The following is a 48,653-nucleotide window of genomic DNA, read 5'->3' as shown; positions in this document are numbered from 1 at the left end:
AGCGGCAAGGGCAGGAGAAGCAGGAAGAGGATTTGCGGTAGTAGCGGATGAGATAAGGAAATTAGCAGAAGAATCAAGGAATGCAACGGATGAAATATCTGAAATATTAACCAACATAACGCAAGGAACGAACAAAGTAAACGAATCGACGAACAAGGTAGTAGGAACGATAGGGGAAATAAACGAAAAGATGGAGAATGTACAGAAAAGTTTCAACCGGATAAAAGAAAGGATAGAAAGGATGGACCAAGGGATAGAAAACATGACTGCAAGTGCGCAAGAACAAAGTGCAAGTGCGCAAGAGATGAGCACAGCGATGGACAGGGTAGCGAAAGCGGTAACACAGATAAGTGAACAACTAGAAAGGTCAAGAAGTGTAATAGACGAACAAGTAAAACAAGGGGTAGGGATAAACGAAGAAGCGAAAGAGTTGAGTGAATTAGCCACAGAATTAAAAGGATTGGTTGAAAGTTTTAAGATATAAAATTTTGCTGAATTGTGCAAAAAGCTTTTTGCTACTTTATGCAAAAGTGTTCTTTATAATGCCTTAGAAATAATTTCCATATTCTCATTTGCGAAGCAAATGCGTTCGGGGATCTTAAGGGGTTTTACCCCTTAATGTTAACAAATAAAATAAAAAGGTGAGAAAGTTGAATATATTAGATTTTAAAGGAGAAGTAAAGAAAAAAATTAAAGAACTAGAGAAACAACTAAGTGATCCGTGTATTACTAACGATATTGAAAATTTAAAAAAATTAGGACAGGAGCATTCCAAACTATCAGAATTAAATAAACTGTTTGAGAGTTACGAACAGGATTTAGAAGACATAAAAGCATTAAAAGAAATGTATGTAAACAATGAAGTCTCTGAAGAAGAATATCAGTCAATGCTCCAAGATTTAGAGGAAAAGCAAGGAGAAACAAGAAAAAAAATTATAGAAGGTTTAGTCTCTCAAGATGAGTATGATGAGAGAAATATCATTATGGAGATAAGAGCAGGTACTGGAGGTGATGAAGCGAGCCTTTTCGCTTCAGAGTTAATGAGAATGTATATACGGTATGCTGAAAGAAAAAATTGGAAATATGAACTCCTTGATCTAAACGAAAACGAACTTGGTGGAATTAAAACCGCCATATTAAAAATAAAGGGTCAAGGTGCTTACAGAAGATTGAAATACGAAAGTGGTGTGCATAGGGTACAAAGGGTACCTCAAACAGAATCTTCTGGAAGGATACACACTTCGACGGCCACCGTTGCGGTGTTACCGGAAGCAACGGATATAGATGTTCAGATAAATGAGAATGATCTCAGAATAGATACCTATAGGGCAGGTGGAGCAGGTGGTCAGTACGTTAACAAAACGGATTCTGCCGTTAGAATAACCCATCTCCCCACTGGAATCGTTGTAACTTGTCAAAATGAAAGATCCCAACATCAAAATAAAGAAAAAGCTTTAAATATACTAAGGGCAAAACTTTTTGAGATAAAGTTAGAAGAGCAACAATCTCAGCTTACACAAGAGAGAAAATCACAAATAGGTACTGCACAGCGAAGCGAAAAAATAAGAACATACAATTTCCCACAAAACAGGGTTACAGATCATAGAATTCACTATACCACTCATAGAATAAACGAAATACTTGATGGAGATTTAGATGAAATAATAGATAAGCTCCTAGAAAAAGATCTCAAAGAAAAACTTGAAAGTTTAACTTTATAAAATTCCATTATTGTTAGAGGTGATTAAATGGTTAGAATAACTTTTCCAGATGATTCTGTTGAGGAATTTAAAGATGGGATTACCCCTGCAGAAATTGCCAAAAGTATATCCCAAGGGCTGTACAGAAAAGCTATAGCAGCTGAAATTAACGGTGAATTAAAAGATTTGAATACCCCTATAATGCAGGATTCAACTATTAAGTTAATAACTTTGGATGATGAAATAGCTCCAAAAATATACAGACATACGATGGCTCATATTATGGCCCAGGCGGTGGTACGGATTTTCGGAGAGGATAGAGTCAAATTAGCTATAGGGCCGGTTATTGAAAACGGCTTTTATTACGATTTTGATATTGAAGGATACAACCTTTCAGAAGAAGATTTTTCAAAGATAGAAGAGGAAATGAAAAAGATTATAAAAGAAGATATAAAAATTATTAGAAAAGAAGTAAATAAAAAAGAGGCTATTGAATTATTCCAGGATCAACCTTACAAACTGGAATTAATTGGGGAACTAGAAGAAGACACTGTTTCAGTTTATTTTCAAGGGGATTTCTATGATCTGTGCAGGGGGCCTCATCTTCCTTCTACTGGTTATGTTAAATATTTTAAGCTTCTTTCAGTATCTGGAGCTTATTGGCGGGGAGACGAAAAGAACAAGATGCTTCAAAGGATATATGCCACCGCCTTCCCCAAAAATAAACAACTTGACGATTACTTAAACATGTTGGAAGAGGCAAAAAAAAGAGATCACAGAAAATTAGGCCCAAAATTGAATTTATTCATGTTACAATCTGAGATGGCTCCTGGTATGCCTTTTTTCCTACCGAATGGTAAGATAATTTTAAATGAATTGATGGCTTACTCTCGCCAAGTTCATAAAAAATATGGATACGAAGAGGTAGAAACCCCTCAAATCATGAATATTAAATTATGGCATCAATCTGGGCATTGGGATCATTACAAAGAGAATATGTTTTTCACTGAGAAAGAAGATATGCCTATGGCAGTCAAACCGATGAATTGCCCAGGGCATATATTGATATATAAGAATAACTTTGTCAGTTACAGAGACTTACCAATAAGAATGTTTGAATTTGGTAAAGTACATCGCTACGAAAGAAGTGGGGTTTTGCACGGTCTTTTTAGAGTCAGAGCTTTCACTCAAGATGACGCGCATATATTCTGCATGCAGTCACAAATGGAGGAAGAAATAATAAAAGTTATACAACTAACCAACGAAATATTTTCAACATTTGGTTTTAAATACGAAGCCATCTTAAGTACTATGCCTGAAGATCATATGGGAGATATTGAAAGTTGGGAAAAGGCTACCGATGCTTTAAAAAAGGCGTTGGAAAAGACCAATATGAAATATAGAATAGACGAGGGGGAAGGGGCTTTTTATGGTCCCAAAATAGACTTTAACGTTACAGATTCCCTTGGGAGAAAATGGCAATGTACCACGATTCAGCTTGATTTTCAGATGCCCGAAAGGTTTGACATTGTGTACGCAGATGAAAACGATGAACAAAAAAGGCCGGTTATGATTCATAGAGCAATATTTGGGTCTTTAGAAAGATTCTTTGGTATTTTAATAGAAAACTTTGCTGGTGAGTTTCCGACTTGGCTTTCTCCTGTTCAAGTATCAATTCTTCCAGTTTCTGAAAAATTTAACGAAGAAGCAAAGAAATTTTCTCGTATTTTAGAACAAGAAGGTATTAGGGTTTATGTAAATGATTCTGATGCTACCGTGGGATATAAGATAAGAAATGAACAGATGAAGAAAGTGCCGTATATGATAGTTTTTGGAGAAAAGGAAGTGAACTCAGATACTATAAATATAAGAACTCGAAAAGGTGATACCATAGAAAATGTTTCAAAAGAACGTTTCATTGAGAAAATAAAAAAAGAAATAAAGAACAGAAATTTGGACTTAACTTTTTAAATTAATAATACTCATTTATAAAGGGCGCCCAGGAAAGGGCGCCTTCAATATTTTAGGTTTTTAATTAAGATTATTTTTTTCGTCTGAATTCTTTTTTCTTTTCTTTTCTAAAACCTTTTTGGCTTGATTATAATGATATGAACCCTTTATAACCTGAATATTTAGATTTTCAAAGACATAAAAATACTATCTAACCATTACTCTATTTCGATGACAATTAATTTATGATCTAATACGCCATAAAATGCAAGTTCTATTTTATTTTTTTATTTGTCCTACAAGAATTGTACCACAAAAAAATCATTTTGATTTTTTTGGTTTTTGGTGTAAAATTAATTTGATACCGTTAACGTTAACATGAGAAAGAGGTGATAAAAATAAGTCGAGGTAGTTTTGTAACCATAAAAGACATTGCTGAAAAAGCAGGGGTCTCTGTAAACACTGTATCAAGGGCTTTAAACGATAAACCAGATATAAACCCTCAAACAAAAGAAAAGATAGAACAAATTGCCCAAGAACTAGGCTACGTTAGAAACATATACGCTACTATGCTCAAATCCAATGTAACTCATACAATCGGAGTAATCATGCCTGATAGTTCTAACCCTTTCTTCTCTGAGGTATTCAAAGGTATTGATAAAGCAGCACGGGAGAATAATTATCAAATAATAATTATGAACTCTGAAGGTTTATACGAAAATGAAGAAAAGTTTTTAAAAACGCTCTTGGAAAGGAGAGTCGACGGTATTCTCCTTTTTCCAATGCAAAAGAGTTATGAAGATATTCAGGAACTGATAAAAGAACACTTCCCTATAGTACTTGTAGGTAGAGAAATAGACGGTTGGAATGTGGATGAAATATTCAGTGACGAAGTAAAAGGGGGATATCTTGCAACGCAATACCTCATTGAAAAAGGGTGTAAAAAGATAAAAATAATAACCGATCAACTATATAACTCTGCTTCATATGGAAGGTTGCAAGGCTATAAAAAAGCGTTAAAAGAGAAAGGGTTAACTTTTTCGGAAGATGATATCAAGATATGTGAAGGGATACATGAAGGATATCACGTTAAAGCAGGTTACGATAAAACGGTTGAAATGATCAGAAAAAAAGAAGAATTCGACGGAATATTTTGCTACAACGATCTAATAGCTTACGGGGCGATTAAAGCTTTGAAAGAAAATAATCTAAAGATTCCACAAGATGTTTCAGTAGTAGGTTACGACGATATAGCCTTTTCAAGGTTAATCGAGCCAGAGTTGACAACGGTAAAAGTTAAAAAGTTTGAAATGGGATATGAGGCATTTCAAATGCTTTATAAAAGAATAAAAAGTAAGAAAAGCGATAACTCATCAACAAGGAAAGTATTAGATATAGAACTTATAGTGAGGAAATCTTAAACATAAAATAAGATATGGGTCATGGGTGGGCAGCGGGGCGAAGGGGCGCTAAAGAAGGTTTAGAGATTTTAAAGGCAGTAAATCTCAAACAAAGAAGGAGAGGAATTGTATGGCAGAATTACGTTGGAATCCTTTATTAAAAACATACACAATGGTTGCAGACAACAGACAAAATAGACCCCATTTACCTGAGGATTGGTGCCCCTTTTGTCCAGGACCGGGTAAAAAAGTGCCTCCGAACTATGACGTTTATGCATACGACAACGATTTTCCCGCTTTAAAACTAGAACCAGATGAGCCAAATATACAAGGATCGGATTTGTACAAAGTCAAAAAAAATTATGGAAAATGCGAAGTGATTTTGTATTCTCCTGATCACAATATTACCCTTCCTCAATTACAAGTAGAACATATATTTAAGTTGGTAAACTTATGGGTTGAAAGATTTGAGGAACTCTCAAAAGATGAAAAAATAAAATACATCTTTCCGTTTGAAAACAGAGGAAAAGAAGTAGGGGTAACGATGCTCCATCCACACGGTCAATTATATGCCTATTCGTGGATTCCTTTGAAGTTAAAAGTGGAACTCGACAACTGTAAAAAATATTACGAAGAAAAAGAAAAATGCCTTATTTGTGAAATGAACAAAGAAGAAAAGGAGTTTCAAAAAAGAATTCTTTTTGAGAATGGCTCATTTCTCGTTTATCTCCCGTTTTTTACAGACTACCCCTATGGTGCTTTCATCGTCAGCAAATCCCACAAAGGCAACTTATCAGAATTCGACGAAAAAGAAAAATGGGACCTGGCTGAGGCGATAAAACTGTTAACTGGTGGTTTTGATGCATTGTTTGACAAACCTTTTCCCTACATGATGAATATCCATCAAACTCCTGTTAATTCAGAAGAATATGCAGATTCCAACAAATACTATCATTTTCATATTGAGTTCTATCCTCCTTTAAGAGACAAGGATAAAATAAAATGGTACGCATCAAGCGAGATGGGTGCTTGGGCTGCGGCGAATACCATGGCGGTGGAAGAAACTGCCGTTACTTTAAGAAATGCAATAGAAAAATTCAAAAAAATACAATAGAGAGGTCGACAAAATGGATTTACTAAATTCTTTTCAAGAAATCTACGAAGTTAGTAAAAAACCAGTACAAAGGTTCTTCTCTCCAGGAAGAATAAATCTGATAGGCGAACATATAGACTACAATGGAGGATATGTATTACCAGTAGCTATAAACCTTGGTATAAATGGCTTAATGAATTTGAGGGACGATAATTTTATTTGCCTAAAATCTATGGACTTTCCCAACGAAGTAAAAGTCGATCTAAATAAGGGAGTGGATTATAGAAAAGAGGATGGTTGGGGTAACTATGCTAAGGGGGTTATAAAGTTTCTGTTAGAAGATGGGGTTCCCTTGAAGGGATGTAATATACTGATTAAAGGAGAACTTCCAAATGGAGCAGGCCTTTCATCTTCTGCGGCTTTGGAAGTACTAATTGGGTTCATGCTCTTATCTCAAAGTCAATCCCCTGAAGAAATCGAAAGAACATACCTTGCACTCTTGGGACAAAGGGTTGAAAACAAATTTATTGGTGTGAACTCTGGAATAATGGATCAATTTGTGATAGCAAACGCCAAGAAGGATCACGCTTTACTGCTTGACACACAAAACCTAACTTATGAATACATACCTTGCTATTTAGACGAGTATTCTCTGATTATTATGAACACAAACAAAAGAAGAGAGCTTGCTTCGTCTCAATACAACCAAAGAAGACAAGAATGTGAAAATGCTTTAGAAAAAATAAACCAATCGAAGGAAACAAAAGTTGATAATTTATGCCAATGTAGTGAGAAAGATCTAAAATATCTTGATAATGAAATAGAGTTAAAAAGAGCAAGGCACGTAATAACAGAAAATCAAAGGGTTATCCAGGCTTCTAAATTATTAAATAATAATGATATTGAAGGTTTTGGATCACTTTTAATCCAATCCCATAATTCCTTGAAAAATGATTATGAAGTGACAGGTTATGAACTAGATACAATTGTTGACGAAGCTCTAAAAACCAAAGGCTGTGTAGGAGCTAGAATGACTGGAGCAGGATTTGGTGGATGCGCCATTGCTTTGGTGGAAAAAAGTCAGGTAAAAACTTTCAAGGAGCAAGTTTCGAAGAATTATTATGAAAAAACCATGATAGAGCCATTCTTTTACGAAACAACAATCGAAGACGGAGTAAAAATTCTCAAAAATTGAGAAAATTCGAGTTAAACGTGAATAATATCTTTTAATTGCCTTTAAACTTACCTAATTGCCCATAACGAGATTTTGCAACGAATTTTAACTCTGTTATAATTATTTTGGTATCGTTCACGGTATCGATATTAATGTTTAGTAATATTGACCTTGTAAATAATATTGAAAGTTTAGGAGTGAAAATAATGACAAAAAAATATGAACCAATAAGTGCAAAAGTGCCGCATTTTCTACACGGGGCAGATTATAACCCTGATCAATGGCTAAAGTATCCAGAAGTCTTAGAAGAGGATATCAGGCTTATGAAGCTTGCTGGATGCAACGTTATGTCTGTAGGCATATTCGCCTGGAGTACTTTAGAACCTGAAGAAGGTAAGTTTAATTTCGGTTGGTTAGATAAAGTTATAGAAAAGCTATACAAAAATGGAATATATACAATCTTAGCAACTCCAAGTGGTGCTAGGCCTGCCTGGATGTCGCGGAAATATCCAGAAGTTTTGAGGGTAGGACCGAATAGAGTGAGAAACCTTCACGGTGAGCGCCATAATCATTGTTATACATCGCCAGTTTACAGAGAAAAAGTCAACATTATAAACACAAAACTAGCAGAAAGGTATTCGAATCATCCAGGAGTAATAGCTTGGCATGTATCTAACGAATATGAGGGAGAATGTCACTGTGAACTCTGTCAAGAATCCTTTAGAAATTGGTTAAAGGAGAAATATAAAACCTTAGAAAATCTGAATGATGCCTGGTGGACGGCTTTTTGGAGTCATACCTATACTGATTGGACACAAATAGAATCTCCCGCGCCTCATGGAGAGAGTACGCTTCATGGATTAAGTTTAGACTGGAAGAGATTCGTAACTCACCAAACTGTTGATTTTTTCAAACACGAGATAGAGCCTCTGAAAAAGATAAATCCAAACCTGCCTGTGACAACCAACTTTATGGGAATATATGAGGGATTAGATTACTGGAAATTTGTTGATTATGTGGATGTAATTTCCTGGGATAATTATCCAAGATGGCATAGTAATGATGATTACGATTTAGCCTGTGGAGTGAGTATGGTTCATGATTTGAATAGATCATTGAAAGGTGGAAAACCTTTCATGTTGATGGAGAGCACTCCGAGCACAACTAATTGGCAAGAAGTCAGTAAATTGAAAAGACCAGGAATGCATTTATTATCTTCTATTCAAGCGGTAGCTCATGGTTCTGATACCGTTCAATATTTTCAATGGAGAAAGAGCAGAGGGAGCAGTGAAAAATTCCATGGAGCTGTTGTTGATCATTGTGGGCATGAAAATACCAGAGTTTTCAACGATGTCAAAAATGTGGGTGAAACACTAAAAAGATTAGATGAAATAATAGGAACAACGGTAAATCCAGAAGTTGCTATTATTTTTGATTGGGAAAATAGGTGGGCGATGAAAGATGCCCAAGGCCCAAGAAACATAGGCATACATTACGAGGAAACCGTTAAAGAGAATTATAAACCTTTCTGGAAGAATGGTGTACCTGTTGATGTTATAAATATGGACTGTGACTTTTCAAAATACAAATTATTGATAGCACCAATGCTTTACATGGTTAAACAAGGGGTAAGTGAAAAAATCAAGGAATTTGTGAGAAAAGGTGGGACCTTTGTTACAACATACTGGTCGGGAATAGTCAACGAGACAGATTTGTGTTTCTTAGGGGGATTTCCAGGTCCTTTGAGAGAGGTTCTTGGCATTTGGTCTGAGGAGATAGATGCACTTTACGATGGTGAGAGTAGACAAGTTTCTTTCGATAATGAAAATGAATTAGGGCTGAAAGGTGAATATAAAGCAAAGGAACTATGCGATTTGATTCATTTGGAAGGAGCTAGATCTTTGGCAACCTACAAAGAGGATTTTTACAAAGGGATGCCCGCTTTAACGGTCAATGATTTTTCAAAAGGAAAAGCATATTATATAGCTTCAAGAAATGAAGAGCAATTTAACGATATGTTTTATGGCAAACTGATAGAAGAACTTGGATTGAAAAAGGTTATTGATAGGGATTTACCATACGGTATTACAGCTCAAATGAGAACTGATGGAGAGAATGACTTTATTTTTGTGATGAACTTTACTCAAGAAGAAAAGGTTGTCGAACTTGATGAACAGAAATATATCGACCTTCTGGAAGGTGAAACTTCAGATAGAAAACTAACTGTTCCAGGTTATGGGGTTAAGATTCTTAAAAGAACGAAATCTTGATATGCTTTTTGCTATGAAGGAGGTGATTTTTGAATAGCAGTACAAGTACTATGATTAAATATGTCTAAAACATATGGGAGGTGTAGGTATGAAAAGATTTTTAAGTGTTTTAGTCCTTTTAGTTTTTATGGTGGGATTAGGTATAACGGCTAATGCAGCAGATTCAAGTGGCAAAATAACCATATGGTGTTGGGATCCTAATTTTAATGTGGCAATCATGGAAGAAGCAGCCGAAAGATACAGTAAAGCAAATCCAAATGTAGAGTTTGAAATTGTAAGTATGGCAAAAGCCGATGTTGAGCAAAAGTTGAACACAATATTGGCCTCTGGTGTAAAAAAAGGTCTTCCTGAAATTGTGTTGATTGAAGATTATAACGCAAAGAAGTATTTGGAATCGTATCCTAAATCTTTTACTGATTTAACAGGTTATTTTAACTGGGAAGAATTCGCCGATTACAAACTTGGATTCATGACATTAAAAAACAAAGTCTATGGAGTTCCATTCGATTCTGGTGTAACAGGATGGTTTTATAGAAGAGATTATTTTCAAGAAGCTGGAATAAACGTTCAAGGTCTAAATGAAATTACAATGACTGAATTTATAGAATTAGGAAAAAAGGTTAAAGAAGAAACTGGGAAATATATGATTGGAGCCGATCCGTATGATGGAGGTTTAATGAGGATATTGCTACAATCAGCGGGAACTTGGTATTTTTACGAGAATGGAGAACCAAACATAGCAAATAATCCAGTGATGTATGAAGCAGTCAGAATTTACAAAGAAATTTATGACTCAGGAATTGGCAAAGAAGTTTCTGGCTGGAATGAATGGGTAGCATCATTTAATGAAGGAGAAGTTGCCTCCGTTATTACTGGAGCATGGATAATTGGATCGATAAAGGCAGAACCCACTCAAGAAGGTAAATGGGGCGTTCTACCAATTCCAAAATTGGATGTTCCTGGTTCTGTTAACGCCTCAAATCTTGGAGGATCCAGTTGGTATATATTAGAAAATTCTGAATACAAAGATTTAGCAATTAATTTCATGAAAGAAATATATGCTAAAGATGTAGATTTTTATCAAACAATATTGTACGAAAGAGGAGCTATAGGAACCTGGTTACCTGCTCAAACAGGTGAAGCTTACGTAAAACGAGATCCTTTCTTTGGTAACCAAAGAATATATTTAGATTTTTCAGAATGGATGACTATGATTCCTTCAATTGATTATGGTTTATTTACTTACGAAGCAGACGCAGCAATTATGGGAGTAATGCCAGATGTATACAATGGTAACTTAACGATTGAAGAAGCTCTAAAAAAAGCTGAAGATCAGTTTAGAAATGTAGTTGGATTTTTTTAATTATTAAGAAGGTCCTTATGGACCTTCTTTTTGATACCCTTAGTATTTGTGATAACTAATTTACCAAAATATAATTTATTATCTAAAATTAGTTTAAAAAGAATGAACTAAAAAACTTAATTTGTATTTGTATTTTCCTAAAAAGTTTTTATTATCTGGTTGCAAACTGCAAGTCTCATTAATAATATTTTTAGACACTTTAGAAATAATAAGATTTTCAAAAATAAGATTTTGATTTTAAAAGGGTTACAGGGCGGAGCCCTACTCGATCCATCCGGGCGGGCTGCTGAGCGAAGGGGAGCTAAAGCAGATTGTATGTAACTTAGAATGATGGAGGTATTTTAAAAATTTTTAGATTCTTGAAGTATTGTTTAAAGCAGGTTTCAGAGTTTCCAAAGACACTAAATAATATTTTTTAGTTAGGAGGTTTATTAAGTGACTAAAACATTTGAAAAAAGAAGAAACAAATGGGGTTGGATTTTTGTAAGTATAGCTGTATTTTTTTTGGCTTTGTTTATTTTCTATCCCTTGATTTATTCCCTATATTTATCTACTTTTTCTACAAGAGGAGTAATGAGAAATTTTGTGGGCTTTGGAAATTATCTAAGACTTTTTCAAGACAACTATTTCATACAATCATTGAAAAATATTATTATTATTTTAATTATTCAAGTTCCTATAATGCTCTTTTTAGCGCTTATTTTTGCTTTTTTGCTTAATGATCCAAAATTAAAGTTAAAAAGGGTTTTTAGAACAGCTCTTTTTTTACCTGCTGTCACTTCTCTTGTTGCATATAGTGTAGTTTTCAAAATGATGTTTTCTACTGAAGGTCTTATTAACAATGTCTTATTAACTCTTAATATAATTAAAGAACCCATTAGATGGTTGTTAGATCCAGTATGGGCCAAAGTTACATTAATAATTGCCATGACTTGGAGATGGACAGGGTATAATATGATGTTATATTTAGCAGGGCTTCAAAATATACCCCAAGAAATCTATGAAGCTGCTGAGATAGACGGTGCAAGTAAAATTACCCAATTTTTTAGAATTACAATTCCTTTGTTGAAACCTATAATTCTTTTTACTACTATTTTGTCTACGATAGGAACATTACAACTCTTTGATGAGCCAATGATGCTAGCTTCTGGGGTGACAACAGGTTCAAGCGTTGGCCAAGGTAATTCTTTGCTTACACCATCAGTTTATATTTATAATGTTAGTTTTAAGTATGTTCCAAATTTTGGATATGCCTCTGCAATTTCGTGGATTATAGTTCTTATAGCTGTAATTTTAACTTTAACGCAGTTTAGGGTGGCAGGTGAGGAAAAATGAGTCGAAAAATTAGATATGTATTAATATACTTGTTTTTAAGTATTGCTGCTTTTATTTCAGTGTTCCCTTTTTATTGGATGGTGGTTGGTAGCACAAATACATCTTTAGATGTCAATAAAGGAAAACTAACATTCGGAAATCAATTTTTCGTAAATATCCAAAATCTTATAAACAATTTTGATTTAGGTCAAGTTTTCTGGAACTCTATCCAAATTTCTTTTTTTGTAGTTATTTTGTCTGTTGTTGCATCTTCTATGGCCGGTTACGGGTTTGAACTGTATAAATCAAAAGGAATGAAATATGTTTATGGTGGGACTTTATTAACATTGATGGTTCCTTTTGCCGCTTTGATGGTTCCTGTTTTCAGGTTGATGACTTATTTGAATTTAATAGATTCCCTTTGGGGAGTTATTTTACCTATGATCCCATCAGTGTTTTTAGTCTTTTTCTTCAAACAAAATTTTCAAACATATCCAAGGGAGATTATAATGGCGGCGCGTGTGGATGGAGCAAGTGAATTAAGAATTTTTTTCTCCATAGTAATGCCTTCAATAAAAGCCACATATGCTGCCGCAGCAATTTACTCCTTTTTAACAAGTTGGAACGCATACTTACAACCCTTAGTTATTATTCAAAGTCAAAAAAAGCGTACTATGGCTTTATTTATAGCTAATTTAGCATCAGGTTACAAACCCGATTTTGGTTTAGTTATGACAGCCGTAGTAGTAGCGACGGTACCAGCTCTGATTCTATTTTTTATGCTTCAGAGGTATTTCGTACAAGGCGTTTTAGGTTCTGTAAAACAATAAAAATATGTCTAAATGTTTCCCTCTTTCTTTGTAATAGTGTATTTCAACAACTAATAAAACTCTATCACAAATGAAAAAAATTGTATTAATAGATTTTTTGAAGTTTATATAATGTGTGAATATGATAAAATTAAAGGTATAGAGAGCTAAAATTATTGGGGGAAGCAAAAAGTTGAATTCTGCAAAAAAACAAAATCAAAAAAATAACATGTTAATTATATTCGGTGTGACGTTGATGGTCGTCATGGGTGTATCTAGTATTTCTCCTGTTTTTCCTTTGATAAAGGAAGAATTCAATGTAACAGAGCAACAGGTAGGCTTGTTAATTACTTTTTTTAACTTGCCTGCCATATTTTTAACTCCATTATTTGGTGTTTTAGCTGATAGATATGGAAGAAAAAAATTTATGGTTCCTTTCTTATTTTTATTTGCCATATCTGGGGCATTAAGTGGTTTAACAACAAATTTTAACATTTTACTGTTATTACGTGCTATCAATGGAGCTGGGGCATCCGCCTTGGGCGCATTGAATGTAACCCTTATGGGAGACTTATTTAGAGAAAGAGAAAGATTAAAAGTTATAGGTTACAATGAAACCGTTGCAAATATTGGATTAGCTATCTATCCACTTATTGGTGGAATGTTGGCTATTTTTGGTTGGCAGTTTCCTTTTTTTCTGTCCATTTTAGCTGTACCCGTTGGAATAGCTACCTTATTTCTTCTTGAAGATTCCCATCAAAATAATGGTGAGAACTTGAAGGATTATTTTGTAGATCTGTTTAAAGTTTTAAAAGATTTCAGAATAATTCTTATCTATATTGCTGGGTTTTCTACTTTCTTTTTGCTCAGTGGTGCATATTCTTCGTATCTACCTTTTTTATCAGAATATAAGTTTGGTTTTCCCCCTTGGATAACAGGTATATTAATGTTTTTTATGTCTTTCACCGCTGCATTTGCTTCTTCACAGTTGGTGAAATTAAGCGATAGATACACGGTAAAATGGTTGTTAGCTTTTTCTTATGTGTTTTATGCGATCGCCCTTTTTTTATTGATGGTTGTTAGAAATTTTGTAGGTTTGATGGTAGCTGTTATTATTTTTGGCATGGGGCATGGCATAAATATTCCGAGTATGCACTCTCTGACTACTGAAATAACTTCAAGAAAAAACAGAGGAGCGGTGATTTCCTTAAGAGAGGTTTTCTTTAAGTTATCTGGAACTGTGGCTCCATTGATGATGGGATTTCTTTATACTTTAAACGGGATTGATGCTGTTTATCTTTTTTCGGCTATTTATTCTTTGTGTATTTTCGTTCTTTTATTTTTTTCTTTCAAAAAAATATTTTGAGTATGCAACGATAAAATTCTGGTTTTAAAAGGCTCACCATTTAAATGTGAGAAGGAGGAAATTAAATGCCTATAACTTTTGATCAAGAAACGAAGAGATGGTTTTTGGAAACAGAAAATATGGGTTACGTTTTTGGATTAGATGATCAAGGAAAAATCAAAAATTTGTATTGGGGATCAAAGTTACCGAGGTTTAAGGACTACCCAGAAGTTAAAGATTTGATTGTAATGGACAGATACACTTGGAATGATGAGTTTTCTGTAAGAGGAGAGAAGAACAACGTCGAGCATTGTTTGAAGGTTGAGTATTACGACGGTGTTAGGGATATTGTGTTGAATTACAAAAGTTTTGAAGTGAGTGGGAATGATCTAGTAATCAGGCTAAGTGATGAGCATTATAATTTGAGTGTAAATCTTTTCTACAAGGTGATAGCAAAGTACGATATTATAGAAAGATGGATAGAGATTGAAAACAATTCTAATCAAGAAATAAATGTAGAAGATATGAAATCGGCGTCGTTGTATGTTGAAAATGATGAAAAAGCAAAACTAAATTATCTTGCAGGTATGTGGGGGAGTGAGTTTCACTTAAAAAAGGAAGACATAAACGAGGGAAGCAAAGTTTTGGAAAGTAGGGTTGGAAAAACAAGCGCCTACCTGAATCCTTTTTTTGCGATCGATTACTCTGCTGATGAAGATCATGGAAAGGTATACTTCGGTGAATTAGCTTGGAGTGGTAATTGGAAGATAGTAGTGCAAAAACGTATATACGAAAGAATAGCTATAATTGGAGGAATAAATGACTGGGATTTTAGTTATATACTAGAACCCTCGGAAAAGATCACTACTCCGAAATTTGTGTTTGGCTTTTCAGACGAGGGTTTTACAAAGGCGAGCCAGAATATACATCATTACCAGCTCGACTATATCTTGCCAAAAGATAAAGCACACAAATTAAGAAAGGTTTTATACAATTCTTGGGAAGCCACGACGTTTAATGTGAACGAAGAAAATCAAAAAATATTGGCTGAAAAGGCTGCAAAAATTGGTGTGGAACTTTTTGTTATAGACGATGGATGGTTTGGGGAAAGAAATGACGATCATGCAGGGTTAGGGGATTGGTATGTGAACAAAGATAAATTTCCAAATGGCTTGAAACCTTTGATAAGCTATGTTAAATCCTTAGGAATGGATTTTGGCATATGGGTAGAACCGGAGATGGTTAACCCTGACAGCGAATTGTATAGAAATCACCCTGACTGGGTGATTAGTTTTCCAAATAGACCAAAATCACTTCAACGAAATCAATTGATGCTTAATTTGGCAAGAGAAGATGTGAAAGAGTTCATCATAGATTTCATGGATAATCTTTTAACACAGAACGATATAGATTTCGTCAAATGGGATATGAACAGACATGTTTTTGAGTCGGGATGGATGCAAGTAGAACCACGAAAACAAAGAGAAATATGGGTTAAATACGTGTGGAACTTATATGATATTTGGAAATATTTAAGAGAAAAACATCCACACGTTACTTTTGAAAACTGTTCCAGCGGTGGGGGAAGAGTGGATATAGGCTTAATGCAATATGCGGATCAAGTATGGACAAGCGACAACACAGACCCATTTGATAGATTAGAGATCCAAGAGGGTTTTTCCTACGCATACGCACCAAAAATAATGATAGGGTGGGTAACTGACTGGGGAGAAAAAGATACTTATCCTTTGGCGTACAGATTTCATTCATCGATGATGGGATCTTTGGGAATCGGTGCAGATTTGAATAAATTCTCTGAAAGGGATTTCGATTTAGCAAGGTATCAGGTTCAGTTGTATAAAGAGATAAGAGAGATAATACAAGAAGGCTATCAATTCAGACTTTCTTCCGTTCCAAACGATAGGTATTTTGCTGTGGAGTATTTGAATAAAAGTAAAGATGAAGGTGTTTTGATATATTTAAGAAACCCTCGAAGGTTTGGCTTGTTCGATAGGGTAAACGTCAAGCTAAAAGATTTGGAAAACGATGCTGTATACACTGTTTATGAAGGGCTTCAGGAAGAAGAAAAAGAGATAATTAAATTATCAGGAAAGGCACTGAAAGAAAGGGGAATTATAGTAGAGGATTCCTCTAAGGATTTTTTCGAAAGTGGAAAAGTAACTCATTTTTATAGCAGAATTTTGAGGTTTAGAAAGAGTGATTAATAATTCGTCAAAATATTAAAATAAAATAAAAAGATGGGGCATCTATCTAAATTACCCCATCTTTTTATTTAAGAAATTTCATTTATGGTGGCGGCGAAGAGATTCGAACTCTTGACACTACGGGTATGAACCGTATGCTCTAGCCAACTGAGCTACGCCGCCATATAACAAATGGTAGCGGGGGTAGGATTTGAACCTACGACCTTCGGGTTATGAGCCCGACGAGCTACCAGACTGCTCCACCCCGCACCAAGTAATGTAGCATAATTAATTTAAAAGGGTGCCGAGAGTCGGACTCGAACCGACACGGGTATCTCTACCCAGCGGATTTTAAGTCCGCAGCGTCTACCAATTCCGCCATCTCGGCATTAATTCCAAAAATAAGTCTATCATAAAAAGGAAAGTTTGTCAATACCTATCGATCTTTTTTATTTATTATATTATAATAGATTAAGCTTTAAAAAATCAAAGGAGTTGAATTAAAGATGACAATTAAAGGATTTAGAAAATTGTTTGTATTGATCTTTTGTATGACGATTTCTTTAACGATTTTTTCTTCTACTGTTTATACACCACCTAAAGATCTTTATCAATTAGAAACAGAGAATTATAGGTTTGTTTTTGAGAAGGATCTTTATTATTTTTATGAAGAGATCGCTGATACCGCGGAAGAATTGTATACAAAGTACACTTATTTTTATGGTTCAAATCCTGGTAAAATAACGGTTTATATTTTAGATGATGTTGATTTTACAAACTCTTTTGCCTTCACAGGTACCAATGTAATAAGGCTTTACATTAATCCTCCAGAAGATTTTTTGGCATTGGGTGGAAACGTAGAAGATTGGAGTAAATTTGTTTTTTCGCATGAGTTGAATCACATTTTTTATGGGAGTGATGTTAGAGATCCTTTTATATCTTGGGTTCCTAGTAAATTGATTAAAAACACGATTAACATGGTTCATCAGCCGAGCTATTTGCATGAAGGTATTTCTATTTACATGGAAAGTAAAGAGTTCGGAGGGAGATTTGAAGACGATCTTTTCAATATGTATCTAAGATCTGAGATATTGAGTAACAACTTCCCAAGATATTATTTGGGTTCAGGTTCTTCAATTGATATATGGAGCCCTGCTGGTTTTAACTATATGTATGGAACAATTTTGGTGAAAAAAATAGTTAATAATTATGGAGAGGACACACTGAGACAGATAATAAGGGTCTTAAATACAAACGTTTTTAGCAATTTGGATGAAGCGTTTTATTGGGTAACGGGGGATAGTTGGACCAGCTTTTTGATAGATATTAAGCAAGAATATCTTAATGACTACGATCAATTAAAAGAAAAAGGTTACAAATTATCTTGGTTGAAAATCGATAACACTTATCAAAATACTGGGAATCTTAGAACTGATGGGATTTCCCTTTATGGATATTTGGTTATGCCTGATCAACCGAAGGGAGCATACAAAGATGGCGAATTGATTAAAAAGGGAGTAAGTTCATTCGATGTAAATTCAAGAGGTAATTTTTTGTACTTAGTGACTACCTACAACATGGGATATTACACAAATAAGTTGTATTATGATTGTGCTTGCCCGAATGGTGGAAGGTTTCTAGATGAAAGGGTTAAAGCTTTTGGTTTTGTAGGAGACGAAAAGATAGCTTATTCAAAATTAGACAAAGGTTTGACTGCTTTGTATTTGTACGATTTAAGGACTAACGAGACTAAAAAGTTAATAGATTATGGTAAGTATGTTTTTAACGATATTGTAGGAGAAGAAGATATAATATATTTTTCTGCTAATTATAAGAACCAAACGGATATCTATTCATATGATTTATCATCAGAAAAGATTTATCAAATTACCGATGATGAAGTTGAAGAGCTTGGTTTATTTATCGATAATGATTTTATTTATTATTCTGCTAATTACCAAGATGGGATATACAATATTTATAGGTTAAACACAACCAAAAAAACGGTTGAACGCTTGACAAATTATTTAAGCGGTAGTTTTGAACCGGTAGTTTTGAACGATAAGTTATACCATTTAGTTTACGATCATGAGGGATACCATTTGAGTTATTTAGATTTAGAAAGTGCAGTTAAAGAAAGTTTTGTTTTGCAAAGTGTAGTTGCACAAGTTAATTTTGAAAGTTATGAAATCTATTATCCTGAAGACGTTGAAGTAAAAAAATACACATTTGAAAAGCCTTATATATTGCCGTTTCCAATTTTAGCTGTTGATATGGATGATAATATTTTATACGGAGCCGGAGCATTTTTTATCAGCGAGGCCATGAACTACATAGGGTTTATAGATGCATTTACAGATGGGAGCAAAATTTACGGGGATTTATCCTTGATCTTTGATTATTATACGACTAACAGTATAACTCTGAGTTTGACAGAAGAAGATATTTTAACAAGTTTTTATATTTCCAATAGTTATCTTTGGTATTTAAGAAATACGATAAACACATTTTTGGGAGGTGGGAGTTCATTTAAAAACACTTCTTTCGATTCATATGTCTTAGATTCTATTTTCCAAATAAGCCCTTACTCTGTTAACAATTACAACATTTATGAAATGGGTATAGGAATCACGTATGATTCAATTTCTGGTATAAAGGCAAATTTAGATAAACCATTTGTTGTGTTTGATACGAAGATCGATCCTTACATTGGGTATGCAGGTGGATCTATATACGCTGGAAGTAAGGTAGAAAAAGTATTATCGAGACCATATCTATCCTTTGAATCTGGAAAGTATAGATTCGATGGAATAAAGGCAGGGGGAGATGTCAAGTATGATTTTGGACAAGAAAAATTTGATTATCTTGCTTACATACAATTCGATTTGAGTATCTTTTATTGGTTGAATGTACCGTTGCAGATAAACAGTGATATGTTCAAACCAAAATAAGTTAACTACTTTTTTCTTTTCCAAAATTTTCTGAGCATTTCTCTATTTACTATGAACATAACGGTTGTGAATAGCCAGGTAAAACCCAAGGACATAGACATCGTCAAACTAAATTCTTTTAAAAGCTCTCCCCTAGAAAATTGAAAGCTCAAGAAAGAGAGTGTTGTCGTAGAAAGTGAAAATGTTATGGATTTTAAGATATTCCAAAAGTTTGTCTTGTTAGTACTGAACGTGTGATATATATGTAGAAATCCATCTATACCTATACCAAAGATTAAGGGAAAAGTTAGAACGGTTACGAAAGTAGCCTTTATACCTAATAAATATGACACACCAAAAGTAGCTAATACAGAAATTATCAGACTAAGCATAGCTTCAGATGGTTGAAGCACATTTTTTCTAACAATTGCAGTTATACCCCATATGGAGATGAAAGATAGAAATAATGGTATATAAAATCTTTTTCTGATCATCTCCATTATTTTATATGTTGCTTTTGGTAAACCCAGAATGTTTTCTCCTTTTTCCCCAAGCGCGTCAAAGAAAATTTTTATTCCGTTGTTACTCCAAAGGCTGAATTTGGGAGTTACTTCCAGAATAAGATATTTTTGACCATCCTTCTCTATTAAAAAGTTTCCTCTGAGATCCTCAGGGAAAATATCCATGATATTCAAGGTAAAATGGTAAAGGTCAGAAGAGCGAGCAGCAGCATCTATCAGTTTTAGACTGTCTGAATATAGATTATTCTTTTTTAAAACGGATATTATTATTGGATTATTTATAACTTGAGATAAACCTTCTAACTGTGTTTTTATCTTAGAAAATTCTCCAAGATTTTCTTGAATTATGTCTGGTAAACTGTTGACAGATTCCACAACACCCGTGTTCAATAATTCTTTTTTAACAGTTTCAATATCTTCGTCAACTCTCATTAGATACTGCAACGTATCAAAAGAAATATTTCCAAAGTGATCCAAAATTTGTTCTCCCACCTTAACAGATTCTGAATTAGAAGAAATTAGCCCTGGAGGCGTGTACGAAAAGTTACTGTAATTAACTAAACCCAAAACGCTGAAGATCGAAACTGCTGGAACCACTATAATAAAAATCATTTTTGAATTTTTTGATATAAAGTGAGGGATTTTTTTAAAGGCATCATCTATTTTGACTGTAAAAGGAGAAATTTTTATTTTTACTTTTAAAGCGTAAATTAACGTTGGAACAAAAAAAATCATAATAAAGAAAAAAACCAATAAACCCATTGAGCTAACGATTGCTAACTCTTTAAAAGCGGGTAATCCCATGAAAAAAAGCGTTAAGAAAACTATAACAGTAGTTATCATTCCAAAGAACAGAGGCAAAAGTATTCCTTTGTAAGTCGAAGCCAATGCAGTAGTGAAATTACCATCATCCTCAATTTCTTTTGAAAATCTCGTCATTACATGAATCCCATAAGCTATTCCCAAACCTAAAGTTATTGCCATTACAAAAGAAGTTACAATATTCAATTCTCCGAAAGTTAACGTGATGAGCCCCATCGTTAAAAATGTAGATATTATTAAACCTAAAAGTACTATTATAGAAGAAGTGAAATTACCAAATGCGAAAGCGAATAGAATAGTTATAAAAATTATCGATAAGGTTGTTGTTATTTTAAAATCTTCCATTACCGTACGATTAGATTCGTATCCCGTGACATAGGAATTAGTCAAACCTGTTTTTATATTGAAAGTCTTTTCAATCTCTGTTAAAATTGAGTCTATTTTTGGAACTATGTAGTTTACGTAATCTAAATCAGAAGAAGCTTTGTTGAAAGTAAGTCCCATTATCATAACTTTTCCATCAGGTGATAAAGTGTAGTAGGAACTGATTAAATCATTATTTTTACCAGTTTGGAGAAAGTTTTCTAAACCGTAAATATCCTCTAAAAAGTTATCCGCTTTTTCAAATAACTTGAAATCATAGGTGAAATTTCTACTTAATAAACTGCCAAAACTTTGTAAGTTCTCATACATAGTGTAAATTAAATCCGTTTGGCTTAAGTTTATGATGCCGTATGAAAAAAGGAAAGAGAGATCCGTTTGCACAAAACTTAAAAAGGTAGGTTCTTTTTGCATCAAATCGTAAAAAGTTGAGGCAATTTGTGAAGGCTGGACATTATCGTTGAGAAAAAACGCAGCAACCATCACATCAGATCCTTCAAGAAATGCTTGTTCTTCTAGAAGTTCAACAATAACTTCCGAGTCTTGAGGAAGTATTTTCAACAAATCTGAGTTTACCTTCAATCTAGTGGAAAAAAAGCCAAAGAAAATTGTAAAGACTAAAACTACCGCTATTATGTAATAAGCATTTTGGGTGATAAAATTAGCAAGTTCTAAAAAGAAGTCCTTTTTTTCTCTCACAGCAACCACCATACTAGAAAAAGGTCAAAAACAATACCTATAATTAAAGAATAGTAATTATTTTTTTTTAAATCTATATAAAATCTTAAAAGGATTACCCATAAAACAGAGAAATAAAGAAAAGGTTTTCCTAATAGGCCTAATATAACAGGGGAAACGGAAGAAATGTATGCGTATAATAAATTAGATTCAGAACAAAAAAGCATTCTTATGCCCGAACTTAAGTAAGAAAAAAGCAGAATAAAAATAAGTAATTTAATTTTTAGAACGTCAAAACGTCCCACTTCAAGTATTTGTATGTTTCTCAAAAATACCGGAGAGAAAAGGTAAAATAGGCTTATTAGGAATGGGATAAAAAAAGATTTTTTTGTAACGTTGAAAATATTTTTTGGATTTATAAGGGAATTGAAAAAGTCTAAAAAAATATTCGGCATTTTTTCATCCTTCGAAGACAAGAACTGAAACATTCGGTTCAATATCTATATTTTCCTGCCTAAAAACATCCAATAAAGGTGTCACCGCAGGGTTATTAAGTAAATCCTCATCAACGATAACTCCACCATATTCGTTCAAAGAATTTAAAAGATCTCTATTGAAAGAATAGGATCTATAATCCTGTTGTGTGAATAAATTATACCTGGATTTCATTATATTTATCGTGTTTTCATCAAAATTTTCTGGATTCAAAACATATATCTTTGGAGTTAATTCTAAGTATAAATTGTCAGTTATGAGTTGATAGTAGGCTAAGGTTAAACCATATAGTTCGTAATCATTTTTTGATTCTTTATATCTGACTCCCGTGGAGATGATCAAACTTCTGAAATCGTCGTAAGCGTTTTTAGTGACAGGTTTGATAGTTAGTTTGTTGTTTCTAAAATCAAATTTTAGGGTTCCTACAAAAACCCCATCATCCATTATATTACGAGTTATAATGGAAAGATTGTTCACATCATTTAATTGATCATTCAAAAAAGAAACATCATAACTGACATTTTTTACTACAAATTTGGGAGATTTTTCTATATTGTAAGTCGTGCTTTCCATACTGCCCAACGAGAGATATAACCCGATGGACAAAGAGAAGAATATTAAAAAAATAGATATAACCCATCCATAAAAACGCAACTTAGTTACCCCCAATTAAAAAGTCCAAGGCGGTTTTCAATTGCAAATCTTCTTCAATATTTAGTACAGGTTTTTCTGTAGTCGTATAGAAAGCCTGAGTTGCTTCTTCTTCAGATATTTCTGTCATTGAGATGACTTCCCTTTCTGGATTACTTACCTCTATATCAGGATTTATCCCTTTTAAATGAATATCTGACCCGCTTGGTGTGAAGTAATGAGCTATAGGTAACCAGATTTCTCCTCCGGTAGATAAACTAAATGTGTTCTGTACCGCAGCTTTTCCATACGTTGTTTCTCCAATAATAGTTGCTACACCATTATCTTTAAGTGCCCCGGTTAAGATCTCAGATGCAGAAGCCGAACCTTCATTAACCAACAAAACAATAGGAATATTTTGTAAAAAGCTGTAATAATTACCTGGAATAGTTGTAATAGATTCTTTTGTACCATCAAAATATTTAACACTAACTACTTTACCGCTTTTTAAAAACATGGAAGTAACATCAACAGCTGATTGTAAAAGTCCGCCCGGATTATTTCTTAAATCAATTATTATTCCTTCTATATTCTGATTTGAAAGGTTATTTAGGGCTTCTTTCATTTCTTGAGAACTTGTTTTGGCAAAATTAGTGAGTAATATGTAGCCCAACTTCTTATTTTTGTATTCTATCGTATCAAATTTTACCGTCTTAGTTTCTATTGTTTCTCTTATTAATGTAATATTCTTTGGTTCGGTCCATGTGTTGCGGTATATTTCCAAGGTAACTTCCGTTCCAGGTTCACCCCTCATTAACGAAGCTGATTTGTTAAGGCCGAGTTCAGAAGTGGGGATACCATCAACGGATAAAATGTAATCGTTAGACATTAGTCCTGCTCTTTGTGCGGGAGTTCCATTCATTGGTGAGACGATAACAACCGCATTCATTTCATAATCATATCTAATAGTCAACCCAACTCCACCATATTTACCTTCTATGTCTATCTTGCTTTCTTCTGTCTGAACGGAATCAAGGTACCAAGCAAAAGGATCATCGAGTCCTTTCATCATCCCTTCAATTGTGGAATCCACTATTTTGTCATAATCTACGTTGTCTTTATCATAATAATAATTGACTATGTAATATAACGTAGAGTAAATAGGTTCTTCAAACTTATCTAAATAGATTTGCATTACAGAATTCCCTTGATAACTGTTAGAAACAGTATCTGCGAAAATCCAGGAAGTAATGAATAAACCAAAAATTATTATTACAGATAGTAATTTTTTCTTTTTTTTACTCATCTAAGTCTCTCCTTAATAAAATTTTTTATATGGTAATTTTAGACTAAAACTTGTTTTAGTGCCCCTTCGTCGAACGTTAAGGGGGTCCCCCTTAAAAACCCCAAATCAAGGTCAAAATCATTTAAAAACATTGTTTGCACATTGCGGCAAACACTCCCCACCCATACGGATAAAAGAATTTTTATTATTTGTCCTGTCTACATTCATATTTCTCTAAATTTAGACAAGACTTGTATTAATTCATCTAACATCTTTTCGTTTCCAGATTCTTCATATTCTAATATACAACTTTTTGTGTAACCTTTCATTATTTCTTCTGCGGTTTTGTTCAAAGCTCCTTTCACTGCAGATAACTGGGTCAATATATCTGCACATCTTCTCTCTTCTTCCAGCATTTTTTGAAGGCCCCTAACCTGACCTTCTATTCTTTTTAATCGTGTGATTAAATTATCTTTATTATAATTTGAAGACATACGACTCCCCTCTCAAAATTAATTTGTTTGTTGTATTTTATGCATAAGACACAAAAAGATCCTTTTCTTTTACATCTTTATCTTTTAAAACGTAGGTATTAAGCTCCTCTATGTCCATTTCCATCATTTTTTTGAACTCTTTTCCAGAAATATTCTCTTTATTGTACAGATAAATAGCTAAAAGGTCAAGGCGTTTTCTATTTTCTGACAGTAAGTTCTTAGCTTTTTCATAACTGCTAAGAATAAAATTCTTGATTTCTGAATCAATTTCTTTGGCAGTCTCTTGGGAAAAATTCTTCATTCGAGTTATTTCTCTTCCTAAAAATATTTCTCCTTCTTCTTCACCCCATGCAATGGGTCCGATCTTTTCACTCATACCTAATTGGGCAACCATTTCCCTTACTAGCTCGGTGGCTCTCTTTAAATCGTTTCCTGCTCCTGTTGTGATTTCGTTGAATACAATTTCCTCAGCAGCTCTTCCTCCTAACATACCGACTATTTTATCCTTTATTTCTGGTTCTGTGATTAAAAATCTATCTTCAGTCGGAAGTTGCATCGTGTAACCTAAAGCCGCTTGTCCGCGAGGAACTATAGTGATTTTGTGAACAGGATCCGCGTAAGGTAAAAGATAACCTAAAAAAGCATGGCCCAATTCGTGATAGGTAATAACTTTCTTCTCTTTTGGTGTTATCTTTCGTGATTTACGAGCAGGGCCAACGATCACCCTTTCTATTGCCTCTTGGAAATCATCGTTAGTTATGTGATCTCTGGTGTCTCTCGCTGCTAGTAAAGCTGCTTCATTTACCATATTTTCTAAATCAGCTCCGACAAAACCAGGGGTACTTTGAGCCAAACTTTTAACATCTATATCGTCTGCGATTTTTTTCCCACTTAGATGAATCTTTATAATTTCTTCTCTAGCTCTCAAATCAGGTACATCTAAGAATATTTTTTTGTCGAACCTTCCCGGTCTTAAGAGTGCTTTATCTAAGATGTCTGGTCTATTTGTTGCTGCCATTACTACTATGCCTTCTCGGGGGTCAAAGCCGTCCATTTCAACCAGCAAAGCGTTCAAAGTTTGTTCCCTTTCATCATGACCTCCACCCAAGCCTGTTCCTCTTTGCCTTCCAACGGCATCAAGTTCGTCGATGAAAATTATTGAGGGGCTGTTCTCTCTTGCTTCTTTAAAAAGGTCTCGGACTCTAGCTGCTCCCACACCTACAAATAATTCTACGAAATCGGAACCCGACATAAAATAAAACGGCACGTCAGCCTCACCTGCAACAGCTCTAGCTACCAAAGTTTTTCCTGTGCCCGGAGGTCCTGACAAGAGAACACCTTTAGGCATTTTTGCTCCCAATGCACTAAAGTTTTTAGGATCTTTTAGAAAATTAACTATATCTTCTAACTCTTCCTTAACTTCGTCGATTCCAGCCACGTCGTTGAAAGTAATTTTGTTTTTTTTAGAATCGTATCTTCTGGCAGGGTTTCTCCTGTAATTGGCTCCTGGTATTCCATCTCCAGTTCCAGATCTTCTGAACATCCAAAACCAAAAAAACATTAGTATTATTAATGGCAACATATAGATAAGCATAGTAACCCACCAACTTGCCCCGGTGTTTTTAATATACTCAACCTTAATTCCATCGTTTGCTAATGCTCTAACATAAGCCTGATCCATAAGCAAAGTTGGGGCATAAACCTGAAAAAGCTGTCCATTTTTGGCTTTCGCTCGGATAAGGCCACTTGTGTCGATCTGCAAACTTATGATCGTGTCTTGATTTATTAAGTTCACGAGATCGGTATAACTTATCTCAGTGATGTTCGATGTATTTAACTGAGAAATGCTCATAAAAATAAGCATAGCGAGAATAAAATATATAAAAAGCGGTCCAATGAGGGACCCTCTTCTGTTTTGATTGTTATTCATAAAAGCCTCCCTTTGTAAAAATAAATTGTATATCACTTATATTTTATAACAATATAATAAAATATGCAAATGTTATAGAAAAATTATTCTTCTAAGAGCTTTTGAGAAGATTAATTGTCAGCAAAAGAGGTTGTTTAAACATTCATTTTAGAAAAAAGAAAATTTTTAAGCTGTATTTAAGTGAAAGATTTTATACTAGAAATATATTTGTGAATTTATTATTTTAAAAAAAACCAAAGGAGGAAAAAAGATGAAGAAAGTAGTATTGATAGCATTTACCTTGATTTTAGTGACGGGGATGTTTTCAGCAGGTTTAACAGAGGTATTTGATACAGCTAAAGCAAGTAGTACAATATACAAAACCGCACAGCTTGATCTTGAAAAGACTAACCTCGATTACAACAAGGCTAAGATAGAGGCAACGAACAGGAAATTAGAATTAAGTGGGGAATTAAGTTATTACTCAGGTCTTTCAAACTACAATACCTCTATGAAAGATTACTACGGTGATATAGTAGACAGAGTTTTGGATGTTTTCGTTGAAGAAATAAACGTAAAAACAGCGGATTTGCAGTTAAAAAATGCACAGATAACCTACGACAACAACACTGAGTTGTTCGATAACGGATTAATCTCAGGAGACGACCTTAAAAGTTCTGAACTCGATGTAAGTGATGCACAGAACAATTTGGAAAGTGCCCAATTAAATTTAGAAACCGCCAAAGACAACTTAAAAGAATTATACGAAGGAGATTACAACCAAATAGAGATAAATGTTCCAGCGTATGAAGGCATATTCGTAAGTGATGAGGAATATTTAAACAACAACTACAATCTAAAAATGGCACAAATAAACTTAGATATTTCACAATACGATCTCAACAACTTACCAGCCAATGCATCGTCTTATGACAAAAGGATAGCGGAGATAACTCACCAAAAAAATATCTTAAGTTTGCAAGACACTCAAGATACATTGATTGAGGCACATAAAACAACAAAAAATAGTATAGAAAATCTTTACACAAGTGTGAAAAACTTAGAAGAAAGAATGAACTTAGCTCAGAGTACATATAACGACACAAAGGATAGATTCAACAAAGGATTGGTATCTGAATTGGAGTTAAACAGCGCAAACATAAACTATTTAACATCACAAAAGAGTTATTATGAAAGTGTAAGAAATTACATAAAAGCATACATAAACTACATAATAGAAACAGGAAGGAGCCTTGAGGAGGTAGGATTGTGAAAAAACTTATAGTTTTAGTAATAACCCTTCCCGTAGGAATCCTGAGTATATTTGCGATGACGTTCGAAGAGTTATACGAACAAAACTTAGAGAAAAGTTCAGCCTATACCCAAGCGGAGTTGAACTTACGTGGAGCACAATTAGAGATGAACAAAATAGACAAATTCTTTGTTCCATATTTGGGAATATCTGTTGATACAATGAAAACAGGGATAATCCCAGCAGGGACAACAACCGTTAGTGGGTTGGTTTTTGGAGGAGAAGGAGATTTAGAAGGTTACGAGATTTCTTTGGATGTAAACTTCTTAGAAGTATGGGGAGCACAGGTAGGTGTCTCATTCCCGTTTACTTTAAATACAGAAGAATGGACAATAGAATTCCCTGAAGCATCAGAGATAGCAATCTCTTTATCTCGAGATCTTACAATAATCGACAGGGCTGAAAGGTTGAAAACTGAAAGCAGTTACTACGATGTGCTCTCTAAATATTACACGGCTCAAACAAATGAACTCATAACGACGATAGAAGATATATTCACCAGACATTACAACGAAGAGATGATTCAAACGTACCAAGATGAAATAGAAATACTGAACCAACAGTACAACTTATCAACCGATGAAGACGAAAAAGAAAACTTAAAAAAACAGATACTTACTGCACAAAAGAATTTAGAAACTCTAAAGGCAAGCAACGCACCCCTAGAATATTTTGAATACACAGATGAACTGTACAACCAAACAAAAGATATTGTAGAAAGAATAATAAAAGAAAATCAAAACTATCCAACGAATATCGAAGAAAGGCTAGATTTAAAATCGTTACAACTTCAAGAAGAGGCATCGGAAATAGAAAGTAATTTCTGGTTCATTCCTTACCTGCCCTTCAACACCATAAGTGTTTCTATGAATCCATTTAAAGGAACGGAAGATGGGGAAGATTGGTTTGATAAAATCAGTATAAGTGTAGGATTTCAATTAACTATCTTGGATAAAGGTGAAAGAAAGTTGGCGTCTGATAGTATGAAAACAAACGTTGCCGCTTTGACTTATGATGAAAGCATAATAGAAATTGAAAATGCGATAAGAAATTTGGAAACAACCAGAAAAACTTTGAATTATGACGTTAAAATAAAACAAATAGATTTAGAAAACGCTATGGAAAATTACAATAGAAATAAAGAGTTAAGTGATCAAGGATACATAACAAAAGAGGAATTAAAATTTTCAGAAATATCGTTGAGAAGGGCACAATTAGCTAGTGAAAAGGTGGAAAACGACATTCTGACAAATGAATTAAGAATAATGCAGCAATACTACGTGGACATATGGGGTGATATAAATTGAAAAAAAGAGGAAAGATAACGATATGGACGATAGTGATAGTAGCTATAGTCATGGTAGTTGGGATAATATTTTTCCCGAGGCAAAGTTCACTTACAAATCCTGAATCAAGTGGATTACCACCAGTATACTTAGAATATGAAGTGAAATCAGACGGTGTAGGAGATTCGATTGAAGTGGTGGGAAATATAACAGCTGAGATTGAATCCGTAATTCCAAAAGTTTCCGGAGAAATATTCGAAGTATACGTAGAAAAAGGGGACGTGGTTGAAGAAGGTCAGATATTAGCTAAAATAGATGATCTTGACTATCAAATAGCATATTTGAATGCCTTAAATGATTATGAATCGTCAACCAACGTAGGTGAACGATTGAAAGAAGTAAAAAGGTTACAGTTGGAAAAAGCCAAAAAGAATTTGGAAGCAACTGAAATAAAAGCCCCTGTTTCAGGGATAGTAAATGCGGTAAATATTTCAAAGAATGATATTGTTGGGACAACAAGTGTGGTATTGACTATAGTGGATAGAAACACAATAAAAGTTGAAACTGCGGTTGATGAAATAGATTTTCCATTTATATATGAGGGGATGGATGCAACAATAAGAATAGATCCTTTGAATTTAGAAGAACCGGGTAAAGTAACATGGATTAGTCCAACTACTCAAACGGATATGGGGGTAGTTGTTATACCCATTGAGATTGAATTTACACAAGATAATCTTCAAAATAACCTGATTTCCGGAATGACAGCGGATGTGGAAATTGTTACCTTAAAATTAGAGAACACGGTAGCAGTACCAAAAGACGCCATTCATGAGGGAGTTAATGGGGCAAAAATAGTCTACAAAAAGACCGCAGAAGGTGGTATGGAACCTGTTCAAGTACAAACCGGGAAAGAATCGGATAACATGGTTGAAATAACGGAGGGTTTAAAACCAGGTGATAAGGTTTTGATATTGCCATCTAAAGAAGAAACACAAAGAATAATGCAAAATTATGGTATTCCATTTGGAGTGCCTGTTGCTCCAGGCGCTGTTCCTCAAGGTTCTGGTTCTAGAAGAGGTGGATTTTGATGGCAGTGATGGAATTGAAAGAGGTATGGAAAATATACGATGTTGGGGAAGTCAAAGTTGAAGCCCTACGCGGTGTATCTTTCGGAGTTGAAGATGGTGAGTATGCTATAATAATTGGACCTTCAGGAAGCGGTAAATCAACTTTGTTACAGATCCTTGGTTGTTTGGATAAACCTACAAAAGGACAGATATTCATCGAAAATGTAGAAGTCTCTAAAATGAAAGACAGAGAATTGGCAGGGGTAAGAAATAAAAAGATAGGATTTGTATTTCAAAGTTTCAATTTACTTCCAAAGTTGAGTGCATTAGAAAATGTTGAACTCCCTCTAATATATTCAGGTATACCTCAGAAAAAAAGAAGGGAGATAGCAAAAGAACAATTAGAGTTAGTAGGGCTTGGTGATAGGATAAATCATAGGCCAACTCAACTATCGGGCGGCCAACAACAAAGAGTAGCTATAGCAAGGGCTTTAGCTAACGATCCAGCCTTTCTTTTAGCTGATGAACCAACAGGGAACCTTGATACAAAAAGTGGAGAAGAAATCCTTCAAATATTTAGGAAGTTGAACGATATGGGTAAAACGTTGGTCGTTGTCACTCACGATATGAGAATGTTGGATGAAGGGTTCAAAACGATAAGATTGTTGGATGGGAAGATCCAATCGATAGAGGTGAACACAGTTGGAAATACTTAAAGAGACCTTTAGATCTTTGCGTTCTAATAAGTTGAGAACGTTTCTTTCAATGTTGGGAATAATAATAGGTGTTGGAGCAGTAATGACTATAATTGCTATAGGGGCTGGAGCAAGGCAAGAAATAAACAATACCGTTTCTTCTCTAGGGTCCAATATTATTATGGTTAACTCCACTGTGTATTCCAGATTCGCTTCTCAGCCCCTTGAGTTTCAAGATGCGGTTAATATTAAGAATATGGTTCCACAAGTAAAGAATGCCTCGGGCGTTTTAAATTCAAATTTGACCGTGGAAAGTGGTGGAGAAACAACTTCAGGATCGGTATTTGGAGTTTCGCCTAGTTTTTTTGATATAATGAACTTAGAGATTGCTTATGGAAGAAAGTTAAATAACTCTGACGAAGAAGAATTAAGGTCGGCCGCTGTTATAGGTTATAATATAGCTAATAAATTATTTGGTAGACAAAATGTTGTAGGTGAACGAATCAATATTATTCAAAGTGGAAATTCTCGTAGTCGAAAAGTTTCTTTTGAAGTAGTGGGGGTTATAGAAAAAACAGGCAGCAGGTTGTTGTTTAACGTTGATGATATGATCATACTCCCACATAACGTAGCAGATTATAGGCTGTTTCACATGAATGGAAGGGTTAGTTCTGTTTTTATATCAGCAGTAGATGAAAACTCTGCAGAGTTGGTAACCATGGGGACGGACTTTTATCTTTATAGAAAATTCGGAGATTCTGATAAGTACAGTATATTAAGTCAAGATGCTATTTTAGAAGCTGTTAATCAAATAACGGGTATTATGAATGTGATACTGGTAGGAATAGCCGCAATTTCGTTAGTTGTTGGCGGAATAGGAATAATGAATATTATGCTCGTTACCGTTAAAGAAAGAACAAGAGAGATAGGTATAAAGATGGCCATCGGAGCCACAAGGCGTAGGATTTTGATGGAATTTTTAGTTGAAAGTGTAGTTTTAACGGTTGTAGCTGGTATAATAGGTATGATATTGGGTGGGCTTCTCTCCACTTTGATAGTATATTTTGGTAGAGCTTTCGGATTAACCGCTGTCATAACTTGGAAATCGATTGTTTTATCTTTTGGGGTATCTGCGGCAATAGGCCTATTCTTTGGTATATACCCTGCAAACCAAGCATCAAAGTTGAGCCCAATAGAAGCGTTAAGATACGAATGAAGAAGGTGTTGCATTTGGAAAATGTAAATTTTCCGAAATCCTTTGTGTGGGGGGTAAATTCCCCTTTCTTGTCTTTTTTAGGAAATTCAAGGGAAGGCTCGAAAAACCAAATATTTGAAAACGTAGAAAAAGATTTGTATGAGCAATTATCTTTTTTGGAGAGGTTGAAAAAAATTAATTCTTTTAGTTTCAATCTAAATTGGGATTTGTTATTTCTTGACCCTTTTTGTTCTTGTGCTATGTATAATAACTTTATAGAACAACTACGTAAAAAGGAGATTGAACCTATCGTAAACCTCATCGATTTTGATTTTCTTTCCTACAATAAAAGAGAAGCTATCGATAATATAAAAAACGAAGAAAAAATCTCGATATTTATAGAGAGTATCGAAAAGATTGTCTCCGCTTTTAAATACAACGTTCAATATTATATCGTTTTGAATCATACTACCGAATACCTAAAACGAAGATTTTTCAAAGGTACAGATGTTGATAATACTGCATTACATGAAACAGTTCAAAATCTCTTCAATCTTTATGATAAAAGTGTTCAAATTATAAAAAGTATTAACCCTTATGCTAAAGTATCGGTAAGTGAAGAATTCAATGTTGATGAACAAGATATGCTGGATTTTGTTTTTTCTTTTATGGATGTGATTGTCAAGGGAGAAAGTTCTTTCTTTGAGAAAATCGCTTTTAAAAAATCTGATATAGATTTTATCGGAATAAATTTCAATGATTTTACTTCAAATTCAGAAGAATCTACTTCTTTGATAAGAGAACTTTCAGAGGGAAAGAATAATATTGACCTTGATGAAGTAATAAAAAGATGTTCTTTTAAATATAACCTGCCTTTTTTAATAACTCAAAATATAGCTACAGGTGAGGATGATAGTTTAAAATGCCGTTATTTAGTTAATAATTTATACAAGATAAATCAATCTTTGGAAAATAATGTGAAGATTTTCGGATATATCTACAATTCTCTAAGTGATATTAAAATCAACAATCATCTTTTAAAAACTGGACTATACAGAATAGATGATAAAATCAGATATATCAGTTTAAGAAACTTTGCAAAAATCTATTCGAATATCATAGAAGATAATGAGATAAACGAAAGATACCTAAAATATATTGATTAGCTTAATGTAAAATTAAAGATGTAGTAATTTTATTTCAAGTATACTCTCATTCAGTTCTATTTCAGCATAATTTCCTTCGCAAAAAGCCCCCGGATTCAATATCAAAGTATCCTCTATTTCAAATTTTTCTTGATGATGAGAATGTCCAAAGACCATCAAATCGATCCTTTTTTTAAAATAATTCAAAAGCTTATCAGGTACAGCAGGACCCGTTTGATGACCGTGGATAAGACCTATTTTTTTGCCAAATAATTCTAAATACAGTTTTTCGGCGAGTCGCTTTTTTACATAAAAATCATCCATATTTCCATACACAGCATGAAGTATGGGCTTTTGATTTTCTAAGTAATTCAATACTTCGATTTCTACGATATCTCCAAGTAAGAATATTTGATCATAAAGCCCAATATTTAATTTGTCTAGACTTTTCAAGTCTGATTTTATAGGAATATGTAGATCGCTAATTACAAGTATTTTCAAAGGGTATCCACCTCCATACGTTAAAGGGCAAACCCCTTAAGAACCCCAAAACAGCGTAACATCATTTGCGTGGTACATCGTTTGCATAGAAAACGAGATTTTGGAAAACATTTCTAAAACATTGCAAACAAATCATTTTGCACAAAGCTGCAAAAAAACATTGTTTGCACTCTGGGGCAAACTAAAAAAGATTTTTTGCACAGTGCTGCAAACAGGAGCAAGTTAGAATAGTTTCACTATGTTTTTTTCATAGGGAGGTCTTAGGACTTTCTTTTCGGTAATTATCGCTGTAATTAATTCATTTGGAGTTACATCAAAAGCAGGGTTGTATACATTTACATCGTCTGTCACTAAACGAGTTTTATGGCAAAATCTGACCTCATTATGATTCCTTTCTTCGATGGGAATACCTTCACCATTTTTTGTTTCTATGTCTATAGTTGAAAGAGGAGCTGCAACATAAAAAGGAATACCATGTCTTTTTGCTAGAACAGCGACAGAATAAGTTCCAATTTTGTTTGCAACGTCACCGTTACGAGCAATTCTATCGGCTCCTACTATTACAGCGTTTATTTTTCCTTGTTTCATTACCCAACCTGCCATATTGTCAGTAATTAGAGTAGTTTTGATACCGCTTTTAACCAATTCCCAAACGGTCAATCTTGCTCCTTGAAGGTAGGGCCTCGTTTCATCTGCAAAGACCTGGATGTTTTTCCCGTTTTCTACTGCTGCTCTAATAACCCCTAAAGCGGTTCCATAATCAACGGTTGCTAAAGCTCCTGCATTGCAATGTGTCAAAACGGTGTCCCCGTCGTTTAACAAAGACTCTCCGTTCTTACCTATTTGTTTATTTATTTCAATATCTTCATAAGCGATTTTCAAAGCTTCTTCTTCCAATATACTTACAAGTTGATTTGTTTCTTTATTCTGGATGCTATCTTTTAAAAGTTTATCCATTCTGTTTAACGCCCAAAATAAGTTTACGGCGGTAGGACGGGTTTTAGATAAGGTACTTTTTACTTCTTCCAATTTGTTTAAAAATAGATTTTTGTCAGATAGATAGGAAAACTCTTTTGCCCCTAAAACAAAGCCAAATGCTGCGGTCGCTCCTATAGCGGGAGCTCCTCTTACTACCATGTCTTTTATTGAATTGGCAACATCGAGATAAGTCTGACATTCCACATACTTTTCTTCGAGGGGTAAATACCTCTGATCTATCAAGATTAGACTGTTTCCTGTCCATTCCATTGTCATTGTTTTTATATTTTTCATTTATTTCCTCCTCAACCTTTAATTTTTCCACCTTTAAAAACTCTAAAGCTTTATAAATAGCGCCCTTTCACCCCGCAGCCCACCCTCTATCTACAATATCATTTTTTATAAAAAAAAGGAGCAATGGAAGTAAAGCCAAAACCCTTGTAGTTGAAAATTCTTTCCGTGGAACCTACAAACAACACTCCTCCGGGATCCAAAGCATCGTAGAATTTTTTGTATAGCTTTTCTTTAGCCTCGTTGTCAAAGTATATGACAACATTTCTACATATGATTAAGTCAAAATTTTTTTCAAAATCGTCAAATAGGAGGTTCATTTTATTGAAAGTAACATTATTTTTGATGAAATCTTTTATTTCGTATTTATCTTCTTCTATTTTTGTGAAATACTTTCTTATATATTCATCGTTTAGGTTTATTAAACTTTTTTCATTATATATCCCGCGTTTGGCTTTTTGTAAAGCTCCTTCATCAAAATCTGAAGCAATTATTGTTGATTTGTTGGCAATACCTAACTCATGTAATATGATAGCAAGAGTGTACGGTTCCTCTCCTGTAGAACAGCCTGCGCTCCAGAGTTTTAACGTTGGCTTTTGATTTTTCATGAGATCAGGGATTATTTCTTGTTTTAAATATTCCCATTTCTCTGGGTTTCTAAAAAATTCAGTGACGTTAATGGTGAGTTTATCTAAAAACTCATGCCAGTTATCTTTATTTTTTAACAATAATTCCAGATATTCACCATACGAATTGACTTGGTATTTTTTGAGTAATATATCCGTTCTACGTCTTACTCTGTGTTGTTTGTACCCAGAGAGGTCTAGATTGAAATGAGTTACCAACTTTTTCAAAAATACTTTGTAATCTTCGTCATCAAAAGGGGAAGAATAAAATTCTGGCATCTTTTTCCTCCAATTTTAGTTATTTTCACGCAGGAGTTCTATATAAAAAGAAATTCCTGTTCCAAGATTTGAATAAATCAGAAATAAATTTTTGGTAACAGGTATACGAAAATAGAAATTTTCATCATTTTTATCGAAGTAAATCGAATCAACCAAAAGAGATTTGGTGCTCGAATTGTATTCCAATAGAAAATCCTGATTCAAAATATAAACAGAGTCAACAGCATTATCATCCAAAGAAAAAAGTAAATCTCCCGCTCGAAAATAAAATTTCATAATATCTTCAAATCCGAGAGATATGCCTAATTTATTTGAATTTGCTATAGTCAAACCAACTTTTGATTGAGAAAGATCCGTGACCTTAGTCCAAAAGGACATATTAAAAAGCGATTCTTCGAAGATAACACCAAATTCTAGATCACTAAATGTTAGCACAAAATAATCGTCTAAAACCATGCTAAAACTATTAAAATTTCCTATTAAAAAATATGGATCGTTTCTATTCCCTGGATTTCTATACGAGAATTCAAAGCCTACTTGATCAAATTTGAAATAATTAATTATATTATCAACATTCGATAATCGAACTTCGTCTTCTAAAGATTCAAAGTCAAAATTGAACTTAGTTTCGTAAATATCTGCAAATTTTAAATCAAAAATAAATTCGTTTTTCAAGGTTCCAGCAAAATCACTTAGAAACAGCACCTTTGATGGACTGGAGGCGAAACTCGAGGTGGAGATTATCGACACAATTAATATTAATAGTAAAGGAAATTTTTTCATTTTCTATTTTCCTTTCCCTAATAATTAAAATGGGGACTTTACGTCCCCACCTATGGGATCTTACATATTTGCAGCTAGTCTCTCCATTACTTCATCGTCAATCTCGTAATTTCCAAATATTTCTTGAACGTCATCCATGTCGTCTAAGGCATTTAGCAACTTTAATAATTTTTCGGCGTCTTCGTCAGAAAGCTTAACGGTTGTTTTAGGTAAAAAGGTTAGCTTTTCAGAAACAGTATAACCTGCTTCTTTTAGAGCATTCCTGACTTGAGTTAGATTTTCTGGAGCGGTGATTATTTCTAAAGGGTCGGTGGTTTCATTCAAATCTTCTGCGGCGGCTTCAACAGCGAGTAACATTAATTCGTCGATATCTTCGACTTCTTCTTTGGGGATTGTTATTAGTCCTTTTCGTTCAAAATTCCACGAAACAGAACCTGATTCTGCCAAAGACCCTCCCCATTTCGACAGAACATGGCGAACTTCTTGAGCAGTTCTGTTCTTGTTATCAGTTACAACAGAAATTAGAAGTGCAACTCCACCTGGCCCGTATGCCTCGTACATAATTTCGGTTAGTTCTTCGCCCTCTAATTCACCAGTTCCTTTTTTTATAGCTGATTCGATTTTGTCTTTGGGCATGTTCGCTGCTTTGGCGTTTTCTATTGCCGTTCTTAAACGTGGATTAGCTTCTGGATCTCCTCCACCCTCTCTAGCAGCTATTGTAAGCTCTCTAATGAGTTTTGTAAATATTTGGGATCTTTTTGCATCTTGTGCACCCTTTCTGTGTTTAATATTTGCCCATTTATTATGTCCTGACATATAATATTCAGCCTCCTTACGAACATTGAATAAATTATTTTTTTCGCGTTTCCTTAAGTCAATTAAATTTAGACAGAAACTATTATACTTTTGGGGATTACATCTGCATTTTTATTTTTTATCAATTTAATTACGATTTTCATACTTTTAAGAGAAATTTTTAATAGGGATAAATTCTTTCACCATTATTTTAGCATTTTTAATTTTGAAAAACAAGCAAAATATTTTTTATAATATAATTTATTACTAAAATTTTCAAAAAATATAAATCTAAGTATGGTATGATATCCTCAGACGTTAAGGGGGGACATTAAGGGAGGACACCCATTAAAAACCCCAAGTTCAAAATCAGAGTTTATTATGAAAAAACTCTTTTGCAAGAATCAGCAAAAGGTTACACCCCTCAAACTCCCCAAATTCGCGTAACATCATTTGCGTGGTACATCGTTTGCATAGCAAAAGAGATTTTGGAAAACATTTCTAAAGCAACACATCATTTGTTTCACAAATGAGAATATGGAAATTGTTTCTAAGGCATTATAAAGAACCATTTTGCACAATACAGCAAACAAGTGGAGGTGTTTTTTATAAAGAGTTTCATTATAGGTTTTTTTACGGGAATGGCAATTTTTTTTACTTTGTTTTTCTATATATACGATTATTACAACAATTCAACTTCTATTTTTCTTGTGGATCCTAGATACAATACGTATCTATTCGATAATGGGGAACAAATACTATCTACAAAATATAAATACGTTAAGTTAGATGAAATACCTCCAGAATTAATATACTTCCTTTTGTGGACGGAAGATAGAGAATTCTATGAACATAATGGAATCAATATTAAAGCGATGACGAGAGCCACATTAACAAATATAAAGAACTTTTCTATAGTTCAAGGTGGGAGCACACTCACTCAACAACTTGCTAAAACAGTATATCTAACAAATGAAAGAACTGTTAAGAGAAAAATAATGGATATTATGCTTGCCTTTTTTTTAGAAAGGTCTTATACCAAAGAAGAAATTTTGGAAGCTTATATGAACAGTGTTTATTTAGGGAACGACATTTCAGGATTTGGAGCTGCAGCAAGAAGATATTATGGAAAAGAGTTACAAAATATAAGTTACGCAGAGATGCTGGTTTTAATAGGGATAATAAACGGGCCAGAAGTTTACAATCCCTATAAATACCCTGATAGAGCAAAGAATCAAGGGATGATAGTTCTAAATTCCTTGCCTAATAATTTCATAATAGAAGAAAAAAATATCGTTAAAGAAGAATTAGATAAAATGGTTTTCTATCCTCAAACCTACGATGAAAGATATTTAAATTTAATTTATAGGATCAAAGCAGAGGAAGAAAATATAGGTTTAAAAGGTGGCGGGTATACTATAAAAACCACCTTTAATAAGAATTTATTCGATTCAGTTACTGTAGATTCATCTACCTCTGCGATTGTGATCAACAACAAAACTGGTGAAATATTAAGTTTTTGGGGTGGGGAATACGATGTTTTTTATTCCCAACAACAAATTGGTTCTGCTATTAAACCGTTTTATTATCTTTTAGCTTTGGAAAATGGTTATTATAAAGATACAACGCTTCCAGATCAGCCCATGAAGTTTGGTGATTGGGCTCCAGAAAACTTTGATAAAACATACAGAGGATCGGTTACTTTAGAAGAAGCGTTAATCTATTCTATAAACATTCCTTCTATTTACCTTGCTTCGCATATAGATATATCTCCGCAAAGGTCTATAGAAGTAATAAAAAATTTTCTTTCAAATATTGTAGGTGTTCAAGGTAAATATCCGAACGATTTAACTTTGGCGTTGGGAACCCTGGAGACAAGTCCATACGAATTTACAAAAGCTTATTCAATTTTCCCAAATTACGGTATTATTCCTTCTCCTTACATAATTTCTGAAGTTTACGATAAGAAAGGGAATTTAATATATAAAAGACACCCAAATATTGAAAGAAAGATTGAGGATATATCCAATGATTCATATGCCGCAATGAATACTTTGATGAGAAAAGTCGTGCTGGAAGGGACAGGGAAAAGAGCAAACGTCTTAGATTTGGATTTACATGGTAAAACGGGAACTTCTGATTTATCAGCTTGGTTTGTTGGATACACAGGTAGCGAGGTGTTAACCAGTATGGTTAAAGGGAAAGATCTTTTATCTTCTTACACTGTTGTTCCCTGGGCAAGAGAGATAGCCACTTCTTTACTTTATTATGGCCGAAGCGAAGAAGTTTATGTTTATCTTAGTTTAAAAAGTATACAAGAAAGTATTTCATTTTTTGAAAGTCCTATTGAATTCGTTTCCACAGGGGGAAACGTTGTGGGGTATTTAAATTCTGTGAAGTTGGATTATCCATTTAAAGAACTTGAAAAAAATATTAATTCAGCCTTGAGAGAAATTCAGTATCTTTATCCTGATGTGATGAAAGAAATCGAACAATGGAAAAAAGAGAATCTGACGGATTTCTTTCAAGAGCCATTTTCTTTCATTCAAAACGGTTACGATTTGGAAAGTTACTTGAACAGTATCAATATTGATAAAGACGTGCAAGTACAATTACGGGAGATTTATAATCAAATAAAATATATTTATCCTGATCAAGCTAAAGTGATCGAAAAGTTTTTATATTAGAAAATGTCTAGTTTTATTTTTTTAAAATTAACAATTAATTAATACTACCAGTTTATTTAGATGGTAAAATAGGCAAATGGATTTTAGAAAATTCTGAGAGATCGGAGGTGCAGATGTGTACGCGATAGTCTATTTTAATGGTAAACAATACAAGGTAGAAAAAGATCAAGTTATCTACACTGAGAAAGTAAAAAATGTCGATCCAGGAAACGAGGTAGTTTTAGACAGAGTTATTTATTTAAGCAAAGGTGACCAAAAAAAGGCTGGGCAACCTTATGTTGATGGTGCAAAAGTCATTACCGAGGTTGTAGAACACGGGAAAGATAGGAAGGTAAAAATAATCAAATTTGAAGGAAGAAAAAATTATAGAAGAGAAAAAGGTCATAGGCAGGAGTTTACAGCACTAAAAATAAAAGAAATTGAAGGGTAACTCCAATGATTACTGCAGTTTATACCAATTCCCAAAACCGCAGTTTAGAAATTTTTGGACATGCAGAATTTTCTTCTTTTGGCAACGATATAGTTTGTAGTGCTGTCAGTGTTTTAACTCAATTTGTTGCAGAAATTCTAAAAAATGAAAGTTTGGGACAGTTTGAGAAAAGAGAGGGATATTTAAAGATTTCGCTTAATCAAGAAACTTACCTCTCCAATTTGTTATTAGATTACTTGCTTAAAAGTTTGGTTGCTATATCTAAAGATTACCCAAGAAATCTTAAGGTGGAGGTTAGATAGAAGATGAAAATAGATTTACAACTTTTTGCGAAAAAAAGTTCTGATGTAAATAAAAAAGATAGCAACCCCAAATATCTTGGTGTCAAGGCTTCTGACGGGAAAAAAGTTAAGGCTGGAACTATAATTGTTAGGCAAAGAGGCACTAAGATCCATCCTGGGGAAAACGTTGGAATAGGACGAGACTTCACCATATTTGCTAAAATCGACGGCGTTGTTAAATTCAAAACAAAAAACAACAGGAAGTTTGTCGAGGTTTATGGAGTAGAGGAGTGATCGGTTTATGCATGGTAGAAGGGTTGCGATTGTTGGGATATTTGCGGCGCTCTCTTTTCTTTTAACTTTTATAGAATTCCCAATAATACCTTTGTTACCTTTTTTAAAATTTGACCCCAGTGACAGTTTAATCATTTTAGTTACAATGGGTTATGGTTTTTTACCTGGATTCTTTACTCTTGTAATAAAAAGTTTTTTATTTATTTTCAGAGCAGGTGATGGTGGTTTAATAGGTATATTTATGAATTTTATAGTCGGAACCGCTTTTATAACCACATTGTATACCTTAAAAAATTTCGTTAAATTAAACAACTGGATCAATTATGTAATTTCTTCTTTACTAACAGGGGTTGTAGCATACGGATTGAATTATTTTGTAGCTATACCAGTTTACACGAATCAACCAACATCACAATTTGTTAGTAACATAGGGATAAGTTTGCAGCTGTTTTTTTTACTAGTACTATTGTTTAATTTTATTAAGTTTTTTGTGGATGCGTCTATTTCGCATTTTCTATTGAAGAAAACTAAAATAACAAGTTTTGCTCATGCAAGAAGAGAAGAATGAGGAGGTTTTTGAAATGAATTCTAAATTAGTGCAACCTTCATATATCGCTAAAAAAGAGGATATAAAAAGAGAATGGGTCTTGATCGATGCTAAAGATTACACACTTGGAAGATTGGCCTCAAGGATTGCCAAAATACTACAAGGGAAACACAAACCAACCTATACACCACATATAGATTGTGGAGATTTTGTTGTTGTTGTGAATGCGGAAAAAATAAAACTTTCGAAAGATAAAAAAGAAAAGAAAGTATACAGAAGATACAGTGGTTATCCTGGAGGACTAAAGGAAATTTCTTTTGAACAGATGCATAGCGAACATCCTGAAAGGATAATCAAGTTGGCTGTCAAGGGAATGATGCCAAAGACTATTTTGGCCAAGCATATGATGAAAAAATTGAAGGTATATGTTGGTCCTGATCATCCACACCATGCTCAGAAACCAAAAGAGATAAAATTAGAAAATATTTAATCAGGAGGTATTCGAATGGCAGAACTTATCGAATATTATGGAACGGGGAGAAGAAAAACAGCCGTTGCAAGGGTACATTTGAGGCCAGGAAGCGGTAAGATTAAAATAAACGGTAAAGAATACAAAAATTTGGTAGAATATTTAAGAGGCAATGAAGTATGGGAAATGGAAGCTTTAAAACCACTCACAATTACCTCTACAAATGGACAGTTCGATTTAGTCATAAGGGTTAATGGTGGGGGATTGAGTGGTCAAGCTGGTGCCATTAGACTTGGGATTGCTAGGGCTTTGCTGTCCTACGACGAATCTTTGAGACCTATTTTGAAAAAAGAAGGTTTGTTGACTAGAGATCCAAGAGAGGTAGAAAGAAAGAAATATGGTTTGAGAAAAGCAAGGAAAAGAGCTCAATTTTCAAAAAGATGAGTATTGTATTATTTATTTCGTATTTTTGAAGGAATAGTGAAGTTTTATGGGCAGAAATTATGATAGCCTGAAAAAAGTAATTGACGAAATTAAAAGCAAAGTTGATATAGTTGATTTCGTCAATTCTTATTTGTCTCTTTCTAAAAGTGGGAAAAATTACACTGCACTATGTCCTTTTCATGCGGAAGATACTCCATCTTTTTATATATTCCCAGAAACTCAAACCTTTCATTGTTTTGGATGCGGAGCCCATGGTGATGTGATAACTTTTTTGGAAAAATACGAACAAATTAGTTTTTTGGATGCATTAAGAAAAATAGCTACTTATGCTGGAATTGAACTAGATATTACTCAAAAAGAAGAACCTGTAGAGATAACTTTCAACGAAGAAGTTTCCAAACTTTATACTTCTAATCTTCTCAATCTTTCTTCGAATCATAAAGTTTGGCAGTATCTTAAAAAAAGAGAGATAAACAGAGATTTAGTTGAAGAATTTGAATTGGGGTTTGCCACGGGTCAAGAAATCCAAAAAGTCATAGAAGACAATCTTTTCGATAAAGACATAGCAAAGAATACGGGTTTGATGATCAATGGGGATAAAGAGTTTTTTTATAACCGTTTAATTATTCCAATCAGGAACAACGTTGGAGAGTTAGTTGGCTTTGCGGGTAGACAAATAGAAGAAGAAACGAATGCACCCAAGTATCTGAATACTCCTGAGAATAAATTTTTCAAAAAGTCTAAAATACTTTACAGATATTATAAAAACAAAAAATTCATAAAAGAAAATGATTTTGTGATATTGGTTGAAGGTTACTTTGATGTAATTTCAATGTACAAATTAGGTTTCAAAAACGTTGTAGGAATCTTAGGGTCTTCTTTTACCAAGGATCATGTTCTTGAATTATTGAAAGTGACCAACAAAGTGGTTACAATGTACGATATGGATGAATCAGGTCGAAAAGTCACTTTATCCACTGTCGATGCTTTATTTGCTAAAGATTTTCAAATAGCAGTTTCGAAGTATCCCGCTAAAGATCCAGATGAGTTAACCAAAAAACACGATAGCAAATACATTGCCGAAATATTAAAAAGTTCATACAAGTTTCATGAATTCATCGTAGATTATTATGCAGAAAAATACGATTTAAGTAATGAATTCGCTTTAGAAAAATATTTGAAAGAAATGTCAAGATGGTATAAAAAAATCGAAGATGTTGGAAGAATCAGTTATTTACAAGGTTTTATAGAAAATATTTCAAGTAAGACTGGAAAAGGCGCTGGATACATTCAAAAAATATTAGAAAGAACGTCTACTCTCATACCTGAAAGTTCTTCTTCAAATGAGACTTATTCTCAACCGAAAGATACCCTTTACGTAGAAAAAGATATAAGATACGATATTGTAAAATCTTATTTATACCTATGGATTAAATATCCTCAATACAGAGAAATACTCAAAAATCATTTTAGGGAGGAAGATTTTTCCAATAAATTACTCAAGGAATTTTTTACTTTAACCTCACAAAACTCAGATATTGGGTTTCTGCTTGAAAATTCTTCAAAAGAACTAAGTGATTTGATAGTAGAAGTTTGGAAGATAGAATATTTCTTTAATCCTGAACGAATTCTTTCTTCATTAAAAGAAAGTATTAGAAGAACTAAAATAAACCAACAAATAGAAGAATTGAAGAAAAAACTTCATGAAACAAAAGATCTTTCGGAGAAAACGAATATTACGTCTGAAATCATACAACTTTATTCTAAACTAAAAATAATCAATTAAATAGTAGATTTCATATTTTTAAAAAGGGATTTTATATGTTTCAAAAACGATCTAATAACTTTCCTTATGGAGGTAAACTGATAGATGGAAAAGCTTAAAAACAATGTGGATTTTTCAGAATTAATAGAAGAAATTGAAAAAATAGAGATCGTTGATCAGGATAAAATTAGAGTTAAAAGAGACAAAGAATGTTATATAGAAGAACTTGAAAGAGGTTTGGAAAGCCTTATTGAAATAGCTAAAAAGAAAAATAATAACATAACTTATCAAGATATAGATGAATGTATACCTCATAATTTATCTGATGTAATTGACGGAAGTTTTTTAGAAAAGATTTATGAAAAGCTTGAATCCAAAGGAATAGAAATTATTGAATCTTTCCAAGAAGATCAGGTCCAACAGGAAGAAGAATTCTTTAACGAGGATTTGGAAGAGCTTTTTCAAGAAAGGGAATCACAGATATTTGATAACTCTGCTGTAAATGAACCCATAAAGATTTATTTAAGGGAAATAGGGGGAATCAAACTTTTAACACCTTCAAGGGAAAGGCAGCTTGCGATAAGAGCTAAAAAAGGTGACAAAAAAGCCAAAGACGAATTGGTGAAAGCAAATTTAAGGTTGGTAATCAGTATAGCTAAAAGATATATGGGAAGAGGATTAACGTTCTTAGATTTGATTCAAGAGGGGAATATTGGTTTAATTAGAGCTGTAGAAAAATTTGATTGGAAAAGAGGTTTTAAGTTTTCTACCTACGCTACTTGGTGGGTTAGGCAAGCAATCACAAGAGCTATAGCTGATCAAGCTAGGACAATTAGAATACCTGTTCATTTGGTTGAAACTATAAACAGGATGAATATAGTAATTAGAAAACATCTCCAAGAAACTGGTGAATACCCTACTACCGAGAAGTTAGCCGAATTACTGGATAAACCGTTGGAAAAAATGGATGAAATTTTATTGGCCACTAAAGAAATCATTTCCGTAGATGCCCCGATAAGTGGTTCTGATGAAGAAGATGCCTATATTGGGGATTTTTTAGAAGATTCTGAAGCCGATCAACCAGAGGAAATTGCAGTAAGAATGATACTCAAAGAAGAAATCGAAAAAGTTCTGGAATCTTTAAGGCCAAAGGAAGCTACGGTGTTAAAAATGAGATATGGTTTACTTGACGGTAAAATGAAAACACTCGAAGAGGTTGGAAGTTTCTTCAATGTCACAAGAGAAAGAATAAGGCAGATTGAAGTAAAAGCTCTAAGGAAATTAAGACATCCTTCCAGAAGCATGCAATTAAAAGAAATAAGCGATATGATAGAAAAAAAGATGTACGATATGTAATGGGAGTGTAAATGCATGGAGAAAAATAAGGGGAATGATTTCCTTTTTTTGGGGAAAAAGAACACCCCGAACGGGGTCAAGGAAAGGTTCCCCTCCTTAAGGGGCGGAAGCCTGTCATCTTTATTCGAAAATGAGTTAGATGAGGAGCAAAAAGAAGCTGTTATAAAATCAGAAGGAAGATCGATAATAGTTGCAGGTCCAGGCTCGGGAAAAACTCGAGTAATAACCTATAAAATAGCGTATTTGTTGAATAATGGAGTCGAACCTGAAAATATTTTGCTAGTCACGTTCACTAGAGCTGCAGCAAGGGAAATGATCGAAAGAGTAAAGAATGTAACTAACAGAAACATGGACAAAATGCTCGCGGGTACATTTCATCATGTGTGTAATTCTATTCTCAGAAAGTATGCCACAATTTTAGATTACAAAAATAATTTCAGCATTCTCGACAAAGAAGATTCAAAAGATTTATTGAAAATGGCTAAAAGTGAGTACATCAAAGAAATCAGTGATAATTACAAACTTCCCAAAGAAGAAGTAATAATGAAAATTATAAGTTACTCATGTAACACATTGACCTCTTTAAGAGAATCAATACTTGAAAGAGCCCCCTATTTGTTGAATTTTGAAAGAGATATTGAACAAATCTGGGGTATATATGCCCAGTTAAAAAAAGATATGAACGCGATGGACTATGACGATCTATTAGTAAATACTTTAGTTTTATTCAAAACTCATCCAGAAATACTAACTAAGTGTTCGAGCCAATTTAAATATGTTTTAGTTGACGAATTTCAAGATACCAACAAAATTCAAATCGAATTGGTTGAGGCTTTATCCTCGGTTCATGGGAATTTGATAGTTGTTGGAGACGATTCCCAAAGCATATATTCCTTCAGAGGGGCTTTATTTAAAAACATAAAAGATTTCATTGAAGATGAGAGAACAAAAGTTTTCAAAATACAAAGTAATTATAGAAGTACCTCTGATATAGTAGGTTTTATTAATCATCTAATACCATCCAACTCTGTTCCTAAAGTCCTCAAACCTAAAAGAAAAAGTTATTTAAAACCTTTTGTTGTGGAAACTTTTGACGATTTAGAACAAGCCGATGCCGTAGTCAAAATCATAGAAGATAAATTAAGCGAAGGTTTAGAGTACAAAGATATCGCTGTACTATATAGATCACATTCGTTATCAATGGTATTACAACAAAAATTGGATTCAAAAGGGATTCCTTACAGAATACTATCTGGGTTGAGATTCATCGAAACCGCCCATATTAAAGACATATTAGCTTTTTTAAAGATATTAAACAATCCTTTAGATAAGATTTCATGGATGAGAGTTTTAAAATTATTCCCTGGAATTGGTAACAAAACAGCAACTAGGATTTATGAACAGTTAGAAACCAAAACAAATGAAGAACAGGATAACATCTCAAATATATTGAAAGAAACTGAAATAAATAAATTCAAAACACCCCTTGAATTATTGACAAAACTTTTTGAAAAGAAAGAAAGTACTCCTGACAAGTTGATAGATATCGTTTATCAGGATTTCTACCAAGAATATTCCTTCTTAACTTTTACGGATTCAAAATCAAGGAACATGGATATTGAAAGATTTAGTGAAATTGCCAGTCGATACGAATCCGTGAATGCTTTTATAGAAGATTTGACGCTTAGCGAAGAGATAGGGGTAATGGCTTCTAACAAAGATAAAGATGAAAATAAGTTGACTCTAACAACGATTCATGGGGCAAAGGGGTTGGAGTGGAAAGTAGTTATTCTCATATCGGTGAATCCGGGAGATTTTCCCAACGGTCTTGCAATTAAGGAACAAAAATTAGAAGAAGAAGAAAGACTCTTCTATGTTGCCATAACAAGGGCAAAGAATGAATTATACATTTTGAAACAATTGACTGGTACAACCAACCCTTATCTAAAAAATTCGTTTTATTTTGTTAAAAAAGAAAACGACTTTATCAAAAAAATTCCAGAGGAAATGGTCAATCTTTTGAAAATCGGTTATAAATAACAGTAAATTATTCAAATTGTTATATTTAATTAATTTTTAATTAAGGTCTAATAATGTAAAATATTCACTGACGTTTTCCTGTTTCTTTAAATATATGAATCCCACATATTATAACAATAATAAATTAAAATAAATCAGAAGGAGGTGAACTCTCATTTTTGAGGGCATTATTATATTGGCTTCCCTTGAAATGAGAGAAATCTAAGTGCCAACGATTAATCAATTAATAAGACATGGAAGAAAATCTATAAAGAAAAAGACCAAATCTCCTGCATTACGTGGTAACCCTCAAAAACGGGGTGTTTGTGTAAGGGTATCAACTATGACCCCGAAAAAACCTAATTCAGCTTTAAGGAAGATTGCAAGGGTTAAACTATCGAATGGAATTGAAGTAACTTGTTATATACCTGGAGAAGGTCATAATCTACAAGAACATTCTAACGTTTTGGTAAGAGGTGGAAGGGTAAAAGATTTACCTGGTGTAAGGTATAAGATAATCAGAGGAACTTTGGACGCTGCTGGTGTTGAAGGTAGAAAACAAGGTAGAAGCAAATACGGTACCAAAAAACCAAAGGCTTAATAAGGAGGCTCTTTACTGAATGAGAAGAAGAACTGCT

The 48,653-nt window shown here is 33.7% G+C and carries 41 protein-coding genes and 3 tRNA genes (1 of these 44 cut by a window edge); 31 read left to right on the top strand and 13 right to left on the bottom strand.

What is annotated here, in order from left to right:
- The 12 genes from AD60_RS04425 to AD60_RS04370 all read left to right on the top strand — a co-directional run.
- A partial coding sequence (locus AD60_RS04425; protein ID WP_233186811.1) for a methyl-accepting chemotaxis protein occupies positions 1–484 on the top strand: 484 nt, incomplete at its 5' end.
- A 172-nt stretch (positions 485–656) separates the two neighbouring features.
- A complete protein-coding gene (gene prfA / locus AD60_RS04420) occupies positions 657–1,721 on the top strand; it encodes a peptide chain release factor 1 (protein ID WP_166667765.1) in 1,065 nt (354 codons plus the stop codon).
- Between the two features lie 27 nt (positions 1,722–1,748).
- Positions 1,749–3,671: a threonine--tRNA ligase gene (thrS, locus tag AD60_RS04415; protein WP_103876451.1), complete on the top strand. Its 1,923-nt coding sequence runs from the start codon at positions 1,749–1,751 to the stop codon at positions 3,669–3,671.
- A gap of 377 nt (positions 3,672–4,048) precedes the next feature.
- On the top strand, positions 4,049–5,071 hold the full coding sequence (locus tag AD60_RS04410; protein WP_103876456.1) for a LacI family DNA-binding transcriptional regulator: 1,023 nt from the start codon (positions 4,049–4,051) through the stop codon (positions 5,069–5,071).
- A 109-nt stretch (positions 5,072–5,180) separates the two neighbouring features.
- Positions 5,181–6,164, top strand: a complete 984-nt coding sequence (gene galT / locus AD60_RS04405; protein WP_103876450.1) for a galactose-1-phosphate uridylyltransferase — start codon at positions 5,181–5,183, stop codon at positions 6,162–6,164.
- 13 nt (positions 6,165–6,177) lie between these two features.
- Positions 6,178–7,338, top strand: coding sequence for a galactokinase (locus AD60_RS04400; RefSeq protein ID WP_103876449.1), 1,161 nt, complete (start codon positions 6,178–6,180; stop codon positions 7,336–7,338).
- Between the two features lie 185 nt (positions 7,339–7,523).
- Positions 7,524–9,587, top strand: a complete 2,064-nt coding sequence (locus AD60_RS04395; RefSeq protein WP_103876448.1) for a beta-galactosidase — start codon at positions 7,524–7,526, stop codon at positions 9,585–9,587.
- Positions 9,588–9,675: 88 nt separating this feature from the next.
- The gene (locus tag AD60_RS04390) at positions 9,676–10,950 is read left to right on the top strand and encodes an ABC transporter substrate-binding protein (RefSeq protein ID WP_103876447.1); all 1,275 of its coding nucleotides are present in this window, start codon (positions 9,676–9,678) and stop codon (positions 10,948–10,950) included.
- Between the two features lie 435 nt (positions 10,951–11,385).
- Positions 11,386–12,285, top strand: coding sequence for a carbohydrate ABC transporter permease (locus tag AD60_RS04385; RefSeq protein ID WP_103927394.1), 900 nt, complete (start codon positions 11,386–11,388; stop codon positions 12,283–12,285).
- Positions 12,282–13,094 carry a carbohydrate ABC transporter permease gene (locus tag AD60_RS04380; RefSeq protein WP_103876445.1) on the top strand — a complete coding sequence of 271 codons (813 nt, stop codon included), beginning with the start codon at positions 12,282–12,284 and terminating at the stop codon, positions 13,092–13,094. Before AD60_RS04385 ends, AD60_RS04380 begins: the two co-directional genes overlap by 4 nt.
- Positions 13,095–13,266: 172 nt before the next feature.
- Positions 13,267–14,439: an MFS transporter gene (locus tag AD60_RS04375; RefSeq protein WP_103876444.1), complete on the top strand. Its 1,173-nt coding sequence runs from the start codon at positions 13,267–13,269 to the stop codon at positions 14,437–14,439.
- 65 nt (positions 14,440–14,504) lie between these two features.
- Positions 14,505–16,643 (top strand): alpha-galactosidase, encoded by a 2,139-nt coding sequence (locus AD60_RS04370; protein ID WP_103876443.1) that lies wholly within the window; start codon positions 14,505–14,507, stop codon positions 16,641–16,643.
- A gap of 85 nt (positions 16,644–16,728) precedes the next feature.
- Here the strand turns inward: AD60_RS04370 and AD60_RS04365 are convergent.
- The 3 genes from AD60_RS04365 to AD60_RS04355 all read right to left on the bottom strand — a co-directional run bounded on the left by AD60_RS04365 (position 16,729) and on the right by AD60_RS04355 (position 17,010).
- Positions 16,729–16,805 (bottom strand) — tRNA-Met (locus tag AD60_RS04365).
- Between the two features lie 10 nt (positions 16,806–16,815).
- Positions 16,816–16,892 (bottom strand) — tRNA-Met (locus AD60_RS04360).
- Between the two features lie 32 nt (positions 16,893–16,924).
- Positions 16,925–17,010: transfer RNA gene (locus AD60_RS04355), tRNA-Leu, on the bottom strand.
- 118 nt (positions 17,011–17,128) lie between these two features.
- Between AD60_RS04355 and AD60_RS04350 the strand changes: the two genes are divergently transcribed.
- Positions 17,129–19,573, top strand: a complete 2,445-nt coding sequence (locus tag AD60_RS04350; RefSeq protein ID WP_103876442.1) for a hypothetical protein — start codon at positions 17,129–17,131, stop codon at positions 19,571–19,573.
- A 5-nt stretch (positions 19,574–19,578) separates the two neighbouring features.
- Here AD60_RS04350 and AD60_RS04345 read toward each other — a convergent pair whose 3' ends face one another.
- The 5 genes from AD60_RS04345 to ftsH all read right to left on the bottom strand — a co-directional run bounded on the left by AD60_RS04345 (position 19,579) and on the right by ftsH (position 26,788).
- Positions 19,579–21,975, bottom strand: coding sequence for an RND family transporter (locus AD60_RS04345; RefSeq protein ID WP_158248374.1), 2,397 nt, complete (start codon positions 21,973–21,975; stop codon positions 19,579–19,581).
- Between the two features lie 438 nt (positions 21,976–22,413).
- Positions 22,414–23,103: a hypothetical protein gene (locus AD60_RS04335; protein WP_103876439.1), complete on the bottom strand. Its 690-nt coding sequence runs from the start codon at positions 23,101–23,103 to the stop codon at positions 22,414–22,416.
- 1 nt (position 23,104) lies between these two features.
- Positions 23,105–24,385, bottom strand: coding sequence for a S41 family peptidase (locus AD60_RS04330; protein WP_103876438.1), 1,281 nt, complete (start codon positions 24,383–24,385; stop codon positions 23,105–23,107).
- 203 nt (positions 24,386–24,588) lie between these two features.
- The gene (locus AD60_RS04325; protein WP_103876437.1) at positions 24,589–24,858 is read right to left on the bottom strand and encodes a metal-sensitive transcriptional regulator; all 270 of its coding nucleotides are present in this window, start codon (positions 24,856–24,858) and stop codon (positions 24,589–24,591) included.
- Positions 24,859–24,895: 37 nt separating this feature from the next.
- Positions 24,896–26,788, bottom strand: a complete 1,893-nt coding sequence (ftsH, locus tag AD60_RS04320; protein WP_103876436.1) for an ATP-dependent zinc metalloprotease FtsH — start codon at positions 26,786–26,788, stop codon at positions 24,896–24,898.
- Positions 26,789–27,038: 250 nt separating this feature from the next.
- Between ftsH and AD60_RS04315 the strand changes: the two genes are divergently transcribed.
- From AD60_RS04315 to AD60_RS04290, 6 genes are all read left to right on the top strand, one after another.
- Positions 27,039–28,040, top strand: a complete 1,002-nt coding sequence (locus AD60_RS04315; RefSeq protein WP_103876435.1) for a TolC family protein — start codon at positions 27,039–27,041, stop codon at positions 28,038–28,040.
- The gene (locus tag AD60_RS04310; protein ID WP_103876434.1) at positions 28,037–29,386 is read left to right on the top strand and encodes a TolC family protein; all 1,350 of its coding nucleotides are present in this window, start codon (positions 28,037–28,039) and stop codon (positions 29,384–29,386) included. The genes AD60_RS04315 and AD60_RS04310 overlap by 4 nt, the downstream gene beginning before the upstream one ends.
- Positions 29,383–30,456, top strand: a complete 1,074-nt coding sequence (locus AD60_RS04305; protein WP_103876433.1) for an efflux RND transporter periplasmic adaptor subunit — start codon at positions 29,383–29,385, stop codon at positions 30,454–30,456. Before AD60_RS04310 ends, AD60_RS04305 begins: the two co-directional genes overlap by 4 nt.
- Positions 30,453–31,151 (top strand): ABC transporter ATP-binding protein, encoded by a 699-nt coding sequence (locus AD60_RS04300; protein WP_103876432.1) that lies wholly within the window; start codon positions 30,453–30,455, stop codon positions 31,149–31,151. Before AD60_RS04305 ends, AD60_RS04300 begins: the two co-directional genes overlap by 4 nt.
- On the top strand, positions 31,138–32,346 hold the full coding sequence (locus AD60_RS04295) for an ABC transporter permease (RefSeq protein WP_103876431.1): 1,209 nt from the start codon (positions 31,138–31,140) through the stop codon (positions 32,344–32,346). The genes AD60_RS04300 and AD60_RS04295 overlap by 14 nt, the downstream gene beginning before the upstream one ends.
- Before the next feature lie 68 nt (positions 32,347–32,414).
- On the top strand, positions 32,415–33,491 hold the full coding sequence (locus AD60_RS04290; RefSeq protein WP_134080018.1) for a hypothetical protein: 1,077 nt from the start codon (positions 32,415–32,417) through the stop codon (positions 33,489–33,491).
- 12 nt (positions 33,492–33,503) lie between these two features.
- Here AD60_RS04290 and AD60_RS04285 read toward each other — a convergent pair whose 3' ends face one another.
- From AD60_RS04285 to AD60_RS04265, 5 genes are all read right to left on the bottom strand, one after another.
- Positions 33,504–33,971: a metallophosphoesterase gene (locus tag AD60_RS04285; RefSeq protein ID WP_103876429.1), complete on the bottom strand. Its 468-nt coding sequence runs from the start codon at positions 33,969–33,971 to the stop codon at positions 33,504–33,506.
- A gap of 222 nt (positions 33,972–34,193) precedes the next feature.
- Positions 34,194–35,243 (bottom strand): S-methyl-5-thioribose-1-phosphate isomerase, encoded by a 1,050-nt coding sequence (gene mtnA / locus AD60_RS04280; RefSeq protein ID WP_103876428.1) that lies wholly within the window; start codon positions 35,241–35,243, stop codon positions 34,194–34,196.
- Positions 35,244–35,341: 98 nt separating this feature from the next.
- The gene (locus tag AD60_RS04275; protein ID WP_103876427.1) at positions 35,342–36,145 is read right to left on the bottom strand and encodes a protein-glutamate O-methyltransferase CheR; all 804 of its coding nucleotides are present in this window, start codon (positions 36,143–36,145) and stop codon (positions 35,342–35,344) included.
- 15 nt (positions 36,146–36,160) lie between these two features.
- On the bottom strand, positions 36,161–36,928 hold the full coding sequence (locus AD60_RS04270; RefSeq protein ID WP_103876426.1) for a hypothetical protein: 768 nt from the start codon (positions 36,926–36,928) through the stop codon (positions 36,161–36,163).
- Positions 36,929–36,988: 60 nt separating this feature from the next.
- Positions 36,989–37,744 (bottom strand): YebC/PmpR family DNA-binding transcriptional regulator, encoded by a 756-nt coding sequence (locus tag AD60_RS04265; RefSeq protein WP_103876425.1) that lies wholly within the window; start codon positions 37,742–37,744, stop codon positions 36,989–36,991.
- Positions 37,745–38,364: 620 nt separating this feature from the next.
- Here AD60_RS04265 and AD60_RS04260 point away from each other — a divergent pair.
- The 12 genes from AD60_RS04260 to rpsG form a co-directional block, all read left to right on the top strand.
- Entirely contained in the window at positions 38,365–40,410 is a 2,046-nt protein-coding gene (locus AD60_RS04260) for a transglycosylase domain-containing protein (protein WP_134080020.1), read from the top strand.
- 115 nt (positions 40,411–40,525) lie between these two features.
- Entirely contained in the window at positions 40,526–40,840 is a 315-nt protein-coding gene (gene rplU, locus AD60_RS04255) for a 50S ribosomal protein L21 (RefSeq protein WP_103876423.1), read from the top strand.
- A 5-nt stretch (positions 40,841–40,845) separates the two neighbouring features.
- Entirely contained in the window at positions 40,846–41,142 is a 297-nt protein-coding gene (locus AD60_RS04250) for a ribosomal-processing cysteine protease Prp (protein WP_103876422.1), read from the top strand.
- Positions 41,143–41,145: 3 nt separating this feature from the next.
- A complete protein-coding gene (gene rpmA, locus AD60_RS04245; protein ID WP_103876421.1) occupies positions 41,146–41,415 on the top strand; it encodes a 50S ribosomal protein L27 in 270 nt (89 codons plus the stop codon).
- A gap of 7 nt (positions 41,416–41,422) precedes the next feature.
- Complete coding sequence (locus AD60_RS04240) at positions 41,423–41,983, top strand: ECF transporter S component (protein ID WP_103876420.1); 561 nt, start codon at positions 41,423–41,425, stop codon at positions 41,981–41,983.
- Between the two features lie 13 nt (positions 41,984–41,996).
- Complete coding sequence (gene rplM / locus AD60_RS04235; RefSeq protein ID WP_103876419.1) at positions 41,997–42,452, top strand: 50S ribosomal protein L13; 456 nt, start codon at positions 41,997–41,999, stop codon at positions 42,450–42,452.
- 15 nt (positions 42,453–42,467) lie between these two features.
- Entirely contained in the window at positions 42,468–42,875 is a 408-nt protein-coding gene (gene rpsI, locus AD60_RS04230; protein ID WP_103876418.1) for a 30S ribosomal protein S9, read from the top strand.
- 46 nt (positions 42,876–42,921) lie between these two features.
- Positions 42,922–44,661 carry a DNA primase gene (dnaG, locus tag AD60_RS04225; RefSeq protein ID WP_103876417.1) on the top strand — a complete coding sequence of 580 codons (1,740 nt, stop codon included), beginning with the start codon at positions 42,922–42,924 and terminating at the stop codon, positions 44,659–44,661.
- An 84-nt stretch (positions 44,662–44,745) separates the two neighbouring features.
- Positions 44,746–45,996: an RNA polymerase sigma factor RpoD gene (gene rpoD / locus AD60_RS04220; RefSeq protein WP_103876416.1), complete on the top strand. Its 1,251-nt coding sequence runs from the start codon at positions 44,746–44,748 to the stop codon at positions 45,994–45,996.
- A 15-nt stretch (positions 45,997–46,011) separates the two neighbouring features.
- Positions 46,012–48,036: an ATP-dependent helicase gene (locus AD60_RS04215; RefSeq protein WP_103876415.1), complete on the top strand. Its 2,025-nt coding sequence runs from the start codon at positions 46,012–46,014 to the stop codon at positions 48,034–48,036.
- Between the two features lie 205 nt (positions 48,037–48,241).
- A complete protein-coding gene (gene rpsL / locus AD60_RS04210) occupies positions 48,242–48,616 on the top strand; it encodes a 30S ribosomal protein S12 (RefSeq protein WP_103876414.1) in 375 nt (124 codons plus the stop codon).
- A 19-nt stretch (positions 48,617–48,635) separates the two neighbouring features.
- Positions 48,636–48,653, top strand: partial view of a 30S ribosomal protein S7 gene (rpsG, locus tag AD60_RS04205; RefSeq protein ID WP_103876413.1) — the start only. It continues 450 nt past the right edge of the window; only the first 18 of its 468 coding nucleotides appear in the window; it begins with the start codon at positions 48,636–48,638; the stop codon falls past the right edge of the window.

The organism is Petrotoga sp. SL27 (genome assembly GCF_002924605.1).
Taxonomy (GTDB): domain Bacteria; phylum Thermotogota; class Thermotogae; order Petrotogales; family Petrotogaceae; genus Petrotoga; species Petrotoga sibirica.
The sequence above is the reverse complement of the archived record's forward strand: the minus strand, read 5'-3'. Positions and strand labels throughout refer to the sequence as shown.

Excerpts from the sequence above, each read along its gene's own strand:
- thrS (WP_103876451.1), top strand. The coding sequence starts at position 1,749 with ATGGTTAGAATAACTTTTCCAGATGATTCTGTTGAGGAATTTAAAGAT.
- galT (WP_103876450.1), top strand. The coding sequence starts at position 5,181 with ATGGCAGAATTACGTTGGAATCCTTTATTAAAAACATACACAATGGTT.
- AD60_RS04400 (WP_103876449.1), top strand. The coding sequence starts at position 6,178 with ATGGATTTACTAAATTCTTTTCAAGAAATCTACGAAGTTAGTAAAAAA.
- AD60_RS04395 (WP_103876448.1), top strand. The coding sequence starts at position 7,524 with ATGACAAAAAAATATGAACCAATAAGTGCAAAAGTGCCGCATTTTCTA.
- AD60_RS04390 (WP_103876447.1), top strand. The coding sequence starts at position 9,676 with ATGAAAAGATTTTTAAGTGTTTTAGTCCTTTTAGTTTTTATGGTGGGA.
- AD60_RS04380 (WP_103876445.1), top strand. The coding sequence starts at position 12,282 with ATGAGTCGAAAAATTAGATATGTATTAATATACTTGTTTTTAAGTATT.
- AD60_RS04370 (WP_103876443.1), top strand. The coding sequence starts at position 14,505 with ATGCCTATAACTTTTGATCAAGAAACGAAGAGATGGTTTTTGGAAACA.
- AD60_RS04350 (WP_103876442.1), top strand. The coding sequence starts at position 17,129 with ATGACAATTAAAGGATTTAGAAAATTGTTTGTATTGATCTTTTGTATG.
- AD60_RS04330 (WP_103876438.1), bottom strand. The coding sequence starts at position 24,385 with ATGAGTAAAAAAAAGAAAAAATTACTATCTGTAATAATAATTTTTGGT.
- AD60_RS04325 (WP_103876437.1), bottom strand. The coding sequence starts at position 24,858 with ATGTCTTCAAATTATAATAAAGATAATTTAATCACACGATTAAAAAGA.
- ftsH (WP_103876436.1), bottom strand. The coding sequence starts at position 26,788 with ATGAATAACAATCAAAACAGAAGAGGGTCCCTCATTGGACCGCTTTTT.
- AD60_RS04315 (WP_103876435.1), top strand. The coding sequence starts at position 27,039 with ATGAAGAAAGTAGTATTGATAGCATTTACCTTGATTTTAGTGACGGGG.
- mtnA (WP_103876428.1), bottom strand. The coding sequence starts at position 35,243 with ATGAAAAATATAAAAACAATGACAATGGAATGGACAGGAAACAGTCTA.
- AD60_RS04275 (WP_103876427.1), bottom strand. The coding sequence starts at position 36,145 with ATGCCAGAATTTTATTCTTCCCCTTTTGATGACGAAGATTACAAAGTA.
- AD60_RS04270 (WP_103876426.1), bottom strand. The coding sequence starts at position 36,928 with ATGAAAAAATTTCCTTTACTATTAATATTAATTGTGTCGATAATCTCC.
- AD60_RS04265 (WP_103876425.1), bottom strand. The coding sequence starts at position 37,744 with ATGTCAGGACATAATAAATGGGCAAATATTAAACACAGAAAGGGTGCA.
- AD60_RS04260 (WP_134080020.1), top strand. The coding sequence starts at position 38,365 with ATGGCAATTTTTTTTACTTTGTTTTTCTATATATACGATTATTACAAC.
- AD60_RS04250 (WP_103876422.1), top strand. The coding sequence starts at position 40,846 with ATGATTACTGCAGTTTATACCAATTCCCAAAACCGCAGTTTAGAAATT.
- rpmA (WP_103876421.1), top strand. The coding sequence starts at position 41,146 with ATGAAAATAGATTTACAACTTTTTGCGAAAAAAAGTTCTGATGTAAAT.
- AD60_RS04240 (WP_103876420.1), top strand. The coding sequence starts at position 41,423 with ATGCATGGTAGAAGGGTTGCGATTGTTGGGATATTTGCGGCGCTCTCT.
- rplM (WP_103876419.1), top strand. The coding sequence starts at position 41,997 with ATGAATTCTAAATTAGTGCAACCTTCATATATCGCTAAAAAAGAGGAT.
- rpsI (WP_103876418.1), top strand. The coding sequence starts at position 42,468 with ATGGCAGAACTTATCGAATATTATGGAACGGGGAGAAGAAAAACAGCC.
- dnaG (WP_103876417.1), top strand. The coding sequence starts at position 42,922 with ATGGGCAGAAATTATGATAGCCTGAAAAAAGTAATTGACGAAATTAAA.
- rpoD (WP_103876416.1), top strand. The coding sequence starts at position 44,746 with ATGGAAAAGCTTAAAAACAATGTGGATTTTTCAGAATTAATAGAAGAA.
- AD60_RS04215 (WP_103876415.1), top strand. The coding sequence starts at position 46,012 with ATGGAGAAAAATAAGGGGAATGATTTCCTTTTTTTGGGGAAAAAGAAC.